The organism is Albidovulum sp. (assembly GCF_008933605.1).
Taxonomy (GTDB): domain Bacteria; phylum Pseudomonadota; class Alphaproteobacteria; order Rhodobacterales; family Rhodobacteraceae; genus Albidovulum.
On record NZ_WBUS01000004.1, the window covers coordinates 1 to 54644 of the forward strand.

Here is a 54644-nt window from a genome sequence, read left to right on the forward strand (position 1 = left end):
AGATGTGGCACGGACGGGCGACGGTTGCAAACCGGTGGACAACGGCAATGTTCCGTGGCGATTGCACAACTCAAGGGTGAATCACGCGATGGAAACACACCGTTTGCTGGCAGGCGGCCGAATCCGCGGTTAGCGTCACGCGCATGTCATGCTACGCTCCGACGGTCACTCGGGACTCGACTGATGGGGGCCATCATGACCGCACGTACGCACTTCCCTCTCACCCGCCGGGGTTTCCTCGCCGGGGGCGCCGCCGGAGCTTCCTTGATCGCACTGCACCCCTACTCCGCCTTCGCCGCCGCCAACCAGGCGCATCTGAGGATCATGGAGACGACGGACCTGCACGTTCACGTCTTTCCCTACGACTACTACGCGGACAAGCCCGTGGACACCGTGGGCCTGTCGCGGACCGCGAGCCTCATCGAGGCGGTGCGCGCCGAGGCGACAAACGCGATGCTGGTCGACAACGGCGACTTCCTCCAGGGCAACCCGATGGGCGACTACATCGCCTACGAACGGGGCATGAAGGACGGCGACATGCATCCCGTCATCGCCGCCATGAACACGATCGGCTTCGATGCCTCGACCCTCGGCAACCACGAATTCAACTACGGGCTCGATTTCCTGATGAAGTCGCTCGAGGGCGCGAACTTCCCCATCGTGTCCGCCAATGTCGTCAAGACGATGGGCGCCTCGCCACGCGAGGACGAGACGCTGATCAAACCGTACATCATCCTCGACCGCGAGGTGACCGACGGCGCGGGCGAGAAGCACCCGATCCGCGTCGGCCTCATCGGATTCGTCCCGCCGCAGATCATGAACTGGGACCGCAAGCACCTGGAAGGCAAGGTCCAGACCCGCGACATCGTGGCGACCGCGCAATCCTGGGTGCCGCAGATGCTGGAAGAGGGCTGCGACATCATCGTGGCGCTCAGCCATTCCGGCATCGGCCCGGCCGAGCACGCCGAGGGGATGGAGAACGCCTCCACCCCGCTGGCCCGGGTGGACGGCATCGACGCGCTGATGACCGGTCACAGCCATCTCGTCTTCCCATCCTCCACTTTCGACGGCTTCGCCGAGGTGGACGTGGCCACCGGCACCATCTCGGGCAAGCCCGCCGTCATGGGCGGCTTCTGGGGCTCGCACATGGGGCTCATCGACCTTCTCCTCGAACGCGACGGCAACCGCTGGAAGGTCATATCCTCGACCTCCGAGGCACGGCCGATCTCGCAGCGCAACGAAGACCGTTCGATCACCGCGCTGGTCGAGGACGTGCCCGGCGTGATTGCCTCGGTGCAGAAGGAACATGACGAGACGCTCGCCTATGTCCGCCGCGCCGTCGGCAAGACCTCGGCGCCGCTCTATTCCTATTTCGCGCTGGTGGCCGACGATCCGTCCGTGCAGATCGTCAGCCAGGCGCAGACCTGGTATATCGCCGAGATGCTGAAGCGCACCGAGTACGAAGCCCTGCCGCTGCTTTCCGCCGCCGCGCCCTTCAAGGCCGGCGGGCGCGGGGGGCCTGACTACTACACCGACGTGGCGCCGGGCGACGTGGCGATCAAGAACGTGGCCGACCTCTACCTCTACCCCAACACGATCCGCGCGGTGAAGGTGACGGGGCAGCAGCTCAAGGACTGGCTTGAACGCTCCGCCGGCATGTTCAACCAGGTGGAGCCGGGGAAGGCCGACCAGGTCCTCCTCAACCCCGACTTCCCGAGCTACAACTTCGACGTCATCGACGGCGTGACCTACGAGATCGACCTCAGCCAGCCGTCGAAATACGGGCCGAAGGGTGAGGATCTGAACCCCGACGCCAGCCGCATCGTCAACCTGATGCACCAGGGTCAGCCCGTCGATCCGGCGGCCGAATTCGTCATCGCGACGAACAACTACCGCGCCGGCGGCGGCGGCGACTTCCCCGGCGCCAAGGGCGACACGATCATCTTCGAGGGGCCCGACACCAACCGCGACATCATCGTCCGCTTCATCGTCGAAGAGGGCACGATCAATCCCACCGCCGACGGCAACTGGCGCTTCAAGGCCCTGCCCGGGACGAGCGTTCTGTTCGACACCGGGCCGAAGGCGGTCGACCATCTTGCCGACCTGACGACGCTTGCGATCGAGCCGGCGGGCGACGGCCCGGACGGATTCGCCCGGTTCCGCATCACGCTCTGACCGGCGCGCGTGTCTTGCCGGGGGAGGGGCTCGACAGGCCCCGCCACCTCGCGGCATAAGACCTGCGACAACGGCAGGAGCGCGCGATGCGGGTCATCCTCTGGGCAATCCTTCTGGCGCTGCTCCTCGGCGTTGCGGCCTGGCTCACCCGGCCGGGCCTTGGCGATTTCGACGCGATGCTCCGCGAGACGATCCAGACCAGGATCGCCACGACCGATGTGGACGCGGGCGGCGATGCCTTCGCCACGGTCGCGCTCATCGGCTGCAAGCTGAAGCCGTCGACGTGCTTCGATGTCGTGCGCCAAGGCCTCGAGGTGACCGAGGAAGACCGCACCCTCTTCGCCCGCTTCCATGTCACCGGCTTCGGCCGGCAAACGACCTGCACCGGTGCCTTCACGAAGATCTGGTGCGAAGGCAACCTGTTCCGGTGACCGACCCCGCGGTCGCCGCGTCCGCACTGCAGATCACGCCGCGGCTGAGGTCGCGCCGCGCCGGGAACGGTTCTCTCGGCATGCGGAGATCCGGGGGCGATGGCGCCGTATCGACGGCAGGACGCAGGCCTACGGGCGCGACGGCTTGGCGGGGGTCCGACCGAAGGTACCGCGCCCATCCGTCGATCAGGGATCCGGATGCTCCGGGCGTGCCGCCGCGAGGAAGCCCTTGAGGAGAGACGACCTGTTCTTCCTGCGCCAGACCAGGATGGTCTGGCTGCGGAAGGCGGGATGGCTGATCGGGCGCACCGCGACGTTCCGGCCGAGATAGCCGATCAGGCTTTCCGGGTAGATCGTGACGCCGAGGCCAGCAGCCACGAGGCCAATCAATGCCAGCGTGTTCGACGCCTCCAGCGTCGGGCGCAGTTCGACGCCTTCGGCAGCGAACATGTCATTCAGGCGCCAGCGGAACTCGGCCCATTCCCGGACATCTCCGAGAATCATCGGCTGATCGCGGAAATCGCCGGGGACGAGCGTCGATTTCCTGCGAAGGGGGTGATCCAGAGGCGTAACGGCATAGAGCATCTCGGACGACAGCAGCGCGCTGTCAAAGTCCGGATGATCGAAGGGCCCGATCATGAAACCGAGGTCGATCTCGTCGTTGGCGAGCGCCAGTTTCTGGCCCTGCGTGCGGATGTACTGAAGCTTCACCTCGACGTGCGGATGTTCCTTGCGGAAGCGCGACACAATGCGCGGCATCTGCTCGGTTGCGGCAAAAGCCATGTAGGCCACGCGCAGCACCCCGGCCTTGCCCTCGGCCACGCGGCGCGCATTTTCCACCGTGTCGCGATAGTGCTGCATCAAGTGGGCGTTGTCCTCGTAGAAGGCCCGCCCGGCCGGTGTCAGCACGACTTCGCGCGTGGTGCGGTCCAGCAGGCGGAACCCGACATGGTGCTCCAGCTTCTGGATGCGGCGCGTCAGGGCGGACTGGTCGAGGTTCAGCCGTTCGGCGCTGCGGCGAAAGTTCAGTTGCTCGGCCAGGACGAGGAAGGATTGCACGAGGTCTATTCCCAGCGTCGCCGTCATCCCGAGACCCTCCCTCGAAAGCGATGCGTTCCGTGCATCAATACACGTCGACTCTGCAATTCACCAGCGGCACTCCACCTTCGCATAATGGTTTCCGGGCGATGTTCGATGCTCCCTGAAACGAGAACGTCGCATCCAGAAACTTCCCGATCCGGGGCCCGAGGCGGCCAGGCGGGACCTTCGAGGAGAATGAAATGAGCGACGTTGACGCAAAGGAACTGGACCGGCTGCTTCAGCAGGCCTTCGATACGGCCAGCAAACTCTACCAGGCGCGCGGCTTCCAGCGCCGCGTGGGCTTCGGCAAGCGGCCAGCGCTGGTGAGCGTGGACCTGGCCAATGCCTGGACCCGCCCCGGCAACCCCTTCACCTGCGACCAGGAGAAGATGGACAACGAGATCATCCCCGGCATGCAGAAGCTCCTCAAGGCCTTCCGCGCCGCCGGGCTGCCGGTCGTCCACGTGACCACGGCCTACGAGATCACCGACCGCAACGCGCCCTTCACCGACATGGGCCTGTGGCACAACAAGATCCCGGTCGACGTGGTGAACCTCGCCGACAAGGACCTCTGGGCGATTGACAGCCGCATCGCGCCGGTCGAGGGCGAATACACGCTGCTGAAGAAGCGGGCCTCGTCGTTCCACGGGACGGAGCTTGCGGGCATCCTGCGCGCCAACAACGTCGACACCATCCTCGTGACCGGCGTCACCGCCTGCGCCTGCGTCCGCCAGACCATCTGCGACGGCATCGCCGACGGCTTCCGCACCATCGCGGTGAAGGAATGCATCGGCGACCGCGTGCCGGGCGCCGTCGCGTGGAACCTTTTCGACATCGACGCGAAGTTCGGCGACGTCCACACCGCGGACGAGTGCGTGGCCTACATCAACGGGCTCGCCGGGCAGAAGCATGCGGCCGAATGAAGGCTTGAATCCGGTGACCGCCGGGTCAAGCATGGCCCGGCGGTTTACCCTGGACAACGACAACAGACCAACAGGAGACTCAACGATGAACCGCCATCTTCTTCTGACCGCGCTCGGCCTCGGCCTTGCCGCCGGTCCCGCTGCCGCCGAAATCCAGCCGCACCAGTTCAAGGTGATCGGCACCTGGGGCAACCTTGCATCGTGGAACGACCTCGAGAAACCGTTCTGGGCGGAAACCCTTCCTGCCGCCACCAACGGCGCCCTCACGGCCGAGGCGATCCCGATCACCGAGGCGGGCCTGAAGGGCGGCGAAGTCATGCGCCTGCTCAGCCAGGGCGTGTTCGAGGTGGCTCACGGCCTCGGGTCCTACGTGGCGGCCGAGAACCCGGCCATCGAGGGCACCGACCTGTCGTCGATCGCGCCCGACTTCGCCACCATGCGCGCCATCGCAGAGGCCTACCAGCCCACCATGGACCGCACCTTCCGCAATACCTACGGCGCGACGATCCTGTCGCTGCATCCCTGGCCTGCGAGCATGATCTACTGCACCAAGCCGATCGCCGGCATCGCCGACCTGAAGGACCGCAAGGTCCGCGTGCACTCGGCCACGCTGGGCGATTTCGTCGAAGGCGCCGGCGGCGTTGCCGTTACCATTCCCTTCGCCGAAGTGGTCCCCGCACTGGAGAAGGGCGTCGCCGACTGCGCCATCACCGACCCGATGAGCGCCTACAACGCCAAGTGGCACGAGGTCATCACCGACGTCTTCGCCCTGCGCGTCGGCTACTCGATCACCTTCACCGCGATCAACACCCAGCTCTGGGAAAGCCTGCCGCAGGAAACCCGCGACGCGATGACGGCCGAGATCGCGAAGATGGAAGACAAGGCCTGGGCCGACGCCGAGACAAAGGAAAAGGTGGGCGTGGCCTGCCTCACCGGCGGCGAATGCCCGCTGGGCGAAGCCGGAAAGGCCGTGCTGCACGAACCGGCCGAGGCTGACATCGCCGCCCGCCAGGTGATCCTGGACGGGTTCGTGCTGAAACGCTGGGGCGAGCGCTGCGGGATCGACTGCGCCGCCGAGTGGAACGCCAGCGCGGGCAGCGCCGCCGGTCTCGCGGTTCCCACCAACTGACCACCGCACGGCGCCGGGCATGCCCCGGCGCCTTTCCTTTCGGCCCTTCCCGTCGGAGACCCGGTCCATGCTCGACAGCCTCCTCCACTCCGCACTCCGCCTGTCGCGAACCGCCGTAAGGATTGGCGGCGCGATGATCCTGTTCTCGGCGCTGATGGTCTGCGCCGATGTGTTGTCCCGGCGCCTGCTCGGCGTGACGATGAGCGGGTCGGATGAAATCTCCGGCTATCTCTTCGGCGTCGCGACGGCCCTGTCTTTGCCCTACGCGCTGCTGCACCGCGCCAATGTCCGCATCGACGCGGCCTATGTCCTGATGCCGGCGAAGGTCCGCTACGCGCTGGACCTGATGGGCCTCGCGCTGTTGACCGTATTCGCCGGTTTCGTGACCTGGCGCGCCGCGCTGGCGGTGCAGGTCACCTGGGTAAACGGCTCGCGCGCGATCACGCCGTTGCAGACGCCGCTGATCCTGCCGCAGTCAGCCTGGCTCATGGGCTGGCTTCTGCTCTGCCTTTGCCTCCTGCTGGTGCTGGCGGCCATGATCGCCGCCGGCATGAAGGGCGATCTCGCGCGTGCCGACCGGATCGGCGGCATTCCCTCCGTTGAGGAAGAGATCGAAGAGGAAACCGCGGGCGTGCTGCCGCACCACACCATGAAGGAAGTGTAAGATGCTGGGTTCCGCCGTCTCCATCCTGTTCGTTCTGGTCGGCCTTGCCGTCCCGATCGCCGCTGTCCTGGGTATCCTGGCCCTGGTCCTGGCAGAGATCTATTCGCCCATGCCGCTTTACCGGGCGCTGGGCGACATCTACTGGACGAACAGCACCGACTTCATCCTCGTCGCCATTCCGCTGTTCATCCTGATGGGCGAAATCCTTCTCCGCTCCGGCATCGCCGAGCGGATGTACGCGGCCCTGTCGCACTGGCTGTCCTGGCTGCCAGGCGGTCTGATGCACTCCAACATCGGCGCCTGCACGCTCTTTGCCGCCACCTCGGGATCGTCCATCGCCACGGCGGCGACGGTCGGCACGGTGGCCATCCCGCAGGCCCGCAAGGGCGGCTACAACGAGCGGCTGTTCATGGGCACGCTGGCGGCGGGAGGCACACTGGGAATCCTCATCCCGCCCTCGATCAACATGATCGTCTATGGCCTTCTGACCAATACCTCGGTGCCCAAGCTCTATCTCGCCGGGTTCGTGCCGGGCCTGATGCTCGCCGGTCTGTTCATGGTCACCGTTCTCATCGCCTGCCTCTTCCGCCCGGGCTGGGGCGGCCGCCCGGCCTCGACCGGCTGGGGCGCCCGCCTGTCCAGCCTGCCGGACCTGATCCCGCCCATGCTGATCTTTCTCGCCGTGGTCGGTTCGATCTACGCCGGTCTGGCCACCCCGACCGAGGCCGCGTCGCTGGGTGTCGCCGCCGCACTGCTTCTGGCTGCGGTGAACCGCCGGCTCTCGGTGGAGATGCTGATGCAGTGCCTCGAAGGCACCATGCGCACCACGGCCATGGTGATGATGATCGTGCTGGCGGCGATGTTCCTGAACTTCGTGCTTTCGATCATCGGCCTGACGCAGCTTCTGACCGACGCGATCCTCGGCCTCGGCCTCTCGCCGCTGCAAACGATGACGGTGATCGTGCTGGGCTTCCTGGTCCTGGGCTGCTTCATGGAAGCCTTCTCGCTGCTCCTCATCGCCACGCCGCTGGTGGCGCCGATCGTGTCCAGCCTGGGCTACGATCTGGTGTGGTTCGGCATCCTGATGATGCTCCTGCTTGAGACGGCGCTCATCACGCCGCCGATCGGGGTCAACCTCTACGTCATCCAGGGCGTGCGCGGGCGCGGACCGATGAACGACGTCATCATCGGCGCGCTGCCGTTCGTCGTGGCGATGCTGGTGATGATCGTGCTTCTGATCGTCTGGCCCGAGATCGCCCTCTGGATGCCGACGACCTTCGGGTAAGCGCATGACACGGCCCCTCGGCAACCCGCTGCGCGGCGGAACACCGAGGGGATGATACAGGCAAGCCGCAAATGACCCAGCCCTGTCCGGGTCATCTTGCTTTGGTGGCCCTTGCCGGTGGCGACCGTTGTCAGGCAGGGCCGGTCCGCCGGACGGCGCAAGAGACGCGGGGGGACAGGCCGTTGGTGCCTGCCTCGGGAACCGGTCCGGCCGCGCCGCAGGTCTTGACTTCCCCCCGCCTACCCGCCGGCCCCCAGTGTCAGCGACAGGAAGCTGCGGAAGACCTGGGCGGGCGCGGAGAGCGGACGGTCACGGGACCAGGTCAGGCCCACATCCATCGACGGAACCGGCTCGACCGTGGTGCGCTGTTCGATCCGCTGCCCTTCCAGCGACCACGGCCGGTAGACCATGTCCGAAAGTATCGTCACCCCCATTCCGGCGGCCACCATCGAGCGGACTGCCTCGACCGAGGATGTGGAGAAGACGACGTTCGGCGCCAGCCCGTGGGCGTCCCAGTAGCGGCCGGCGGTGCGGCTCGCCTCGTCCACGGTCAGCATGACGTAGGGCTCGCGCGCGATGTCGCTTAGCGGGACACCCGGCGCGGCAAGCAGGGGGTGATCGGAGGGCAGCCAGAGCCGCCGGCGCGAGCGGAACAGGGTTTCGGCGTCAAGGTCCTCGTGGTTGGCAAGGTTCGACGTCAGCATGACGGCCAGGTCGAGTCCCCCGTCGACGAGGGCATTCTCGATCGCGGCGCGGGGCAGTTCGGTCAGTTCCAGCGTGACGCCGGGATAGCCGCGGCGGAAGGCGGCATAGTGGCGGGACATGAAATAGCCCGCCACCGTGTAGGTCACCCCCAGGCGAAGGCGCCCGATGATGCGCGTCTCCTCGCCCAACGGGCTGCGGGTGGCGTCTTCCACGGCGGCCATGATGCCACGCGCGCGGGCCAGGAAGCGCGCGCCCTCGGGGGTTACGGATACCCCTTGGGCGCTGCGGGACAGGAGCTTCACCCCCAGCGTCGACTCGAGCCCCTGGATGCCGGCGGTCACGGCGGATTGCGAGATGTTCATCTCCATCGCCGCATGGCTGATCTGCCCGGTCTCGGCCGCGGCGATGAAATAGCGCAGTTGCTTGAGCGTCAGCGACATGAGGGCACCTTATCAAATTTCTCGATATCGTCTTGCAGAATTTCGTATTTGCCAATGATGGCCGACTCGGGCCAGCTTCGTTCCAACTCGAAAACACTGCTGGGGAGGGGTAATGCCTGTCACGGTCAACTGTGACATGGGGGAAAGCTTTGGCCTTTATCGCATGGGCGATGACGCCGGGCTGATGCCCTTGATCCATATCGCCAACGTGGCCTGCGGCTTCCATGCCAGCGACTTCGACCACATGCGCGCCACCGTGCGGCTTGCCAAGCGGCACGGGGTGAAGGTCGGCGCGCATCCGTCCCTGCCCGACCTGCAGGGCTTCGGCCGGCGCGAGATGAAGATGGGCCGCGAGGAGATGGCGAACTGCCTGATCTACCAGATCGGCGCGCTCTGCGGCTTCCTCAAGGCCGAGGGGATGGAGCTGAACCACATCAAGCCGCACGGGTCGCTCTACGGGATGGCGGCGCGGCAGGAAGACATCGCGCACGCGGTCTGCGACGCGGCGGACGTGTTCCGGGTGCCGCTTCTGGGAATGACCGGCACGCTGCACGAGAAGGTCTATCCGGCGCGCGGGCACGACTTCGTCGCCGAGTTCTACGCCGATCTCGAATACACCCCCGACGGCAGCCTGATCGTCACGCGCGAACATGACGCCAAGGATCCTGCCCTGATGGCCGCGCGCTGCCTGCGCGCAATCACCGAAGGCAAGGGCACGGCGATCGACGGCTCCGACATTCCCGTCCGCTGCGACAGCATCTGCATCCATTCCGACACGCCGAACGCCATCGACATCGCCCGCGCGGTGCGGGCGGCGGTGCAGCCCTACACGATCTGAGAGGTTCCTCCATGGCTCAGTTGCTTTCCCCCCTTCCCGGCACGTTCTACCGCGCCTCTGCCCCCGACAAGCCGCCGTTCAAGGCCGATGGCGACGCCGTCGCCGTGGGCGACGTGATCGGGCTGATCGAGGTGATGAAGTCGTTCCATGAGGTGAGGGCGGATGTCGCGGGCACCAGCATCCGCTTCGTTGCCGAGAATGAAGAGCCCGTGATGGCGGGCGCGGTTCTGGCCGAGGTCGGCTGATGCTGAGGAAGCTTCTGGTCGCCAACCGGGGTGAGATTGCCGTGCGGGTGATCCGCGCAGCGAAGGACCTCGGGATTGCGACCGTGGCCGTCCATTCGGACGCCGATCGCGAGTCCCTGCACGTCCAGATCGCGGACGAGGCCGTGAACATCGGCCCTCCGGCGGCGAAGAAGTCCTACCTGAATGTCGCCGCGATCCTGGCGGCGGCCGAGGCGACCGGGGCGGACAGCATTCACCCCGGCTATGGCTTCCTGGCCGAGAATGCGGGCTTCGCCGACGCCTGCGTGGCGGCGGGGATCGCCTTCGTCGGCCCGTCGGCCGAGGCGATCCGCACCATGGGCGACAAGGTCGCCGCCCGGTCGGCCGCCCACGCGGCGGGAGTGCCGGTGGTGCCGGGCAGCATGGGCCGGGTGGCGGATATCGAGGAAGCGCGGCACATCCTGATGGACACAGGGTTCCCGGTGATGATCAAGGCCGCCGCCGGCGGGGGCGGCCGGGGCATCCGGATCGCGAATGACCTGGCCGAGTTCGAGGCCGCCTTCCCGCAGGCCGCGGCGGAGGCGCTGGCCGCCTTCGGCGACGGCGGGCTCTACATGGAAAAGGTGGTGACGAAGGCCCGCCACATCGAAGTGCAGGTGCTGGGCGACGGCACCAACGCGGTGCATTGCTGGGAGCGGGAATGTTCGCTTCAGCGGCGGCGGCAGAAGGTCTGGGAAGAGGCGCCGTCGCGCGCGCTCTCGGACCGGGTGCGGGACGAGCTTTGCGCCAGCGCGGTCCGTCTGGCCCGGGCGGTGGGCTATTCCGGCGCCGGCACCATCGAATACCTCTACGACGACGAGGCCGACCGCTTCCACTTCATCGAGATGAACACCCGCATCCAGGTCGAGCATCCGGTGACCGAGATGATCACCGGGATCGACCTGGTGGCCGAGGGTCTGCGCATCGCGGGGGGTGAACCCCTGCGCCTGCAACAGCGCGAGATCGTCGCGCGCGGCCATGCCATCGAGGTGCGGCTCAATGCCGAGGACCCGTCGCGCGACTTCGCCCCCTTCCCGGGCACCGTCAGCGCGCTCAGGGTTCCGGGAGGGCCGGGGGTGCGGTTCGAGTCCATGCTCTACGCCGGATATACCGTGCCGCCGTTCTATGACTCGCTTCTGGCCAAGCTGGTGGTGCATGGCGAGACGCGCGAGGCCGCGATCACGCGGCTGGTCAGGGCCCTGGGCGAGACCCGGATCGAGGGCCTGCGCACCACGAAACCCCTCTTCCTCGCGCTCGCCGGTGATCCGGCGGTGCAGGCCAATGCCGTTCACACCCGCTGGCTGGAAGGCTGGCTGGAAACTCATTCCGCCCGGCTGGTGCCGGACCTCGAACCATAGGAGGGACCATGTCGATCCGATTCACCTTCGGGGGCGACGAGCATATCTTCGGGGAGGTCTCCGAGGATATGTCGCTCGAGTCTTTCTTCACCTCGCTCAGCATGACCAATGCCGTGCGCGAGGCGGGGATCAGGGGCGTGACCGAGATCTGCCCGGCGAACGCCAGCTTCCAGATCAAGTTCGACCCGGACGCGATCAGGCCGGACGACCTCTTGAAGGAGTTGAAGGGCATGGAGGCCGCGGCGGCGAAATCCGACGCGATCCTGAAGACCCGGATCATGGAAATCCCCGTGTTCTACCAGGACCCCTGGACGCAGGAGACGCTGATGCGCTTTCGCGAGCGGCACCAGGACCCGACGAAGACCGACCTTGAATATGCCGCAGAGGTGAACGGCCTCGGCACGGTCGAGAACTTCATCAAGGCACATTCGAGCCAGCCCTGGTTCGTCTCGATGGTCGGCTTCGTGGCGGGGCTGCCGTTCCTCTACCAGATGGTGGAGCGCAAGCGGCAGTTGCAGGTGCCGAAATACCTGCGCCCGCGCACCGACACGCCGAAGCTGACCATCGGGCATGGCGGCTGCTTTTCCTGCATCTACTCGGTACGGGGCGCGGGCGGCTACCAGATGTTCGGCATCACGCCGATGCCGATCTACGACCCGAACCAGCAGGTCAGCTACCTGCAAGACGAGATGTGCCTCTTCCGGCCCGGCGACATCGTGAAGTGGAAGCCGATCGGCCGCGACCAGTACGACGCGACGATCGAGGCGGTGGAGGCGAACCGCTTCGAGCCGGTGATCCGGCCTGCGACCTTCAGCCTGACCGATTTCAACAGGGACATGGCCGGCACCAATGCCAAGCTGATGGAGGCGCTCAATGGCCGTTAAGGTGATCTCCCCGGGCCTGTCCACCACCGTGCAGGACCTAGGCCGCCCCGGTTACTACCATCTTGGCATCCCGATTTCAGGCGGCATGGACCGCTTCTCGCTCCGCGCGGCCAACATGCTCGTCGGCAACGACGAGGGCGCGGCGGTGCTGGAGGCCGTGTTCCTGGGGCCGGAGCTGGAATTCACGGCGCCCGCGACCGTCGCCGTCACCGGCGGTGACCTGCCGCCGAAGCTGAACGGCGCGGATCGCCAGGGATGGGAGGCCTTCCCGGTCAAGGCGGGGGACCGGCTGTCGTTCGGCTTCCTGAAATCCGGCGCGCGGGCCTATATAGCGGTCTCGGGCGGGATCGACGTTCCGATGACGCTCGGGTCGCGGTCCACCTACACGCTTGGCGCACTGGGCGGCCACGAAGGGCGCGCGCTGAAGGCGGGAGACGAGTTGCCGGTCGGCGATGGTGCGGGCGGCAAGGGCGCGATTCCGGCCGGGCTGCGGCGGATGCCGGCAAGCCCGGCCGAGCTCAGGATGCTGCCGGGGCTCTACTGGCACCGGATCACGGCGGAATCGGGCAAACGGTTCTTCGCCGACACCTGGAAGGTTGCACCCGAGGCGGACCGGATCGGCTACCGTTTCCGGGGCGGCACGGCGCTGGACTTCGTTCCGCGCGAGCAGCCCTTCGGCGCGGGGTCGAACCCGTCGAACATCGTCGATGCCTGCTACCCCTATGGCTCCGTCCAGGTTCCCGGCGGGACGGAGCCCATCGTGCTGCATCGCGACGCGGTCTCGGGCGGGGGCTACATGATGCTCGGCTGCGTGATCAGCGCCGACATGGACCTGATCGGACAGCTACAGCCGCATGCGCCCGCCCGGTTCGTCGAGGTGACGATGGATCAGGCGCTGGCCGCCCGCCATGACCGGCAGGCGGCCATCCAGCGCGTCCGCGACCACCTGGGGCGGTAGGGTGACCGGGGCGCAGCAGGCAAGGGGAGGGCCGCATCCCGGCACCGGCCCCGCGCCTGTCGTCCCGGGGTCAGCCGCGGCCCCTTGCCTCTTTCGGGGGCACTCCGAAACGGGCGCGGAAGGCGCGGGAAAACTGTGCCTGGTCGGTGAAGCCGCGGGCATAGGCGATCTCGCCGATACCGCGCCGGTCGGCCGGGTTGGTCAGATCCTCCATCGCCGCCTGCAGGCGGGTGTCGCGGATCCACTGGCCGAGCGTCGTGTTCGTGTCGCGCAGAAGCTCGTGCAGGTAGCGCACCGAGATGCCGCAGCCCGCCGCCACTTCCTCGGGGCCAAGGTCGGGGTCGTCGATGTTGCGGCGAACGAAGGCTTCGATCCGCGCCAGGTGGGCCGTGCGCACCGTCGAGCTGCCCGAGGTCAGCACCCGTTCGTCGGACTGGATGGCGAGAGCGAGCAGATCCACCAGTTGCCGGCCGACGATGGTGCGGGTTTCCTCGGTCATCGCGTCGTAGCGCTGCGGGATCAGGTGGACCATATCGACGAAGAGACCGTTCGCCCCGTTGGTCGCGTCGAATTGCAGCGAGCAGAAGCGGTCGGGCGCGCGAATCCGGCCGCCCAGCAGATCCTTGCCGAGCTTCATCACCCAGAGGTCGGCCGGCTCGCCGTGGGAAAACTCGTAGGGCTCGTGGCTGCGTTCGATGAAGAAGGCGCCGGGGTTCGCCCTCACCTCCTTGCCGCACTGGGAAAAACGCACCTCGGCTTTCGCCGGCAGGGTGACGAGGAACTCCTCTGGCCCGGGCTCGCGGAAATGCTTGGGCAGCCGGCGGTACATCAGCGCCTCGGAGGTCAGCCGCGACAGCGAGACACCGCCAAGGTCCCAGCTGGTGAGTTCTCCATCGAAGGCCTCGGGACGGGCAAAGGTCAGGTCCAGCGGAAAGTAGGCCCTGGCGATGGTTTCATGCCAGTGGCGGCTGCGGACAGCCTGATCCACCCCGCGGGTCGTGATGGTGGTCTTCATCGGGTCCTCCCCCCTTGCCCGCATCAGGCCATGCGCGAACCCACCTGTAAAGTGGCCTGTCGGCCCGCGGCCGCGGGATGCGCGGAAACGCAAGAACGCGTGCACGCGCTGCAAAGACGTCCCCGGCCCGGCGCCGCTAGCGTCCTGTCATCAACGGCGCAACAGACGCCGCGCGACAGGGATGGAAGGCGATTCGCCCGGGTCCGGGACCCGGACGGCCACCCGTTGCGCGGCCCCAGAGTGAGGGCTTCGTGATGGCCGAAAAGCCAAGGAAAAAGCTGGATGTCGATCCGATCACCCTTTCGGTGGTCCGCGGCATCCTGGAGACGACGCAGCGCGAAATGACGCTGTCGCTGGAAAAGACCGCCCGCTCCAGCGTGTTCAACCTGGCGCATGACTATTCGACGGCGCTCTTCAACCACCGGCCGGAGATGATCCTGCAGGGCCAGGACATTCCGATCCACCTCGGCTCGCTGATCCCGGCAATGAAGGTCGTGGCGAAGTACTTCGAGGGCGACATCCACGAAGGCGACCTCATCATCCACAACGACCCGGCCTGGGGCGGCAGCCATGCCATCGACACCTGCTTCTACCGGCCGGTCTTCTGGAAGGGGAAACTGAAGTACTGGACCGTCTGCAAGGGCCACCTGACCGACGTGGGCGGGCCGGTGCCTGCCGGCTACAACCCGAACGCCCGGGAAATCTATGCCGAATGCCTGCGCATTCCGCCGGTCAAGGTCTGGGACCGGGGCCAGCCGCGCAAGGATGTGCTGAACTTCATCCTGACCAACATGCGCGCCCGGCGCGATCAGGAGGGCGACTTCAACGCCCTGATCGGCGCCTGCCAGGTGGGTGAACGCGCGCTTCTGGCGATGCTGGAGAAATACGGCGAGGAGCAGGTGGACGCCTGCATCGACATGCTTCTCGACATGGCCGAGAAGCAGATGCGCGGCCTGATCGCCGCGGTGCCGGACGGGACCTACGAGGGCTCGGCGATCCTCGAGGACGCGGGCCACGGCTTCGGCGATTTCGAGATCAAGGCCAAGGTCACGATCAAGGGCGACAGCTGCCACATCGCGATCTCCTCGCCGCCGCAGATCCCCTATTTCATCAACAGCTACGAGGGGAACAGCCACTCCGGCGTCTACCTGGGCCTGATGATGTTCGCCCAGTTGCCGCCGCCCTACAATGAAGGGCTTTATCGCTGCGTCACGGTGGATTTCGGGCCGAAGGGCACGATCTGCAACGCGCAGGAACCGGCGCCGCACATGAACTGCACCACGACGCCGATGGAGACGCTGACCGACGCGGTGCGGCTTGCGTTCGAAAAGGCGGTGCCGTCCAAGGTCAGCGCATCCTGGGGCCATGCGAACGGCCTGAACATCGCGGGCTGGGACAAGCGGCACGACGAGGAATACGTGACGATGGTGCTGGCCACCATCATCTCGGGCGCGGGCGCGACGCCCAGCCAGGATGGCTGGCACGCCTGCGGGCCGGAGTGCTGCTTCGGCGCGCTGACGAGCGGCGACGTGGAACTCTTGGAGTACAGCTACCCCATCATCATCCATCGCTATTCGCTGATGACCGACAGTGGCGGCGCGGGGAAATTCCGCGGCGGCAGCGGCACCGCCTGGGAAGTCGAGCCCCTCAACGACGACATGACCTTCATCACCTTCGGCGAGGGCCGCCGCATCCCGGCGGTGGGCGCGGCCGGGGCGGCCAGCACGATGATCGACACCAAGGTCGGGCGGCTGGAACTGGTGGAAGGCAAGACCAAGGAGACGATCCGCGAGAACGTCATCAAGATCATCAAGCCCGGCGACCGCATCACCAACATGAACCCCGGCGGCGGCGGCTATGGCGACCCGATGGACCGGGCTGTGGAAAAGGTCATCTGGGATGTGAAGAACGGGCTCGTCTCGGTCAACGGCGCGAAGGAGGATTACGGCGTCATCATCACCGACCCTGCCACGCTGAGCGTGGACATGAAGGCAACCGAAGCCCTGCGCGCGAAGCGTCGCGCCGTGGCCGCGAAGTGAGGGGGATGAGACGATGAAATCCGATTACAGACTGGGGATCGACGCGGGCGGCACCTTCACCGACTTCGTGCTGGCCGACAAGTCCGGGCAGGTCCGACTCTTCAAGGCGTTGAGCACGCCGCAGGATCCGACGCTCGCGATCCGGAACGGCCTCGCGCTGATCTCCGAGGAGCTTGGGGTTCCGGCGGAAACCGTGGTGTCGAACTGCGACCTCTGCATCAACGGCACCACGGTGGGCCTGAACGCGCTGATCCAGCTGAAGGGGGCGAAGACCGGCCTCATCTGCACCGCCGGACACGAGGATTCGCTCGAGATCCGCCTCGGCCACAAGGAAGACGGCTACCGCTACGACCCGGAATACCCGCCCGCAACCATGCTGGTGCCGCGTTTCCTGCGGCAGGGCGTGCGGGAGCGGGTGCTGTCGGATGGCAGCGTGCGCGAGGCGCTGAACGAGGCGGACGTGCGGGCGGCCTGCGAACTGTTCAAGGCCGAAGGTGTGGAGACGGTGGCGATCAGCTTCGTCTGGTCGGTGCTGAACCCCGCGCACGAGGCCCGTGCAGCGGAAATCGTGCGCGAGATGATGCCGAGCGTAGTCCTGACCGTGGGGAGCGAGCTCTACCCGCAGGTGAGGGAATACACCCGCACCTCCACTGCCGTGGTGAACGCCTACCTCGCGCCGATCATGAAGCGCTACGTCGACGCGGTGGATGCCTATTTCCGCAGCCTCGGGGCCAAGCAGCCGGTGCGCTACTACCAGTCGAACGGCGGGCTTGCCATCGGTCAGGCGATGACCGACCGCAGCGTCTATGCCATCAACTCGGGTCCTGCCTCGGCCCCCGCCGCCGGGCAGTATGTCTGCGAGCCCTTCGGCAAGAAGGACGTGATCACCGTCGACATGGGCGGCACCTCCTTCGACATCACGCTGACGAAGGACGGCTCCACCAACATCAACAAGAACATCGATTTCCTGCGCTACCGCATCGGCGTGCCGATGATCCAGGTGGAAACCCTCGGCGCGGGTGGCGGCTCGATCGGCTGGATCGACGAGATGGGGCTGATGCAGATGGGCCCGCAATCGGCCGGCTCCGACCCCGGGCCGGCCTGCTATGGCCAGGGGGGCAAGCTGCCGACGGTGTCGGACGCGAACCTCGTCCTTGGCTACCTGAACCCCGACGGGCTCGTCGGCGGGCGGCTGCCGCTCGATGCCGCGAAGGCGCATCAGGCGATCAAGTCCAACCTCGCCGACCCGCTGAAGATGAGCGTTGAGCGCGCCGCCTACGGCATGTTCACCATCGTCAACGCCAACATGGTGAATGGCATCCGCCGCGTCACCGTCGAACGCGGCTATGACCCGCGCGACTTCGTCCTGGTCGGCGCGGGGGGCGCGACGGCGGCGCATATCACCGCGCTCGCCGAGGCGATGGGGATCGACACCATCGTCCTGCCGAAACTCGCCTCGGGCCTCTGCGCCTTCGGCCAGATCATCTCGGACGTGAAATACAACTACATGGCCACCGCGCCCCTGCGGCTGGACAACGACGCGGCTTATGCCCGGATCGACGAACTCTTCGGCCAGATCGAAGCGCAGGGCATCGGACATCTGAAGTCTGATGGCTTCAAGGGCAAGGACATCGTCATCAAGCGCAGCCTCGACATGCGCTACGTCGGCCAGGTCCACGAATGCACGGTGGAAATCGGCACCTTCAAGGTGGACGCCAAGTCGATCGGCAAGGTCAAGGACGCCTTCCACAAGCGTCACAAGGAACTCTACACCTATGCCGAGCCGGCCTCGACCGTTGAAGTGGTGAACATCGAAAGCACGCTTTATGGCGTGGTCGACAAGCCCGCCCGCATGGCGATCGGCAGGGGCGCAAGCCCGGCGAAGGCGCTGAAGGGTTACCGCGACGCGGTGTTCAGCGCCGACGGCAAGCGGGTGAAGACGCCGATCTACGACGGCACCCCGCTGGGCGTCGGCGCCACGATCAAGGGGCCGGCGGTGATCGAGGAGGTCACCACCACCATCGTGATTGAGCCGGGCTGGACCGCGAAGCTGGATGCCAGCGGCTCCTACCTCATCACCCGTGACCGGAAAGGAGCGAGATGAGCGAACTCAGCGCAGACAAGGTATCGGTCGCATTTGCCGGGCTGAAGGCGCTGTCGGGCGTTGACCTGACCGTCGCCTCCGGCCAGATCGTCGGGCTGATCGGCCCGAACGGAGCGGGCAAGACCACCCTTGTCAATGTGCTGACCGGGTTTCAGGCCGCAACCGAAGGCTCTGTCCGGCTGGACGGGCAGGGCCTTTCGGGCCTGAGGCCGCACGAGGTGCGCCGCCGGGGCATCGCCCGCACCTTCCAGGGCGGGCGGCTCTTCCGTGACCTTCCCGTCATCGACAACCTCGAAGTCACCGGCGTCGGCCTTGGCCAGTCGCGCAAGGCCGCGATCGCCGAGGCCGAGGCGATGCTCGACTGGGTCGGCATCGCGCCGCTGGCGAACCGCATCGCGGGCACCCTGCCCTACACGGATGAACGCCGCGTCGCCATCGGCCGGGCGCTGATGGGCAGGCCGGCCTTCCTGCTTCTCGACGAACCCGCCGCCGGGATGAGCGCGCAGGAGGCGGCCGAGCTTTCCGCCCTGATCCGCCGCATCGCGGAAGAACTGGGCTGCGGCGTCCTTCTGATCGAACACAACGTCGGGCTGGTGCTCGGCCTCTGCGACCACATCGTCGTGCTCGATTCCGGCGCCGTCATCGAGACCGGCCCGCCGGCGGCCATCCGCGACAGCGAAAGGGTGCGCCACGCCTACATGGGCACCGCGGCGGAGACCGACCTTCCCGTGCTGGAGGTGGAGGCATGAGCCTTCTGGCGCTCTCCAACGTCTCGGTCCGCTATGGCCGCCTGACCGCCGTCCGCGGCGTGACCTTCACCCTCGCCGAGGGCGAGATCCTGTTCATCACCGGGCCGAACGGGGCCGGCAAATCCTCGCTCCTGCGCGCCATCGCCGGGGTCGCGCCGCCCGCCGGAGGCCGGGTCGACTTCGCCGACCACGACATCACCGGCCAGGCGCCGGAGGATATCGCTCGGTTGGGCCTTTCGATGGTGCCCGAGGGGCGGGACGTATTCGGCAGCCTGACCATCGAGGAAAACCTGATGGTGGGGACGGGGATGCATTCGGCGACGCGGGGCTGGAAGGCCCGGGCGGCGAGCGAGCTGGAGGCGGTCTATGCCACCTTCCCGATCCTGAAGGAACGCCGCCACACCCAGGCCGGGCTCCTGTCGGGCGGCCAGCAGCAGATGCTGGTCATCGGCCGGGCGCTGATGACGACGCCGCGGCTGGTGGCCATCGACGAGCCCTCGCTCGGCTTGGCGCCGAACATCACTGACCAGGTTTACGAACGCCTCATCGCGCTCAGGGCCGAACGCAAGCTGACGCTCCTGATCGTCGAGCAATCCTCGACCCGGGCGATGATGGTGGGCGGGCGGATGATGCTCATGCGCGGGGGCGAGATCGTGCTGGACGGCGACGCGCGCGCGCTCGGGCAAAGCGAGGCGATGCAGGCCGCCTATTTCGGATACGGAGAGCATTGATGGGATCGCTTCTCCAGATTGTCTTCGACGCGCTGTCGCTGGGGTCGCTCTATGCCCTGGGAGCGCTGGGGATCGCGCTGATCTTCGGGGTGATGCGGCTGGTGAACTTCGCCCATGGCGACGTGATCGCCGCCTGCGTCTTCGCGCTGCTCTGGCCTTCGGTCGATGCGGTGGCCATCGTCTTCGCCGGCAACCTGCCGTGGTTCCTGCTGATCCCCTTCGTGCTGGCCGTCGGCGCGGGCCTTTCGGTGCTGTCGGAACTGGTGGTGTTCCGCCGCTTCCGGCGGGCGAATCCCGCCACTATGATGATCGCCTCCTTCGGCCTTGGCTTCGTGATCCGCTACTTCCTGCTGATGCTGTTTTCCAGCCGCCCGAAGAGCATTTCCCTGCTGCCGACACTCTCGCAGCCCGTCGAGATCCTCGGTGCGCGCATTCCGCTGCTGCAGCTCATCACCATCCTCGTCACCGTCGCCGTGCTTTTCGGCCTGACGGCCTTCCTGCGCCGGACGCGGTTCGGGCTCGAGATGCGAGCGGCGGCAGAGAACTTCACCATGGCGCGGATGCTGGGGGTGCGGGCGAACCGGGTGATCATGGGGGCCTTCGCCCTCTCGGGGGCGCTCGCGGCGGCGATCGCGCTGATCCTCGGGTCGCAGACCGGGACGGCGAACATCATGATGGGGGCGAATGTGATGCTGATGGCCTTCATCGCCACCGTGATCGGCGGCATGGGAAGCCTTGCCGGCGCCGTGCTCGCCGGGTTCCTGCTGGGCACGGTGGCGACCGTGATGCAGGTGATCCTGCCGCCCGACGCCCGCGCCTTCCGCGATGCCTTCGTCTACGGCGCGGTCATCCTCGTGCTGATCTTCCGCCCGCAGGGCCTCCTTTCCGCCCGCGGCACCAAGGAGCGTGTCTGAGATGTCCCGCTCCCCCCTCCGCCGTTCGCTTGCCACGCCGGTCCTCCTCGGCCTCATCCTCGTGGCCTTCGCGCTCGTCGCCTGGGCCGTGGGGTCGAAGCCCTTCAACCAGACGATCATCGACATCTTCCTGAAGGTGATCTTCGCCGTCGGCCTCTGGGTCTTCATCGGCAACTCGGGCGTCATCAGCTTCGGCCACATCGCCTTTGCCTGCCTTGGCGGCTATGTCGCCGCCTGGACCACGATCAAGCCGATGATGAAGGGCATCTCGATGCCGGGGCTGCCCGACTGGCTCATGCAGACGGAAATCCCCTACTGGGCCGCCGCCGCCGTCGGAGCGGGCTGGGCCGCGGTCTGGGCGCTGATCTTTGGCGCCGTCCTGATGCGGCTGTCGGGCATCGCCGCCTCGATCGCCACCTTCGCGATGCTGGCCATGGTGAACTCGATCTACTCGAACTGGGACAGCGTGACGGCGGCCACGTCCTCGGTCGTGGGCATTCCCATCGTCCGCTCGGTCTGGCCCTATCTGATCGCCGCGATCCTCGCCGTCGTCCTCGGCTGGGCCTATGGCATCTCGCGCCACGGCCTCGCGCTGCGCGCGGCGCGCGACGAACCCACGGCCGCCGCCGCCAGCGGGGTGAACATTCCCCGGATGCGGCTCATCGCCTTCGTCGTCTCGGGCGCGATCATGGGGATGGGGGGCGCGCTTTACGCGCATTCGATCGGCATCGTCACGCCCGACACCTTCTACCTCGGCCTCACCTTCATCACACTGTCCATGCTCGTCGTCGGCGGCATGGGCTCGCTTTCGGGCGCCGTCCTGGGCGTGCTCTTCCTCTCCTCGCTGATCCAGGGCCTGCGCTGGCTCGAGGCCGGGGTGCAGGTCGGGACCAGCACCTTCGCCCTTCCCGGCGGGGTGCAGGAAATTGCCCTCGGCGCAGTGATGATCCTCATCCTCATGTTCCGGCCCGCCGGGATCATGGGCAACCGCGAACTGACCCTGCCGCGCGCGGGATCGGACACCCCGGGCCGGAGCGGCCCCACCAACTGAGCAACTGCTGACCAACAAGGAGTGAACGCAATGAAAAGACTTCTGATCGCGCTGGCCGCCACCACCTGCCTTACCGCGCCGGCGCTGGCCGACGACGACCGCATCGTCGTCGGCTTCGCCACCGCCGAGACCGGCTTCATGCAGGCCTATGACAAGCCCGCCCAGGACGCGGCGATGATCCGCATCAAGGAGATCAACGACGCCGGCGGCCTCTTGGGCAAGCAGATCGAGGTGGTGAACGCCGACACCAAGACCGACCGCGCCGAGGGCGCCAAGGCGGGCCTCTCGGTCATCGACGCGGGCGCCGACATGGTCGTCGTCTCCTGCGACTACGACTTCGGCTCCCCGGCTGCGCTCGCCGCCGAAAGCTCGGGCCTGGTGTCGTTCTTCCTCTGCGCGGAATCGATCAAGGCCGGCATCCAGGGCGTCGGGCCGAACAGCTTCTCGGCCTCGGTCCTCGCCGCCGTGCAGGGTGCGACCATGGCCGAGTGGGCCTACACCAAGAAGGAAGCCCGCAGCTTCTACCGCCTGCTCGACACCTGGACCGAATACAACAAGGGCATCTGCGACGGCTTCGACTGGATGCTGCCGCAACTGGCCGACGCGAGCCTTGTGGGCGAGGACACGTTCCTGAACGAAGACGCCTCGATCGCCGCGCAGATCACGCGCATCAAGTCGCTGCCGGAGGAGCCCGACGCGATCATGCTGTGCACGATGATGCCGGGCGCGGTTTCGGCCATCAAGCAGATCCGCGCCGCCGGGATCAACTCGATGATCCTGAACGGCTCCGGCGTCGACGGCAGCTACTGGCTCAGCGCCGTGCCGGACCTGTCGAACTTCTTCGTCCCGGTGCAAGGGTCCATCTACGGCGATGACCCGAACCCGGAAGTGACTGCCTTCAATGCCAAGTACAAGGACGCGACGGGCGGCGATCCCAGCACGCAGTACGTCTACCCCGGCTACGTGATGATCGACGTCTGGGCCAAGGCGGTGGAACGGGCCGGGACGACGGAGACCAGCGCCGTGGTGGCCGAACTGGAGAAGATGAGCGGCGAGCCGACGCTTTTCGGACCGCGCACCTTCACCAGCGAAATCCACCACCAGAACCAGGCGCGCTACCTGATCGTCGAGACCGACGCCGGCAAGCCCGGCGTGGTGGACGAGTGGACGATCTCGAAACCGATTCCGGTCGCCGACCTGATGAAATAGGCGTCGTGATCAACCGGTCGACCCTCCGCTTCGGGGAGGGCCGACCCTTTTCCCGAAAGCCGCCTCAGCAAGGCCGCAAGGCGGGCCGCAAACGGTCTGCGCGCTGCCCGGCGTGCCGCCAAGTGAACCATCAGATGCCGGCGGTCGCGCCCCTTGGAAGAATGCTCCGAAGGCACCCGCCGCATGGCGACCAGCAAGTCCAGGTTTGCGGTCTGCATTTTCGCTCGCGCTCCGGTTCTGTCGAATTCCTTGCAATAATGCCCGGAGATGTCCGAGAATGCTTCTCAACTCGCGTGCCAATCTTTAAGCCAGACTTTCACATGCAACCCGTCGACTGGCGCGATCTGCCGCCCCTGCGCGCCTTCGAGGCCGCGGCGCGCCTCGGTTCGTTTTCCGGGGCGGCGCGTTCGCTCAACGTCACGCCCCCTGCGGTGGCACAGCAGGTGCGCGGCCTGGAACGGCATCTCGGTCTGCGCCTTGTCGCGGATGCCAGCCGCAAGCTGCGTCTGACCGACGAGGGCGACCGCCTTGCCGCGACGTTGAATTCCGCCTTCGCAGGCGTCGCCATGGCGATCGCGTCCAGCCGCAAGGCCGACCAGCGCCGCGGGTTGCGCATCACCCTGACGACAGGCTTCGCCCACAGCGTCGTCATACCTGCCCTGCCCGAATTCTGGGCCACCCATCCCGACATTCCGGTCTCGCTCGAGCCCGAGACGCGGCTGGCCGACCTGGCCACCGAGGGTTTCGACCTCGGCATCCGCACCGGCGCCGGCAACTGGCCTGACCTGCGTGCGGAGATGCTGTGCACCAGCCGCATGGTGCTGGTCGGCGCGCCGGCGCTTCTGCACCGGGGGCGGCCGCTGGCCGAGTTGCCCTGGATCCTGAACAGCGCCTACCGCGACGAAACCGTCTGGCTGGCCGGGCACGGCATTGACCCCGACCGCGTCAAGGTGATCGAATTCGAGAATGCCGCGCTGGCTTGCGCTGCGGCCGAGCAGGGGCTTGGCCTCCAGTTCGGCGCGGACATCATCGTCCGCAAGGCGGTCGAGGCCGGCCGCCTGCGCGTCCTTCCCGGCTGGGACGACCTTCCGCAAACCACCTACTGGGCGGTGATGCCGCCGGGGGGCTTGCGCGCCCCGGCGGCCATCTTCCTCGACTGGCTGCGCAAGCGCCTTCCAAAGGAGACCCTCGCATGACCACCGTCACCATCCGCCCGCTGCGCGCCACGGACGAGACCGACTGGCGCCGGCTCTGGACGGGGTATCTGGACTACTACCAAACCCGCGTGCCGGAGGCCGTCTACGCCAGCACCTTTGCCCGGCTTCTGGGCGATGATCCGCAGGATTTCAACGGCTTGATCGCCACCGTCGACGGGCAGGCCATGGGCCTGACGCATTACCTCTTCCACCGCCATTGCTGGAAGATCGAGAACGTCTGCTACCTGCAGGACCTCTATGTCGACCCCGCCGCCCGCGGCACCGGGCTCGGCCGTCGGCTGATCGAGGCCGTTTATGCCGCGGCGGATGCAAACGGCACCCCCGCGGTCTACTGGCTGACGCAGGAGTTCAACACGGCGGGTCGAAGGCTCTATGACCGCATCGGCAAGTTGACGCCCTTCATCCGCTACAACCGCTAGCCGCGCGCCTTGCGGTAGCTGTCCTTGAGCGCGATGAGGTCGCCCTCGAAGGCAAAGACATCGCAGCCCCGGACGTCGACCCTGCGCCCGTCGTGCGCCGTCCCGAGGAAGCGCCAGGTCGACAGGCCGGTGCCGCCAGCCACCATGTGAGTGCCCTCGGTCCAGGCGGCCTCAGGAAAGGTGTCGAAGATCGCGGCATAGGCGGCCCGCACGGCCGCGCGGCCGCGGTGAAGGGCGCCCTCGGCATCGGGCCCCGCCGCGGACTGGAAGGCGCAGTCCTCTGACATGCAGGCCATCAGCGCGTCCAGGTCGCGCGCGTTGAAGGCCGCCATCAGCGCCTCCATCGTTGCGCGACGGCGCAGCGCCGTGACGTCGTCGACCACCTCGACCTCGAGGAAGGCCAGGGGCTCGGCGTCCGAGCCATTGGTCACATTGTGTTCGACCCCTTCGCGCCGCGAATAGGGCACCCCCCGGACGAGCCGCGCCTCGGCCTCATGACCGCCGGGCAGGTCAAGCTTCAGCGTCCCGTCGGTCAGCGGCACGATGACGTAGTCGTGCCCGTGCCGGTGCCAGCCAGTCTCCGCCCCGGGCGCGAAACGCCATTCCGTTACCTTGAATCGTTCGTCATCGACATGGACGACAGGCCTTGCACTCTGCGGCATGACTGGACCCCTTCCCGAGCCGCGGGGCGGACCCCGGGCAGCCGGAACGGCCGACCGGACAAGACCGCACGCGCGATGCGAATCCTAGCGGTTTCAGGGATCACGTCCATACCGATCCTGCCCTTGAGCCGGGAACAGCGACCCCCGCCGCGGCTGCGGTCCGGGGACCGGGGCAAACGACGGGTGGTGACGGGTGGACGCGGCCCGTTCGCATCCCTACCTTAGCCCGAGCCCCGAATCCGAGCGCGCCATGACCGAGACCCAAGGGACCCGCTACCAGGTCCTCGCCCGCAAGTACCGGCCCGAAACCTTTGCCGACCTCGTCGGGCAGGACGCGATGGTGCGCACGCTGAAGAACGCCTTCGCCGCCGACCGCATCGCGCAGGCCTTCATCATGACCGGCATCCGCGGGACCGGGAAGACCACGACGGCGCGGATCATCGCCAAGGGCATGAACTGCATCGGCCCCGACGGCACCGGCGGCCCGACGACGGATCCCTGCGGTACGTGCGAACATTGCGTGGCAATCATGGAGGGCCGCCACGTCGACGTGATGGAGATGGACGCGGCCAGCCGGACAGGGGTCGGCGATATCCGCGAGATCATTGAATCCGTTCACTATCGCGCCGCCTCGGCACGCTACAAGATCTACATCATCGACGAAGTCCACATGCTCTCCACGAACGCGTTCAACGCGCTCCTGAAGACGCTGGAGGAGCCGCCCGCGCATGTGAAGTTCATCTTCGCCACGACCGAGATCCGCAAGGTTCCGGTCACCGTCCTCAGCCGCTGCCAGCGCTTCGACCTGAGGCGGATCGAGCCCGAGGTGATGATGGCGCTTCTGCGGAAGATCGCCACGGCGGAGGGCGCTCAGATCACCGACGACGCGCTCGCGTTCATCACGCGCGCGGCCGAAGGGTCTGCCCGCGACGCGACCTCGCTCCTCGACCAGGCGATCAGCCATGGCGCGGGAGAGACGACCGCCGACCAGGTCCGCGCCATGCTCGGGCTTGCCGACCGCGGCCGGGTCATGGACCTCTTCGACCTGATCCTGAAGGGCGATGCGGCCGGGGCACTGACCGAACTTGGCGCGCAGTATTCCGGCGGCGCCGACCCGATGGCCGTCTTGCGCGACCTTGCCGAGATCACCCATTGGGTCAGCGTCATCAAGATCACGCCGGAGGCGGCCGACGATCCCACCGTCGCACCCGACGAACGCACGCGGGGGCAGGCCATGGCCGCCGCGCTGCCGATGCGCGTGCTGACCCGGATGTGGCAAATGCTGCTGAAGTCGCTCGAGGAAGTGGCGGCCGCGCCGAATGCGATGATGGCCGCCGAGATGGCGGTGATCCGCATGACGCATGTGGCCGACCTGCCTGACCCCGAGCAGCTGCTGCGCCGGATTGCCGAAGGCCCCGGGTCGGCCGCGCCGGCCGGTCGCGCCCCCGCGCCAGCAAGCCAGGCCACCAACGCCGTGCCGCGCGCCGAGGTGAATGTCGCGCCGTCAGGGTCTGGCGCTGCGACCGCATTGGCCCGGGCACCCGAAGTGGCGCTGGCCCGCTACGCGAGCTTCCCCGCGGTGGTGGAACTGATCCGCGCCAACCGCGACGTGAAGCTGCTTCTGGAGGTGGAAAACCACCTCCGCCTCGTCCACTACGCGCCGGGCCGGATCGAGTTCGAGCCCACCGCCGATGCCCCCCGCGACCTTGCCGCGACGCTGGCGGCGCGGTTGCAGGGCTGGACCGGTGTGCGCTGGGGCGTCTCGGTCGTGTCGGGCGGCGGCGCGCCGACCCTCGCCGCGTTGCGCGACGCCAAGACACTGGCGGCAAAGGAAAAAGCCCGCGAAAATCCACTGGTCCAGGCGGTCTTCGCCGCCTTCCCCGAGGCGCGGATCGTGGACGTGAGAACCCCGGCGGAGGTTCTCGCGGCCGCCGGAGCCGAGGCTTTGCCCGAGGCCGAGGACGACGCCGGCTCCGACTGGGACCCCTTCGAGAAAGAGTGAGGACGAGAAGATGCTGAAAGGACTGGGCGGCCTCGGTGACATGGCCAAGATGATGAAGGCCGCGCAGGAGATGCAGGCCAAGATGACGGCGCTCACCGAGGAGATGGACCGGATCACCGTCACCGGCGAAAGCGGCGCGGGGCTGGTCAAGGCCGTCTGCACGGCGAAGGGAGAGCTCAAGTCGCTCGACATCGACCCGTCGATCTTCCAGCCCTCCGAGAAGGAGGTGGTGGAAGACCTGATCCTCGCCGCGATCAAGGACGCGCAGAAGCGCGCGCAGGACCGGCTGCAGGAGGAGCAGAAGCGGATGATGCAGGACCTCGGCCTGCCCGCCGACGTGAAGCTGCCGTTCTGAGGCCGTCCGTGAGCGAGGCCACCCGCGACATCGAGGCGCTGATCGAGCTGATGGCCCGGCTGCCGGGCCTCGGGCCGCGGTCGGCGCGAAGGGCCGTCCTCCACCTGATCAAGAAGCGCGGGCAGGTGATGGCCCCGCTTGCCCAGGCGATGGCACAGGTTGCGGCAACGGCCCGCGAATGCGCAACCTGTGGTAATATCGGCACCGCCGACATCTGCGACATCTGCCGTGACGAGCGCCGCGCGACGGGCGAGATCTGCGTGGTGGAGGACGTGGCCGACCTCTGGGCGATGGAGCGCGGCCACGCCTTCAAGGGCCGCTACCACGTCCTCGGCGGCACGCTTTCTGCGCTCGACGCGGTGGGGCCGGAGGAATTGCGGATCCCGCGCCTTCTCGCCCGCGTGCGCGACGAGGGCATCCGTGAAGTGATCCTCGCGCTGAACGCCACGGTGGATGGCCAGACGACGGCGCATTACATCGCCGAGACGCTGGAAGGGACGGGTGTCGCCGTCACCTCGCTGGCCCAGGGCGTGCCGATCGGGGGGGAACTCGACTACCTCGACGACGGGACGATCCAGGCGGCGCTCAGGGCGCGGAAGCGGGTCTAGGAGCGTCGGAACGGCGTCCCGCATCCGTCGGGTTCGCGTCGGTTTTCCGTCCCGACAGGGCGCGCGGGCGGGAAACGCCGCGTCAATCCGCTTCCGCGAGGATGGTTCGGCCCGCGTTCAGGACCCCGCCATGCCCAGACAGACGCCGCGCCCCACCCGGGCCGAAAAGGACCGCCTCGCCGCCTACCACGAGCTTGCCGAGACCATGCGGGGTCTGGAGGAGGACCTGCGCTGGGGGCTGAGGGACTCGCTCAGGCTGCCCCGGGAATGGCTGGAGATCGCCACCGACCCCGCCGTGCCGGGAAAGGCGAAGGTGACGCGGCGGCTCGATGAGGACGTGCTGCGGTTCTTCCGGGCGATGGGCACGGGATACCTGACCCGGATCAACGCGGTCCTCAGGACCTTCATGCTCGCCCGGCTGGCGGGCCTCGTCGGCGGCCCGGAGCACGTCGGCTATGCGCCGACGGCGGAGGAGGAGGGCCGCGCGCTGCGCCGCGAGCTGCTCGACCACGCGGTGAGGGTGGCCGCGGCGCGGGAGACGGCTGAGGGAGAGGCAGAGGCGCGGGCGAAGCTCGCCGGGCTGAGGGCGCTCAGGGACGCGCGGGTCGGGCGGTAGGGCGGGATTCTGCGCCGCCTCAGCCCGGATGGTGGGGTGGACCCCATCCTGCGTCCGCTGCAAGCGTGGGCGACCGCCGGCAGCCGGTTCCCAGAGTTCGCTTCCGAACACCACGCGTTCAGGTCGGGCGGGTCAGGAGGGGCGCTCATCCCGGCGCCGGCGCCACGCGCAGGGCCCCCGTCACCCGCCGGACGAGCCCCGCCATCCCCAGCACCCAAGCGGTGAGCGCGACGAAGACCAGCACCCTGGGGATCGGGTCGAGGAAGCCGTAGGCCATCGCGCGGTCGAACTGGTAGGTGCTGGTGGTGTACATCCCCAGCGGGAAGACCATGCCCCAGACCGCCGGTTCATAGGTGAAGCGGTCGCGCATCCAGAGGTAGCGCCAGGTCATGAGCGCGAAGAGAAACGGGATCCACCAGCTCGCCACCGCCCAGAAGAAGAAGGTGAAGCCGCGCAGGAAGGGCAGCAGCGGGCCGACAAGCGACCAGGTCTCGCCGCGCAGGATCAGGATCGAGCCGGCGAGCGCGGTGATCGCCACCGCCCCCATGTTGATCCAGTAGGGCGGGCTGAAGTCCTGGCGGCTCATCGGCACGAAGGTCAGGCGGTAGAAGATGAGCGGGATGATCGCGAGATAGAGCATGCAGCCGATCAGGAACATCGCGATGACCTGGAACTGGATCGCCTCAGACGGGGCCGATCCGACGTCGATCACCCCGCGCAGCACCACCACCGATTGGGTCGAGACGGCGGCGATCAGCCAGGCGCCGTTGATGCCGCGCGCCAGCGTCGGCTTGCGCGCCCGCACGGTCACGGCGGTGAAGAACGTGTACATGATCCCGAACCACAGGATCAGTCCAAGCCACCACAGCACCGTGCCGACGCCCGTGGCGCCGATCACCACCACGTTCTGCGTGCCCAGAACGCAGGTGCCCGCGACGATGGTGAAGAAGCCGGGCGCGCGTTGATGGTCGAAGATGTCGCGCATCAGCTGCGCGCGAAACCGCAGGGCCCGCAGGATCGTCAGCCCCCAGAGCACCGGCCAGGCGATCCAGTTGACCCCGATCAGCGCCAGTGCGACCGGACGCAGCCCCATGAAATGGCAGGCGATGGAGACGACCCCGGTCGCCATCACCAGCGCGAAATAGCCCGGAAAGAGCGACGCCGCGCCATCGAGAAGAAGCCGCTTCAGGCCCGCAGGCTCCGAACTCGGGTCCGGCTTGCGCGCTTCACCCGTGCGCATAGCGCATCCCAAGTTCGATCTGGAGGAAGAAAAGCACGAAGGCCGTGTTCAACCCCCAGGCGACGGTCAACCACCGTGCCAGAGTGCCCCAGAAGACATTGGCGTTCGGCGCGCAGCGCCAGATCGCGACCAGAATGAAGACTGTATAGGCCGCCGAGATCAGGATCAGCACTTGCTGAAAGGCCAGTTGCCCGGCATCGAGCGCGGTGCCGTGCAGGATGACGAGCACCATGCTCGTCGCGACGCCATATCCCCAGAAGACGACCGGCAGGGCCATTTCCCCCTGCCATGCGCGCAGTTCGGGCGCGAAGAACAATGCGAACAGCGATTTCCCGGACTCGCCCTTGGTCATGGCCGCCCCTTTCGGTGCGAGTTTGATCCAGTGCGCGGGGATTTGAAAGACGGTCCAGTGTCAGGTCTGGACCCTGACGGCGGGACCCGGGGCGTTGCCTCCGCCGGGGCGGCGGGCGCGCTGGCGAGGGCGAATGCCGGTCCCGAACACATGCCGGCCTATCGGGCGACGATCCGGCCGAGGTGCCTGCACCGGTGTGGGCCTGACGCCACCTGACCCGCCTCTGGCGCAAGATCGGGGGTCCCGGCCGCCGCCGGTGATCCGGACGGTCAGCAGGCGGCCGCGTCCAGGCCGGCAACGGACAGCGCCCAGCCTTCGAGTGTCGGAAGATCGGGCGCAAGCTCGACGGCCGCGCCGCCGGAGAATGCCTCGAACGCGGCGCGGTTCAGCGCGTTGAGGCCCACCAGGACTGGCACATCGGCGGCGACCGCCGCGGCGATCACGTCGCGGAAACCACGGCCTTCGGCCTCGTGCTTCCCGAACTTGTTGACGATCAGCAGATCGGTGCCCGACGACAACCGCGCCGCGACCAGCCCCACGGCGGTCTCCAATGCGCCTGCGTCGAGGCGGCAGCCGCGTGCCTCCGGGCCCCGATCCTGGCTGATGCGCAGGACAGGGCCGTCGGGCAGCACCCGCACATCCATGTCGCAGGGGCGCGCGTCGTCGCGTTCGGTGTTGATCTGGACGGTGCCGCAGCAACTCAGGCCGCGGGCGGCAAGCCCCGTTGCCAGTCGCTGCAGCACGAGATCGATGTCTCCGCGCCCCGGCGCCATCGTGAAGGCGAGTTTCATGTGCTGTCTCCTCGGGATCGGCAGAAGGGCTGGAATTCGACCAGCGATCGGGACGGGCTGACGTGTTCCGCGATGCGCGAAAGAGCCTCGCCGATGCTGGTCAGTGCCGTCGGTTCGTCATGCCCGCCGCATCCGCAGCGAGGCGATGAAACAGCCCGATGAAGCGTCACAGTGCACGCTCCATTTCGCTGTTGGCTGCCAGAAAATGGCCCGGGCCGATGCTGCAGTCGAGGTTGCGCAGAAGCCCGTCCTTCAACCCGTAGATCAGGCCGTGCACCCGGATGTCGGCGCGCCGTAGCCACGCCCGCTGCAGGATCGGGGTCTCGCACACGCGCCGCACGCTCTCCGCCACATTGAGTTCGGCCAGCCGGTCGCGCTGCGCCTCGAGATCCCGTTCCCGCCCCAGATCGACCGAGTAGCTGCGCGCGAGACGGCGGATGGGCTCCAGCCAGTGGTCGGCCAGTCCGTGCGGCAGGTCCTCGGTCGCCGCCTTCACCCCGCCGCAGCCGTAGTGGCCGCAGACGATGATCTCGCGCACCTTCAGGGCCTCGACCGCGAACTCGAGCGCCGAGAGAAGGTTCATGTCGGTCGAATGCACCACATTGGCCACGTTGCGATGCACGAAGACCTCGCCCGGATCGAGGCCGGCAACGACATTGGCCGGCACGCGACTGTCGGAACATCCGATCCAGAAGAACTCCGGCGACTGCTGTCCGGCCAGCCGGGCGAAATATCCTGGGTCTTCGCTCTGCCGCGTGGTCGACCAGGCGGCGTTGCGTTCAAGAAGGTCTTTCAGCATGGCGTGCTCCCGGCGGAAAATCGAGGCCGCGACGCCGTGTCATCGCGGTGCGAAGCATTTCGCTGTCCTGTTCGGTGAGACGCAGACGGGCGAAGCGGAGAAGGATGGCATTCTCGAGGATCAGATGACGCCTGGCGTGATCGGCATAGCGGCGAAGCTCGGCGCAGGCTGCGGGCTCGATCCCGGATGTTGCGTTGCCCAATATCGCCGTCACGCGCGGCGTATCGAAATCCGCGTGCCGGTGGTCACTGCGCAGCTTCTCGAGCAGGCGGTCTATTTCGTCCTCCTCGGTGCAGCGCCCCTGCAGGAGCGGGAACAGATCCGTCTCCTCGTCTTCGAGATGGACCGGGAGTTCATCCGAGAGGAAGGCCATGACGGACGTGGCCTCGGCGGCCGAAGCACGGCCGAGGTCGGCAATCCGGTCCAGGATGGCGCAAGCCTCGCGCTCGCGCAGGTGCACGGCATGCAGGTAGTCGATCGGCCGGCCAAGCAGGGCCGGATCGATCGGCGTCAGACCGAGCGGACCCCGCGTCTGATCTGTCTCTTGCACGGCATGCCCTTTCGCAGGCTTCAGATCGGCGCGAGGCTTGCGCCGGTGATCGTCGCCCGTTCGGCGAGGTCGTTCACGAAGTCTCGCGACGCACGCGCCCAGGCGGACTTTTCCAGCGCCTGCGCGATCTTCGGCCGGACCGTCTCGTAGGGCAGCACCTGCCCCGGCGCGATGGCGTTCAGCCGGATGATGTGCCAGCCGTGCCGCGAGAGAACGGGCGCGGGGCTGATGCCGCCCTCGGGCAGGGAGCGCAGAGCCGCCTCGAACTCGGGCACGGTGTCGCCGGGGCCGAGCTGGCCCAGATGGCCGCCGGATGCCTTGGAGCCGCAGTCGCTTTCACGGGCGGCGGCGGCAAAGCCCTTGGCGTCACCCTCAAGCCGCGCCAGCAGGGCGACGGCCCGCGCCTCGGCGGAAGCGCGCTCCGCCTCGTCGCGCGGGTCGCAGGCGCAGAGAATGTGCGAGACGTCCCAGAGCGGCGAGGAGCGGTAGCGTCCGGGGTCCTTTTCCCATTCCGCGCGCACCGCGTCCTCGCCGACGGGCGCGATTGCCAGCGCCTCGTCGAGAAGGGCGCGGATCAGGGCTTCGTCCTCGGTCTCGAAGCGGCCCGGCGCCTGTTCGAGCGGGTCGGGCGCCAGCCCGCGCCGCTTCGCCTCTTGCAGCAGCAAAGCGCGGATCGCCAGCGCCTGCGCCGCCTTGCGCCAGGCGATGCCGGGCTTGTCCTTCGGCGCGCTGTGGTTCTGCGCCTCGGCGGCGATCGCCGCCGAGGGGATGGTTTCGCCGTTGACGACGACTTCGGGGAAGAGCGCCGCGTTCATCCGGGTCACTCCGCCGCGGTCGAGGCCGGGCCGCGCCGGCCCTGCTTTGCGTCATAGGCGCCGCGGCGGTCCGCCAGCGACCGTTGCCGCCGCGACCGCACCAGCTGGTAGCCGGGCCGCAGGAACAGATAGCGCACCGGCGCGAAGAAGCCGGAAAGGACATGCGCCAGGCGGGTGAAGGGGAAGATCAGGAAGATCGTGAGACCCAGGAACAGGTGCAGCTTGAACACCAGGGCCGCGTCGGCGATCTGGTCCGCCGCCCCGGCCTGGAAGGTGAAGATCATCTGCGCCCAGGTCATGAACTTGGTCATCTCATGCCCGTCCAGATGCTGCAACGACACGAAGATCGTGCCAATCCCCAGCACAAGTTGCGCAAGCAGCAAGGCCAGGATGGCGATGTCGGCAAAGCTCGAGGTCGCGCGGATCCGCGGATCGGTCCAGCGGCGGTGGAACAGCATGCCCCCGCCGATTAGCGCCATCACGCCGGCCACGCCACCCGCGATCACCGCCAGAAGCTGCTTCGCGCCATGGCTGATTCCGAGGGCATCGAAGACCGCGATCGGGGTCAGAAGACCGATCAGGTGGCCGAAGAAGATCACCAGAACGCCGACATGGAACAGCACCGATCCGACGATCAGCTGCCGCCGCCGCAGAAGCTGGCTCGAGGATGTCTTCCAGGTGAACGGGTCGCGGTCGTATCGGGCGATGGACCCGATCAACAGGACGGAAAGGGCGATGTAGGGGTAGGTTCCAAAAAGGAAGTCGTGCATTCTCCGTCTCCTCTCATTCCGCGGCGTGCCGCGCCGCGTGCGCAGGCGTGACAGGAACATCCATGGTGGCCAGCAGGTCGCGGACCTTCGGGCAGCCGGCATTCGGATCGGGGCCGAAGGTGACTTCGGTTTCCTCCCAGACGGCGTCGAGCGCCGCCAGGTCGGTCGGGTCATCGTCCGGCTGGGCCAGCATGTCGGCCACCGCCTCGGTGTCCGCCTGCGCGCCGGCAAGCTGGAAGAGCGCGGCGAACGCTGCGGCATATCCGCTGTCGCGCCGGACGAGCCGGGCACCGAGGGCCTCAAGGATATGCGCCGCGTCCGCAAGGGTTTCCCGTGCCTCGGACGCGGGGCGCGAGGCGAGGAATTCCAGCAGCACCGGCAAGTGGTCGGGCAGTTCCGTGGTGGCGGGCTCGAACCCGCCGCCCCGGTAGGTCTCGATCAGGCTGACCATCGCGCCGCCCCGGTCCCGGCTTTCGCCATGGACATGCTCGAACAGGTTCAGCGACAGCGTGCGCGAGCGGTCGAAGAGCATGACATAGCTCTCCTGAACGTCGAAGAGGTCGCCCTGCCCCAGACCATCGGCAAGCCGCTGCAACGCGGCCCGCGTGTCCGGCGCGATGCGGTGATCGGCGCCCAGAACGGCCCCGATCTCCGGCATCGCGCCCTGAAGCTCGGCCGAGGGATAGCTCAGGATCAGCGACAGCGCCTTGAGTGTGCGGTCCATCATCAGAACGTCTCCTGCGGCAGGGCAAAGGTCTTCTTCTTGCCCCCGAAGAGGGTGGTCTTGCCGGACGAGCCGGACGAACAGCCGTTGCCGTCGGTAAAGCCGCAGCCGCCGCGGATGTCGGCGCCTGTCTCGTTCTGTTCGCGGTGCGCCGTCGGGATGGCGAAGCGGTCCTCGTAGTCGGCGATGGCCATGATCTTGTACATGTCCTCGATCATCCGGCCCGACATGCCGACGCGGGCGGCGATGCCCTCGTCGCGCACGCCGTCCACGCTCAGCGCCCGCATGTAGAGCCGCATGGCCGACATGCGTTCGAGCGCGTGCACGATCGGTTCCTCGTCCCCCGCCGTCAGCATGTTGGCGAGGTATTTCACCGGGATGCGCAAGCTGCGCACGTCGGGCATCTGGTCGCTCATCGCGATCTGGCCGGCCTGCGCCGCGTTCTGGATCGGCGACAGCGGCGGGATGTACCAGACCATCGGCAGGGTGCGGTATTCCGGGTGCAGCGGGAAGGCGACCTTCCAGTCCATCGCCATCTTCCACACAGGGCTGACCTTGGCGGCCTCGATCCAGTCCTCGGGCACGCCGTCGCGGCGGGCGGCGGCGATCACCTCGGGGTCGTTGGGATCGAGGAACACGTCGAGCTGCGCGCCATAGAGGTCGGTCTCGCGCTCCGCGCTGGCGGCCGCCTGGATCTTGTCGGCGTCATAGAGGATCACGCCCAGATAGCGGATGCGGCCGACACAGGTTTCCGAGCAGACCGTGGGCTGGCCGCTCTCGATCCGCGGGTAGCAGAAGGTGCATTTCTCGGATTTGCCGGTGTCCCAGTTGTAATAGACCTTCTTGTAGGGGCAGCCCGAGATGCACATCCGCCAGCCGCGGCATTTTTCCTGGTCGATCAGGACGATGCCGTCCTCCTCGCGCTTGTAGATCGCGCCCGAGGGGCAGGAGGCGGAGCAGGTCGGGTTCAGGCAGTGCTCGCAGAGGCGCGGCAGATACATCATGAAGGTGTTTTCGTATTCACCGTAGATCTGCTTCTGCACGTTCTCGAAGTTGTAGTCCTGCGAGCGCTTGGCGAACTCGCCGCCGAGGATCTCTTCCCAGTTCGGACCCTTCTCGATCTTTTCCATCCGCTCGCCGGTGATCTTGGACCGGGGGCGCGCGGTCGGGAACGCCGTCATGTCGGGCGCCGATTTCAGGTGGTCGTAGTCGAAATCGAACGGCTCGTAGTAGTCGTCGATCTCGGGCATGGCGGGGTTGGCGAAGATGTTCGCCAGGATCCGCCACTTGGCCCCCTGCTTGGGTTGCAGCTTGCCGCTGGCCGAGCGCACCCAGCCGCCGTTCCAGCGTTTCTGGTTTTCCCAGTCGGTGGGATAGCCGGTGCCGGGCTTGGTCTCGACGTTGTTGAACCAGGCGTATTCCACGCCGTCGCGGCTGGTCCAGACGTTCTTGCAGGTGACCGAGCAGGTATGACACCCGATGCACTTGTCCAGGTTCAGGACCTTGCCGATTTGTGCGCGAACTCTCATTCCGCGGCCTCCACTTTGCGGGTTGCGGGCTGATCCAGCCAGTCAATCTTCTTCATCTTGCGGACGATCACGAATTCGTCGCGGTTGCTGCCCACGGTGCCGTAGTAGTTGAAGCCGTAGGACAGCTGCGCATAGCCGCCGATCATGTGCGTGGGTTTCAGCGTGGCGCGGGTGACCGAGTTGTGGATGCCGCCGCGATTGCCGGTCTTTTCCGAACCGGGCGTGTTCACGATCTTTTCCTGCGCGTGATACATGAAGAGCGTGCCCTGCTTGATCCGCTGGGACACCACCACCCGCGCGGTCAGCGCGCCGTTCACGTTGTAGGCCTCGACCCAGTCGTTATCGACGAGCCCCGCCTTCTTCGCGTCCACCTCGGACATCCAGACGACCGGCCCGCCGCGGTTCAGCGTCAGCATCAGGAGGTTGTCGGTATAGGTGGAGTGGATGCCCCATTTCTGGTGGGGCGTGATGAAGTTCAGCACGACATGCGGGCTGCCCTCGGCCGCGTCGTTGTTGACGGCCGCGGTGATGGTCTTCAGGTCCACCGGCGGGCGGTAGCTGACGAAGCCCTCGCCGAAGGCGCGCATCCATTCGTGATCCTGGTAAAGCTGCTGGCGCCCGGTGAGCGTCCGCCACGGGATCAGTTCGTGAACGTTGGTATAGCCCGCGTTGTAGCAGACCTCCTCGCTCTCGATCCCGGACCAGGTGGGCGACGAGATGATCTTGCGCGGCTGCGCGGCGATGTCGCGGAAGCGGATCTTGGTGTGATGCGCGCCCTCGGCCAGGTGGGCGTGGTGGCGGCCGGTGGGTTTCTCCAGCTCTTCCCATGCCTTGACGGCCACCTCGCCGTTGGTTTCGGGGGCCAGCATCAGGATCATCTCGGCCGCGTCGATGGCAGTGTCGAGCTTCGCCTGGCCCTTCGATACGCCCTCATCCGGCACGACGCCGTTCAGATCGCGCAGGTGCTTCACCTCGGTCTTGGTGTCCCAGTTGATCCCCTTGCCGCCGTTGCCGAGCTTCTCCAGGAGCGGCCCGACCGAGGTGAACTTCTTGTAGAGGTTGGGATAATCCCGCTCGACCGCGATGTAGTTCGGCGCGGTCTTGCCCGGGATCAGGTCGCATTCGCCCTTCTTCCAGTCCCTGACATGGGCCTGCGCCAGTTCGGCGGCTGTGTCGTGCAGGAGCGGAAGCTGGACGATGTCGGTCTCGACCCCCAGCACCTCGGGCGCGATTTCGCTGAACTTCTTGGCGATCGCCTTGAAGATCTCCCAGTCGGATTTCGACTCGTAGGCCGGGTCCACGGCCGCCTGAAGCGGGTGGATGAACGGGTGCATGTCCGAGGTGTTCAGGTCGTCCTTTTCATACCAGCTCGCCGTCGGCAGCACGATGTCGGAATAGACCGCCGTCGTGGACATGCGGAAGTCGATGCAGACCAGCAGGTCGAGCTTGCCCTTGGGCGCCTCGTCGTGCCAGACGGCTTCCTTCGGCTTTGCACGCCCTTCCGCGCCGAGGTCCTTGCCCATCACGCCGTGCTGCGTGCCGAGCAGGTGCTTGAGGAAGTATTCATGCCCCTTGCCGGAAGAACCGAGCAGGTTCGACCGCCAGACGAAGAGGTTGCGCGGCCAGTTTTCCGGGGCGTCCGGGTCCTGGCAGGACATTTCCAGATCGCCGGATTTCAGCTGTTCGGCGACGTAGTCCTTGATCTCCTTGCCGGCCCTCTTCGCCGCCTTTGCCACCTCCAGCGGGTTGGTCTTCAGTTGCGGGGCCGAGGGTAGCCAGCCCATCCGTTCGGCGCGGATGTTGTAGTCGATGATGCTGATGTCCCAGTCGCCCGCGGGGGCCGTCGGCGAGAGGATCTCGCCCGCGCGCAGGGTCTCGTAGCGCCACTGGTCGGTATGGGCGTACCAGGCGCTGGTCGAGTTCATGTGCCGCGGCGGACGGTTCCAGTCGAGCGCGAAAGCGAGCGGCGTCCAGCCGGTCTGCGGGCGCAGCTTTTCCTGACCGACATAGTGCGACCAGCCGCCGCCTTCCTGTCCGATGCAGCCGCACATCACCAGCATGTTGATGATGCCGCGGTAGTTCATGTCCATGTGGTACCAGTGGTTCAGACCGGCCCCGAGGATGACCATGGACTTGCCATGGGTCTTCTCGGCGTTCGAGGCGAACTCGCGGGCCACGGCAATGATCTTCTCGCGCGCGACGCCGGTGATCTTCTCGGCCCAGGCCGGGGTGTAGGGCATGTCGTCGTCGAACTTCTTCGACACCCAGTCACCGCCCAGACCCCGGTCGAGCCCGTAGTTGGCGCAGAAGAGGTCGAACACCGTGGCGACGAGCACTTCCTTGCCATCGGCCAGCTTGACGCGCCGCGCGGGAACGTTCCGGGTCAGCACCTCCGGGGCATCGCATGTCACGAAGTTTTCGCTCGCCGCGCCCCCGAAATAGGGGAAATCGACCCCCACGACCTGATCGTGGTGATCGTCGAGGATCTGGGTCAGGCGCAGGCTGACCTCGGCCTTGCCCGCCTTCTGTTCAAGATTCCACTTGCCCTCTTCGCCCCAGCGGAACCCGATCGAGCCGTTGGGTGCCACGATCTTGCCCGACGCGTCATCGTAGGCGACCGTTTTCCAGTCGGGATTGTTGGTCTCGCCCAGATGGCCCGCGAGATCGTCGGCCCGCAGCATGCGGCCGGGCACGAGATGGCCGTCCTTCTCGTCGAGGACAACCAGCATCGGCATGTCGGTGTATTTGCGGGCGTAATCCTCGAAATATTCGGCCTGCCGGTCGAGGTGGTATTCGCGCAGGATGACATGGCCCATGGCCATCGCCAGCGCCGCGTCGGTGCCGGCCTGCGGGTTCAGCCAGATGTCGCCGAACTTGGCCGCCTCGGAATAGTCGGGGCTGACGACGGCCGACTTGGTGCCGCGATAGCGGACCTCGGTATAGAAATGCGCGTCGGGCGTGCGCGTCTGCGGCACGTTCGAGCCCCAGAGCATCAGGAAGCCAGCGTTGTACCAGTCGGCCGATTCCGGCACGTCGGTCTGTTCGCCCCAGGTCTGGGGCGAGGCGGGCGGCAGGTCGCAATACCAGTCGTAGAACGACATGCAGGTACCGCCGAGCAGGCTCAGGTAGCGCGTTCCGGCGGCATAGCTGACCATCGACATGGCCGGGATCGGCGAGAAGCCGAACACCCGGTCGGGGCCGTAGGTCTTGGTGGTGTAGGCGTTGGCCGCGGCGACGATCTCGGTCGCCTCGTCCCAGCTGGCGCGCACGAAGCCGCCCTTGCCGCGCGTCTGGTTGATCGCATTGCGCAGGGCCGGATCGTTCTGGATGGCGGCCCAGGCGGCCACCGGCGTCTTCGTCTCGCGCATCTTGCGCCAGGCGCGCATCAGGGCGCCCCGGATCAGCGGGTTCTTCACCCGGTTCGCGGAATAGAGATACCAGCTGTAGGAGGCGCCCCGCGCGCAGCCGCGCGGCTCATGGTTGGGCAGGCCCGCACGGGTGCGGGGATAGTCGGTCTGCTGCGTCTCCCAGGTAACGATCCCCGACTTCACGTAGATCTTCCACGAGCACGACCCGGTGCAGTTCACCCCGTGCGTCGAGCGCACGATCTTGTCGTGCCGCCAGCGGTTCCGGTAGGTGTCCTCCCAGTCGCGGTTCTCGCGGGTGGTCTGGCCCCAACCGTCCGAAAATTGCTCCAGCTCCTTGCTCTGGAAGAAGTTCAGTCTGTCGAGCAGATGGCTCATCTGGGTTTCCTTTCGGTTGTCAGGGTTCGGGCGACGGCCTGCGTCGCCCGGAAGTTCGGTCAGGTCACCGGGCGGGTTGGGTTGCGGCTTCGGCCTTGGCCCGGCCGCGCTCGATGGCGTGGAGCAATCCGCCCGGCCGCGTGTAGACGGCCCAGGTGATGGCAAGGCAGAGCACGTAGAAGCCGAGGAACAGCCACAGCGCGCCGATCGGGCTGCCGGTCACGGCGATGGACGAGCCGTAGGCCTTGGGGATGAAGAAGCCGCCATAGGCCCCGATGGCGCTGGTGAAGGCGATGATCCCGCTCGATTCCATGGCGATCTGCCGCGCCCGGTCGGTACCGGTAAGTTTCGGCATCAGGCGTGGGACTTCGCGGCCCATGATCACGGGGATCATCTGGAAGGTCGAGGCATTGCCGACCCCGGTGAAGAAGAACAGCGCCATGAAGCCCGCGAAGAACCCGGCGAAGCTGCCCGCCTGGAGCGAGAAGATCACCGCCAGCACCGAGGCGATCATGCCCGCGAAGACCCAGAAGGTGACCCGTCCGCCGCCAAAGCGGTCCGCGACCCAGCCCGTGCCCGCGCGGCTCAGCGCGCCGACCAGGGGGCCGAGGAAGACGTATTGCAGGGCGTTCACATCGGGGAAGGCGATCTTCGACAGAAGCGGGAAGCCCGCCGAGTAGCCGATGAAGCTGCCGAAGGTGCCGATATAGAGAACACACATCAGCCAGTTGTGCGTGCGGCTGAAGATCACCGACTGCTGGGCAAAGCTGGCCTTGGTGTCGGCGATGTCATTCATGCCCACCCAGGCCGCGATCGTGGACGCCAGGATGAACGGCACCCAAATGAAGCCCGCGTTCTGCATCCAGAGCTGGCCGCCGTCCGACAGCTGCTGCGGGGCGCCGCCCATGGCGCCGAAGACGCCCATGGTGATGACGACCGGCACGAGGAACTGCATGACGCTGACGCCGAGGTTGCCAAGGCCCGCGTTCAGCGCCAGCGCGTGGCCCTTCTCGGCCTTGGGGAAGAAGTAGCCGATATTAGCCATGGACGAGGCGAAGTTGGCCCCGCCCAGACCGCAGAGCAGCGCGAGTGTCAGGAAGATGAAGTAGGGTGTCTCGGGATTCTGCACGGCAGAGCCGATGCCGATGGCCGGCAGCAGAAGCGAGACGGTCGAGAGTGTCGTCCAGAGGCGCCCGCCGAAGATCGGCACCATGAAGCCGTAGAAGATGCGCAGCGTCGCGCCTGACAGGGCCGGCAGGGCGGCGAGCCAGAAGAGCTGGTCCGGATTGAAGTCGAACCCGATGGCAGGCAGACGCGCCACGACCATCGACCAGACCATCCAGACCGAGAAGGCCAGCAGCAGCGCCGGGATCGAGATCCAGAGGTTGCGCCGTGCCACGGCACGCCCCTTTTCTTCCCAGAACACCGGATCCTCCGGGCGCCAGTCTTCGAGCACGCGCGGCATCTCGGTCTTGCCGGGAACGTGGATCTCTTGCATCTCGGGCAGCGCCGGCAGCTGGTCGAGCTCCACGCCGCGCGCCTTGCGTTCCATCGCCCGGATCGCCAGATGCATCCAGCCGAGCGCGATCGCGACAAGGCTGAAGAGGATCACGAAGCAGGACGTGTAGATCCCCGTCAGGTCGAGCGCGGCGCCGAAGACGATGGGCAGGAAGAAGCCGCCGAGACCTCCGATCATGCCGACAAGGCCGCCAACGGCGCCGACATGCTTCGGATAGTAGACCGGGATGTGCTTGAAGACGGCCGCCTTGCCGAGGCTCATGAAGAAGCCGAGCGCGAAGAGGACGATGACGAAGGGCCAGAGACCCATTTCCGTGGAGAAGGAGATCGGGCCATCCCGGCCCTGGATGACGTATTCCGTGGGCGGGTAGGACAGCATGAAGAGGAAGATCAGGCTGAAGCCGAAGGTCCAGTACATGACCTGCCGTGCGCCGAACTTGTCGGAAAGATGCCCGCCATAGGCGCGAAACAGCGAGGCCGACAGGCTGAACGAAGCCGCCGCCATGCCCGCCGTCTTCACGTCGACGCCATAGACGTCGATCAGGTAGTGCGGCATCCACAGCGCCAGCGCCACGAAGGCGCCGAAGACGAAGAAGTAGTAGAGCGAGAAGCGCCAGACCTGGAGGTTCTTCAGCGGCGCGAACTGCTGGGCGAGCGAAGGCGCCTTTGTCCCGGTCCTGCGCCGTTCGACCAGTTCCGGGTCATCCTTGGCAAACAGGAAGAAGAGCACACCGATGATGGCCAGCCCCGCCGCCCAGACATAGGCCACGCCGTGCCAGCCGTAGGCGACCATGACGAAGGGCGCGACGAACTTGGTGACCGCGGCCCCGACGTTGCCCGCACCGAATATGCCGAGCGCCGTGCCCTGGCGGCCCGCGTCGTACCAGCGGCTCACATAGGCAACGCCGATGATGAACGACCCGCCTGCCAGCCCGATGCCAAGCGCCGCGATCAGGTACATGACGTAGCTGTGTGCCAGCGTCAGCGCCCAGGTCGCGAGGGCAGTGAGGATCATCTGCGCGGAGAACACCAGCCGCCCGCCGTATTTCTCGGTCCACACGCCGAGAAACAGCCGGGTGATCGAGCCGGTCAGGATCGGCGTTGCCACCAGCAGGCCGAACTGGGTGTCGTTCAGTCCGAGCTCTGCCTTGATGGCCACACCGATGATCGAGAATATCGTCCACACTGCGAAACAGGCGGTGAAGGCGATCGTGCTCAAGCCGAGGGCGCGGTTCTGGTCCGCGCGAGAGGCTGTGGCAACGGTCTGCATGGCGGTGGCTCCTGCAAGATTGGCTTTGCGTCCCCGTCGGGGATCGACGCCACACCTAGGAAGGCATCCGAGTCTGCAATTTGATCTGGATCATGGTTTGGGGGAAACCTCAACAAAATAAATGACTTGCCATCATTTATCAGCGCAATCGAATGCTTATGTCATCCGGGCAATTGATCTTTATCAAGCATTGCCTGAAAATGGGTACGATCAGGTAACTTGGCGGACGATCGGATGCCCGAGCGCGAGTATCAAGAAATCCGGCAGTTGCACCTGTTCGAAGCCATGGCCGAGGACAACTTCGCCACGCTCATGCGCGGCGCCTTCGTGCAGACCTTCCCGCCCATGGTGGAACTGATCACCGAAGGCGATCCGAGCGATTTCCTGCATGTCGTCCTGTCGGGCTCCGTCGATCTCTTCGCCACCTGGAACGACCGGGAAACCAGCATGGTGACGGTGCGACCCGTCTCCACCTTCATCCTGGCTGCGACGGTGCTGGACGCGCCATATCTGATGTCGGCGCGCACACTCGAGAAAAGCCGGATCGCGCTGATCCCGAGCCGGGAGGTCCGCGCCGTCTTCGATGTCGACATCGGCTTTGCCCGCGCCATCGTCGCCGAACTGGCACAATGCTACCGGTCGGTCATCAAGGTGCAGAAGGACCTGAAGCTGCGCACATCGACGGAACGGCTTGCGAATTACCTCTTGCGGGCGCAGGCCCGGGCTGGCCAGGGGGAGGACTTCGACCTCGATTTCGAGAAACGCCGGCTCGCTTCCGTTCTCGGCATGACGCCCGAACACCTGAGTCGCGCCTTCAGGGGGTTGCAGTCCCACGGCGTCGTGGCCCAGGGCAGCCGGATCCGGATCGCCGACAGAGCGAAGCTCGAGCGCTATGCCCGGCCCAGCGCCCTGATCGACGATACCACTTCCTGAGAAGGGGACAGGTCAAACCCATGCCCGGCGCCGCCGGAGAGCCCACCCTTGCGACGGAGGCCGTCGAAGAGGACGTGAGCCTCGTGTGATCCGACTGCCGTCCCTCGCCGAAATGCACGCGCTTCGGTCGGATCTTCAGGCCGATGCCCGCAGCTTCTGCGCCGGTGGCGGCGCGTATCCGCCAAGCCGTGAGGTACGAAGTCCAAGACCGACCATCGCCTCGGCCAATCGAACCGCGCAGGAAACGCCGTCCAGCACCGGCAGCCCGTGTTCGGTCGAAAGCCGGCCGGCGAGGTCAGCCATTCCGGCACAGCCCAGAACGATCGCTTCGGCCCGGTCTTCCTGGACCGCGCGGCCGATCTCGGCGCTGATCCGGTTGCAGGCATCGGAGCCCGGATGCTCCAGTTCCAGTACCGCCACCTCCGACGACCGGACGCGGGCGCAGCGGCTGGCAAGGCCGTACTTGTGCAGGTTGTGTTCCAGCGCGGGAACCGACCGGGCCAGCGTCGTCACCACGGAGAACTTGTTCGCGATCAGCGACGCGAAGTGATAGGCCGCCTCGCCGATGCCGATCACGGGCCGCTCGGTCAGGCACCGCGCGGCGTCGAGACCGGTGTCGTCGAAGCAGGCGATGATCACCGCGTCAAACCCGGGCGTGGTCTGGATGAGGGTCAGAAGGCCGGGCACGCTCAGCGCCTCGTCGTAGTAGCCTTCGATGGACACCGGCCCGCTGGCCGGGTTCAGCGCGATCACTTCCGTCTCCGGGCTGGCGGCGCCGCGCGCCGCGCTGCCGATCTTTGCCGTCATCGAGGCGGTGGTGTTGGGGTTGATCACCAGCAGGCGCATTTCACAGCTCCCCGCCGAGGTAGGCGGCCTTGATCCGGTCGTCGTGCATGAGGTCCTTCGAGTTGCCGGACAGGACGACCTGACCCGTCGACAAGGCATAGGCGCGGTTCGAGATCGACAGAGCCATCCGGCTGTTCTGTTCGACGAGGAGGACCGACACGCCTTCGTCGTGGCTGATCGCCACGATGGCCCGGGCGATGTCCTGCACCAGCTTCGGCGCGATGCCCAGGGAGGGCTCGTCGAGGAGGAGGAGTTTCGGCTTCGCCATCAGCGCGCGGCCGATCACCATCATCTGCTGCTCACCGCCCGAAAGCGTGCTGGCCTGCTGGCTGAAGCGTTCCTTCAGCCGCGGGAAGCGGGTCAGGACGCTTTCCAGCGTCTGCTCGATCCCCTGCTTGTCGGTGCGGGTGAAGGCGCCCATCAGGAGGTTGTCCTTCACGCTCATCAGCGGAAAGACGCGGCGGCCTTCCGGCACCATGGCGATGCCGCGCCTGACGATCTCGGCCGCCGGGCGCCCGTCGATCCGGTCGCCGAGATAGCTGATCGTGCCGGACTTGATCTTGCGAAGGCCGGTGATGGCGCGGAGGATCGAGGATTTCCCCGCCCCGTTCGCGCCGATCAGGGCGACCGTCTCGCCCTCCATCAGCTCGATGGAGACGCCTTTCAGCGCAAAGACGTGGTCATAGTAGAGCTCGACATTCTCGAAGCTCAGCATCTTCCGGGCCGGCTCGGTCCTGGTGGCGGTCTGGCTCATGTCTCACATCCCGATCGCGGCGTCTTCGCTGCCGAGGTAGGCCTCGATGACGCGGGGGTTGGCCTGGATTTCGGCGGGGCTGCCCTCGGCGATCTTCTCGCCAAAGTTGATGCAGACGATCCGGTCGGAAATCTTCATCACCGCCGGCATGTCGTGTTCCACGAGCAGCACGGTCAGGCCCCGTTCGTCGCGCAGGCGGCGGACGAGGGCGACCATGCGCATCGTCTCGTCATGGTTCATGCCCGCAAAGGGTTCGTCGAGGAGGATCACATCCGGGTGCGTGGCAAGGCCGATGGCCATGCCCAGCGCCCGCAGATGGCCTTGCGGCAGGTTCGATGCCGTCTCGTTGCGGATCGCCTGAAGCCCCAGGAAGTCGATGATGTCATCCGCCGACTTCCCAAATTCCGCCTCGTCCGCCTTGGCCTGGGCCGACCCGAAGAAGAAGCCGAGCAGCGAGGCCTTAGACCGCAGGTGGTGCGAGACGATGACGTTTTCGCGCACAGTCATCGACTTGAAGATCGTCGTCTCCTGGAAGGTCCGAACCACCCCCATCCGCGCCACCTTGTGCGGCGGCAGGCCGGAGATCTTGGTGCCCTTGTAGATCACCTCGCCCGTGGTGGGCGTGACGAACCCGGCGATCTGCTTGAAAAGGGTGGACTTCCCCGCCCCGTTCGGCCCGATCACCGACAGGATCTCCTGCGGGGCGACGTCGAAGGTGATGTCGTTGTTGGCGGTCAGCCCGCCATAGCGCTTGGTGACGCCCTTGATCTGCAGGATCGGGGTCATTTGCGGCCGCCTTTCTTGTCAAGAAGGCTGAGGACGCCGTTGGGCAGGACCAGCATCAAGGCGATCAGCGCGCCGGAGTAGATGAGAAGCTGATACTCCTTGGCGATGGAGAGAAGGTCCCAGCCGAAGTAGAGGAGCAGCGTGCCAAGCATGGGCCCGAAGACATAGCCGAGCCCGCCGAGGAAGCAGTAGAGCATGAAGTTCACGCTGTCCTGCACCACGAAGGAGGACGGGTAGATCGACTGCGAGATGGCGACGAAGATCGCGCCAGCCAGCCCGCCGAAGAAGGAGGAGATGGCATAGGCCAGCACCCGGAGCATGGCGGTATTGACGCCGATCGAGGCCGAGAGTTCCTCGTTCTGTTGCAGCGACCGGCACAGATGGCCAAGGCGCGAATTCACGATGCGCCAGAGGACAAGGTAGGTCAGGACCATCAGCACGGTGGCCATCAGGTAGAAGGCGAGCTTCGGGTTCCCCAGCGTCGAGAAGTCGGGGATGATGGTCAGGCCGAAGAGCGACAGTTCGCCCGGCAGCGGGATCGAGGTGATCCCCTTGGCGCCGTTGGTGACGGGCAGCGCGAGGGCGGTCAGCCGGGCCACCTCGGTCAGGACCAGCGTGACCATGGCGAAGTAGACCCCGCGCAACCGCAGGATGGGCAGGCCGATCAGCACCGAAACGGCGGCGCAGAACAACCCTGCCAGCGGCAGCGTCAGCCAGAAGCTGACGCCGTATTGCGTGATAAGGATGGCCGAGACATAGCCACCCGTAAGTGCATAGGCACCCTGGCCGATGTTGATCCGGCCGATGTAGAAGGTCAGCCAGACCCCGGCGGCGGCCACCGACAGAAGCGCGACCGAGGTGAGCGTGTAGTAGAAGTCCCAGCGCCCCGTCAGGTTGATGAACAGCGGCACGAGGACGAAGACGCCAAGCAGGAAGGCCAGGACGCCGGCAAGGCGGGTTGTGGACATCGGGCGGCCCCTTGCTATGGATTGCGTTTGAGCGGTCATGGCCTCAACCCCAGGGCTTGCCCATCAGGCCCTGCGGCCGGATGGCGAGGAAGACCATCAGCGAGGCGAAGATCACCAGATAGGTGATGTCGCCGTAGGCGGCCAGCACGGTCAGGCCGACGGATTCCATCATGCCCAGGATGAACCCGCCCGCGATGGCACCCGAAATGACACCGGCGCCGCCGATCATGATCATCAGGAAGGCCTTGACCGAGGTCGGCCCGCCCATCCCGAGGTTGATGCCGGTGATCGTCACCAGAAGACCGCCGACGAGGCCCGCCAGCATCGCGCCGAGGGCGAAGCCGATCATCGAGTAGCGGTCGACATCGACCCCCATCAGCTGCGCGGCCATCCGGTCCTGGGCCAAGGCGCGCATGGCCCGGCCGGTGCGGGAATACTGCATGAACAGGATGAAGCCCACGATCAGCGCGACGGCGAGCACCGCGATCAGGATGCGGTCATAGGGCATGATGATCCGCATGTCCCAGTTCAACACGCCGTTCACGATCTTCGGCACCCCGCGCTGCTTTTCTCCGAACAGGAGCAGGATCACCGCGTCCAGGAAGAAGGCGATCCCGGCGGCCAGAAGCATGGTGGATTCGTCCCGCTTCGATTTTCGGATGACCGGCCGGAACAGGAACTTCTCGATCAGCGCCCCCATGACCGCCAGCACCACGGCCGAGGCGATCAGCCCCACGATGAACGGCAGGCCCAACTGGGCGACCACGGTATAGGTCACGAAGCCGCCGAAGACGTACATCTGCCCGTGGGCGAAGTTCAGCACGTTCATCAGCGAGAAGATCAGGGTCAGGCCCAGGGCAATCAGGGCGTATTGCGCGCCGAGATAGAGGCCGTTGGCAAGGATCTGTTCCATCGGGGGGTCCTTTGCGACACAGAAAGCGGGGCCCGAGCCGGGAAGAGAACAACCCGGGCCCTGCATCGGACACTGAAGGATCGTCAGGCCTCAGTCGACCTGCGCGACGAACAGGGTCTCGAACTTGCCGTCCTTGAACTCGTTCACCACCAGCGGCACCGAGACCTGGCGCTTCTGGCCGAACGAGGTCGTGCCGACGTAGGTCAGCTTCGCGTCGCCCACCATGAAGGGGTTCGGCGCCTCGAAAGTGTCCATCGTCTTCTTGAACTCCTCGACGTTGTCGATCGCCGCCGGGTTCGCCTTCAGCGTCTCGATGATGTATTCGAGCGCATAGACCTTGGTGTTCGACTCGTCGTTGTACTCGCCGAACATCTTGGTGTAGCGGTCCACGAATTCCCGCATCGCGTCGCTGGCCAGCTCCGGGGTCGAGGCCCCGCCGACCGAGATGAAGCCGTTCGCCAGCTCGCCCGCGCCTTCCGCCAGCACGGCGGCGTCCTGCGCGGTTTCGGTGGAGATCAGGCCAGCATAGCCGAGTTCGCGGGCCGAGCGGATCAGCTGCGGCGCATTGGCGGGCGAGACGCCGGACAGCACCAGAAGGTCCGGAGCGGCCTGGATCACCGGCAGCAGCACGGGGGTGAAGTCGGTGGTGTCCATCTGGTAGGTGACGCTGTCCGACACGACCTCCAGACCGAGCTCCCGCGCCGCCGCTGCGCCGGAATCGCGCTGGCTCAGCGGATCGGATTCGTTGCCGGCGATGAAGGCAACCTTCTTCACGCCCTTGTTTTCCATCAGGTATTTGTAGATTGCCGGGCCCGACTGGTAGTTCGCCACCATGCCGAGGATCGCGTTCGACGCCGGCGGGGTGTAGAGTTCCTTGGGGAAGGCATAGGGGAAATACATGATCCCGTTCTGCTCGGCCACGGGGCGGACGGCAGCGGCGCCGTCATCGACGTTCGGGCCGACGACGTAGTGGATGCCTTCCTGCGCCATCTTCTCCATGCCGGCGATGGCGCGCTTGGGGTCCTTCTGGTCATCGAAGGGCACGATCTCGACGTCATAGACCGTGCCGCCGATATCGACCCCGCCCAGTTCGTTCAGCCAGGCGGCGCGGGTTTCCATCGAGCGCTGGTTCGAAATGCCCCAGGCCGCGGCCGGGCCGGAGGTCACACCGACGAAGCCGATCTTCAGCTTGGCATTCTCCGCCCATGCAACGGTCGAGACCGTCAACGCTAGACCGAGGGACAGGCCGGTCGTCGCAAGGAAATGGCGTCTCTTCATTGTCGTTCTCCCTGTTGTCGGTCGGCGGCACTTGACTCCGCGACACTGGGATTGACGCAATCGTTGACGATTTTGTCAACAAAAGATTTTCGAATGGCTCACAATGCCCTCTTGCTGGTTGCCGCCGGTCGCCTATACCTATGAATACAAAGAACTGAAACGAGCGCATCGTATGGGCATGGACAGCATCGTCGCTGATCACGACGCAAGATCCGAGGAACTCGCCGAGGAGGAAATCGTCGAGCGAATCTTCGAGGCCGTGATCGACCAGCGCCTGCCGCCGGGCATGAAGTTGTCCGAGGCCGCGCTCTGCGAGGCGTTCGGCGTCGGGCGCATGCGGGTCCGGCAGAGCCTGCTGCTCCTGTCGAGCCGCGAGGTTGTGGAGTTGCTGCCGAACCGCGGCGCCTTCGTCGCGTCGCCCACGGCCGAACAGGCCCGCGAGGTCTTCGAGGCGCGCGTGATGATCGAGCCGAATGTCGCCCGGCTGGCCGCCGAGCGCGCGACGGGGGACGACCTTCGCCTGCTCGAACAGCACCTGCGGCTCGAGGCCGAGGCGCACGCGGGGAACCACCGCCGCGACGCCATCCGGCTCTCGGGCCAGTTCCATGTCCTGATGGCCCAGATTGCCGGCAACACGGTCGCGCTCAGGATGGTCAAGGAGCTTGTGACCCGCACCTCGCTGATCATCGGCATCTTCGGCAGTGCGGGCATTTCCAATTGCCGCGACAACGAGCACGCCGAGATCCTCGGCGCCCTCCGCGCCCGCGACAGCGAAACCGCAGCGCGCCTCATGTCGGAGCATTTGCGCCACATCCAGGAACATCTGGAGCTGAGCGGGCGCCAGGAAGGGACAAGCGACCTGGTCGCGATTTTCCGCCGGTAGACCGGGGCTGACGAGCGCCGGGATTGGAGTCGGACCGCCGTCGTCGAGAGGGACTGCCTCAACGCACACTCGTTCATCCGCCTCGACGACGCGGCGCGGAAATGCAGGAATTGGTGTAGGGATTCCAACGAGGGCCGCCCACAAGGCCCGATCGGGGATATCCTCCCGAAAGAGCTCGTGAACCGGCTGGCGGCACAGGACCCGCGCTCGCCGAAAGATGGTCTGAAACGGCCGTCAGGGCAATCCAGACTCGGGCAGCAGGTCAGTTCCGCCGGACTCAGATGTAGATCCGGTCCTCCATCGGGGTCCGCTCTATCGTTTCCAGAAGACGGTTCAGCATCGCCTGTTCCGCCGTGTTGGAGCGTGTGCGCGGGTTCCAGGCGACATGAACGTCGATCGCCGGCGGGTCGTCATAGGGCGGTAGGCGCCAGAGGCGGCCGGCGGCGACATCTTCCTTCACGACATGGATCGGAAGCGGCCCGATGCCAAGGCCGGCGACGATCAGCCTGCGCACCTCCTCAAGGTTGGCCGAGGTGCCGACGACCCGGTCGTCCAGGCCGGCCGCGTTCCGCATCATCGTGACAGCGCGCAGGGCATCGGTCATCCGGTCGGTGACAAAGCTGACCGAGGCCTGGCCGTTCAGTTCGGCGAGGGTGAGTCCCTCGCGGCCGAAGAGGGGATGGGTGGGCCCGCAGAAGAGGCCGAAGTACTCGCGGAAAAGGCGGCAATACCGAAGGCTGGGGCTGTGTTCGTTGACAAGGCAGATGCCGAAGGAAGCGCGGCGCGCATTGACCGCTTCGATCGCCTCGCGGCTGGCCATGATGTCGATCGAAAGGGTCGCGGCCGGGTGCGCGCAATGAAATTCGTTGAGCGTGGCGTCCAGAAGCGGGCAGACCACGTGGCTCGCCATGGCGATCGAGACGTGGCCGCGAACCTCGTCCTCGACCTCCCGCATCACGGTGCCAAGACGGAGGATCGCGCCGTGGATGTCCGTTGCCTCGGTCTGAAGAAGCCGGCCTGCCGCAGTCAGTTCGAAGCGCCCCGGCCCCCGGTCGATCAACCGTTTGCCCAGCCGATCTTCCAGCCGTTTCAGCGCACTGGACACCGAGGGTTGCTTGAGGTTGAGCCGGTCGGCGGCGTCGGTGACCGAGCGCGACTGTGCCAGCACGAGGAAGGTGCGCAGCAGGTTCCAGTCGAGTTCGCGAGCAAGGCGCTCCGGTGAAGTGGTTCTTGTCATCATCATAGTCTGCATCAATAGTCAGAATTCTTATTATCTATTTGGCTTATGGCAGGCAAGCCATGCACCCTGTCCCAAGACGTCGGATGGGGGGACAGCACAACTGGGCGCGCCGGAAGAGGTCTGCAACGCGCCGGCGACCGAGTTCGTGGCGCGGTTTCTTGGAGCGTCGAACGTGATCGAGGGGAACTGCACCGGAATTCAGGGCGGGGAGCTTTCGCTCGACGCGCCGGGCCTTCCGAGGCTCGTCATCCCGCGCGACCGCGCCCCGCATGTTGCGGGTGCTGGCCCGGTCAAGCTGGTCATCCGCGCGGAAAAGCTGAAGGTCACTCCGCGCGCCGCCGCCACGACGGACGGCTCTGCCCTCGACGCCAGGGTCGAGACGGTGGACTACCAGCGCCAGTCGGCGCGCTGTTTCCTGCGCGCGGGGCGCCATCAGTTGCAGGCGATCAACATGTTCGACGATCACCTCTTCGCCGCGGGCGAAGAGGTTTCCGTGCGGTTCCGGGCCAAGGACTGCGCCGCACACCCCAAAGAGGTCCGATGATGAGCAAGAGCCATCTCTTCTACCAGAGCGACACGAAGCGGCCGGTCCTGGCCGAGGCGCGCGGCATCTACATGTGGGACGTCGACGGCCGCCGCTACATCGACGGATCCTCCGGGGCGATGGTGTCGAACATCGGCCACTCCAACCCGCGCGTCCTGGACGCCATGCGGCGGCAGATGGAGAAGTCGACCTTCGGCTACCGGCTGCATTTCGAGACGGAGCCGGGCGAGCACCTGGCCGCAAAGGTCGCCGCGCTGAGCCCGGAGGGGATGGAGAAGGTGTTCTTCGTATCCGGCGGATCGGAGGCTGTGGAAAGCGCGATCAAGCTTGCCCGGCAATATGCCGTGACCACCGGGCAGGGGAGCCGGTGGAAGGTGATCTCGCGCGCGCCGTCCTATCACGGGTCCACTCTGGGCGCGCTGGCGCTGACCGGCTACGACCCGCTTACCCGGCCGTTCGAACCGATGATGCGGGCCATGCCGAAGGTCCCGGCGCCGCGCGCCTATCTCGACGGGCTCGACATCGACGACCCGGCGACGGGTGCGCACTATGCCGCGATGCTCGAGGCGAAGATCGTCGAGGAAGGGCCGGAGAGCGTCCTTGCCTTCATCCACGAACCCGTTGGCGGCGCCTCGACCGGGGCGCTGGTGCCGCCTGCCGGCTACATGCAGGCGGTGCGCGAGATCTGCGACCGGCATGGCGTTCTGCTGATCCATGACGAGGTGATGTCGGGCGGCGGGCGGACGGGGTTGTTCCTCGGCGCCGATCACTGGGGCGTGGCGCCCGACATCATCGCCATCTCGAAAGGGTTCGGCGCGGGCTATGCGCCCCTGGGCGCGATGATCGCCCATGACCGCCTGGTCGAGCCGGTCCTGAAGGGCGGCGGCTTCATGCACGGCCACACCTACGCCGGCAACCCGCTCGCCTGCGCCGCGGGCCTGGCCGTGCTGGAAGAGATCGAGGCCGGGGACATGATGGAAAACGCCACGACGGTCGGCGGGCTGCTCAAGGCCCGTCTCGGCGACCTGATGCAGCGTTTCGATTTCATCGGCGACGTCCGCGGCAAGGGGCTGTTGCTGGCCTTCGAGTTCGTGTCGGACAGGCGCACGATGGCGCCGCTGCCGAAGGCGCTCAATGCCCATCACCACTTCGTCGAACTGGCCTATGCCGAGGGCCTGATCGTCTACTCGCGCCGCACGCGGAACGGGCTTGAGGGCGACCATTTCCTTGTCTGCCCGCCGATGATCACCACCGGCGAGCAGGTGGAGGAGATTGTCGCCCTGCTGACCCGTGCACTGAACCGCTTCGAGGAGAAGGTGCTGCCCGCCCTGCCGCGCAGCGCCTGAGGAGAGCCGTTGTCCAAGATCATCGTCACCTGCGCCGTCACCGGGTCGATCCACACGCCGTCGATGTCGCCCTACCTGCCGGTCACGGGAGAGGAGATCGCGCGCCAGGCGATCGACGCGGCCCGGGCGGGGGCCGCCATCCTGCACCTGCACGCCCGCGACCCGCTGACCGGGCGGCCCTCGGCGGCACTCGATCACTACATGGGCTTCCTGCCGCGCATTCGCGCCGGCTGCGATGCGGTCGTCAACCTGACGACTGGCGGCAGCGCGGTCATGACGCTCGACGAGCGGCTCGCCGCGCCGCTGGCGCTCCGGCCCGAGATGTGTTCGCTGAACATGGGCACGATGAACTTCGCGCTCTATCCGATGCTCGGCAAGCGGACGGAGTGGCTCCACGACTGGGAGGAGCCGTTCCTGCGGAGCTCCGACGACCTCGTCTTCAAGAACACGCCGCGCGACATCGAAGGCATCCTGAGCCGCATGGGCGAGGAACGCGGCGCACGGTTCGAGTTCGAATGCTATGACGTCGGCCACCTCTACATGCTCCGGCACTTCGCCGACCGCGGACTGGTGCGGGCGCCGGTCTTCATCCAGTTCGTCATGGGCGTCCTCGGCGGCATCGCCGCCGAGCCGGACCACCTCGACCATCTGAAGGCGACGGCCGACAGGCTTTTCGGCGATGATTACATCTTCTCGGTCCTCGCGGCCGGGCGGATGCAGATGCGGATGGCGGAACAGGCCGCGGCGATGGGCGGGCATGTCCGCGTCGGGCTCGAGGACAACCTCCACATCGCCAAGGGCCAGCTCGCGACGTCGAACGCCGAACAGGTGGCGAAGGTCAGGGAGATCGTGGAAGCCGTCGGGCGGACGGTCGCGACGCCCGCCGAGGCGCGGTCGATGCTGGGTCTGAAAGGACCGGAGAAGGTGGGTTTCTGAATGGCTCAGGCTGTGACGATCCGTCCGGCCGAGGCCGGGGACGTCGAACTCCTCGACGCCGCGCTCCGCGCCCTCTCCGGCGACCTCGGCGACACCCACGTCGCGACCGCGGCGGACCTGCGGGAGGCCGGCTTCGGGCCCCGCCCCGCCTTCCGGGCGCTCCTTGCGCTTCAGGGCGGCGGCGCGGTCGGGGTCGTGGTCTTCTCGCCGCTCTACTCGACCACGCGCGGCGTCCCGGGCGCCTATGTCTCCGACCTCTGGGTCGCGGCCTCCGCGCGTGGTCGAGTAGAGC

The 54644-nt window shown here is 66.7% G+C and carries 51 protein-coding genes and 1 pseudogene; 30 read left to right on the forward strand and 22 right to left on the reverse strand.

From position 1 onward, the window contains the following. Window positions 1–195: 195 nt before the first annotated feature. Both F9K34_RS01000 and F9K34_RS01005 read left to right on the forward strand, forming a co-directional pair. Window positions 196–2175: a bifunctional 2',3'-cyclic-nucleotide 2'-phosphodiesterase/3'-nucleotidase gene (locus tag F9K34_RS01000; protein ID WP_291334605.1), complete on the forward strand. Its 1980-nt coding sequence runs from the start codon at window positions 196–198 to the stop codon at window positions 2173–2175. An 86-nt stretch (window positions 2176–2261) separates the two neighbouring features. Next, window positions 2262–2606, forward strand: a complete 345-nt coding sequence (locus F9K34_RS01005) for a hypothetical protein (RefSeq protein WP_291334606.1) — start codon at window positions 2262–2264, stop codon at window positions 2604–2606. 186 nt (window positions 2607–2792) lie between these two features. Here the strand turns inward: F9K34_RS01005 and F9K34_RS01010 are convergent, their stop codons facing one another. Next, the gene (locus F9K34_RS01010; RefSeq protein ID WP_291334607.1) at window positions 2793–3692 is read right to left on the reverse strand and encodes a LysR family transcriptional regulator; all 900 of its coding nucleotides are present in this window, start codon (window positions 3690–3692) and stop codon (window positions 2793–2795) included. 194 nt (window positions 3693–3886) lie between these two features. Here F9K34_RS01010 and F9K34_RS01015 point away from each other — a divergent pair, with 194 nt between their 5' ends. The 4 genes from F9K34_RS01015 (at window position 3887) to F9K34_RS01030 (ending at window position 7687) form a co-directional block, all read left to right on the forward strand. Continuing rightward, complete coding sequence (locus F9K34_RS01015) at window positions 3887–4609, forward strand: isochorismatase family protein (RefSeq protein WP_291334608.1); 723 nt, start codon at window positions 3887–3889, stop codon at window positions 4607–4609. 85 nt (window positions 4610–4694) lie between these two features. Then, window positions 4695–5738: a TRAP transporter substrate-binding protein gene (locus F9K34_RS01020; protein ID WP_291334609.1), complete on the forward strand. Its 1044-nt coding sequence runs from the start codon at window positions 4695–4697 to the stop codon at window positions 5736–5738. Between the two features lie 67 nt (window positions 5739–5805). Continuing rightward, entirely contained in the window at window positions 5806–6402 is a 597-nt protein-coding gene (locus tag F9K34_RS01025; RefSeq protein WP_291334610.1) for a TRAP transporter small permease subunit, read from the forward strand. A gap of 1 nt (window position 6403) precedes the next feature. After that, window positions 6404–7687: a TRAP transporter large permease gene (locus F9K34_RS01030; RefSeq protein ID WP_291334611.1), complete on the forward strand. Its 1284-nt coding sequence runs from the start codon at window positions 6404–6406 to the stop codon at window positions 7685–7687. 239 nt (window positions 7688–7926) lie between these two features. Here F9K34_RS01030 and F9K34_RS01035 read toward each other — a convergent pair whose 3' ends face one another. Further along, entirely contained in the window at window positions 7927–8832 is a 906-nt protein-coding gene (locus F9K34_RS01035) for a LysR family transcriptional regulator (RefSeq protein ID WP_291334612.1), read from the reverse strand. Between the two features lie 112 nt (window positions 8833–8944). Here F9K34_RS01035 and F9K34_RS01040 point away from each other — a divergent pair, with 112 nt between their 5' ends. The 5 genes from F9K34_RS01040 to F9K34_RS01060 are packed head-to-tail and all read left to right on the forward strand — an operon-like array spanning window position 8945 to window position 13133. Then, the gene (locus F9K34_RS01040; protein ID WP_291334613.1) at window positions 8945–9670 is read left to right on the forward strand and encodes a LamB/YcsF family protein; all 726 of its coding nucleotides are present in this window, start codon (window positions 8945–8947) and stop codon (window positions 9668–9670) included. 11 nt (window positions 9671–9681) lie between these two features. Next, window positions 9682–9915, forward strand: a complete 234-nt coding sequence (locus F9K34_RS01045; RefSeq protein WP_291334614.1) for an acetyl-CoA carboxylase — start codon at window positions 9682–9684, stop codon at window positions 9913–9915. Continuing rightward, window positions 9915–11291: an acetyl-CoA carboxylase biotin carboxylase subunit gene (locus F9K34_RS01050; protein ID WP_366557754.1), complete on the forward strand. Its 1377-nt coding sequence runs from the start codon at window positions 9915–9917 to the stop codon at window positions 11289–11291. Before F9K34_RS01045 ends, F9K34_RS01050 begins: the two co-directional genes overlap by 1 nt. 8 nt (window positions 11292–11299) lie before the next feature. Further along, on the forward strand, window positions 11300–12175 hold the full coding sequence (locus F9K34_RS01055) for a 5-oxoprolinase subunit B family protein (protein ID WP_291334615.1): 876 nt from the start codon (window positions 11300–11302) through the stop codon (window positions 12173–12175). Further along, the gene (locus tag F9K34_RS01060) at window positions 12165–13133 is read left to right on the forward strand and encodes a biotin-dependent carboxyltransferase family protein (protein WP_291334616.1); all 969 of its coding nucleotides are present in this window, start codon (window positions 12165–12167) and stop codon (window positions 13131–13133) included. Before F9K34_RS01055 ends, F9K34_RS01060 begins: the two co-directional genes overlap by 11 nt. 70 nt (window positions 13134–13203) lie before the next feature. On the opposite strand, the gene F9K34_RS01065 is transcribed toward F9K34_RS01060, so the two are convergent. Then, complete coding sequence (locus F9K34_RS01065) at window positions 13204–14148, reverse strand: AraC family transcriptional regulator (RefSeq protein ID WP_291334617.1); 945 nt, start codon at window positions 14146–14148, stop codon at window positions 13204–13206. 254 nt (window positions 14149–14402) lie between these two features. Between F9K34_RS01065 and capB the strand changes: the two genes are divergently transcribed. The 9 genes from capB (at window position 14403) to F9K34_RS01110 (ending at window position 24581) form a co-directional block, all read left to right on the forward strand. Next, window positions 14403–16187 (forward strand): caprolactamase subunit beta, encoded by a 1785-nt coding sequence (gene capB, locus F9K34_RS01070; RefSeq protein WP_291334618.1) that lies wholly within the window; start codon window positions 14403–14405, stop codon window positions 16185–16187. A 13-nt stretch (window positions 16188–16200) separates the two neighbouring features. Further along, window positions 16201–18291, forward strand: a complete 2091-nt coding sequence (gene capA, locus F9K34_RS01075; protein ID WP_291334619.1) for a caprolactamase subunit alpha — start codon at window positions 16201–16203, stop codon at window positions 18289–18291. After that, window positions 18288–19040: an ABC transporter ATP-binding protein gene (locus tag F9K34_RS01080; RefSeq protein ID WP_291334620.1), complete on the forward strand. Its 753-nt coding sequence runs from the start codon at window positions 18288–18290 to the stop codon at window positions 19038–19040. Before capA ends, F9K34_RS01080 begins: the two co-directional genes overlap by 4 nt. Then, on the forward strand, window positions 19037–19771 hold the full coding sequence (locus F9K34_RS01085; protein ID WP_291334621.1) for an ABC transporter ATP-binding protein: 735 nt from the start codon (window positions 19037–19039) through the stop codon (window positions 19769–19771). The genes F9K34_RS01080 and F9K34_RS01085 overlap by 4 nt, the downstream gene beginning before the upstream one ends. Then, on the forward strand, window positions 19771–20685 hold the full coding sequence (locus F9K34_RS01090) for a branched-chain amino acid ABC transporter permease (RefSeq protein WP_291334622.1): 915 nt from the start codon (window positions 19771–19773) through the stop codon (window positions 20683–20685). The genes F9K34_RS01085 and F9K34_RS01090 overlap by 1 nt, the downstream gene beginning before the upstream one ends. A 1-nt stretch (window position 20686) precedes the next feature. After that, entirely contained in the window at window positions 20687–21736 is a 1050-nt protein-coding gene (locus F9K34_RS01095; protein ID WP_291334623.1) for a branched-chain amino acid ABC transporter permease, read from the forward strand. Between the two features lie 30 nt (window positions 21737–21766). Beyond that, the gene (locus F9K34_RS01100; protein ID WP_291334624.1) at window positions 21767–22945 is read left to right on the forward strand and encodes an ABC transporter substrate-binding protein; all 1179 of its coding nucleotides are present in this window, start codon (window positions 21767–21769) and stop codon (window positions 22943–22945) included. Between the two features lie 320 nt (window positions 22946–23265). Continuing rightward, window positions 23266–24141, forward strand: coding sequence for a LysR family transcriptional regulator (locus tag F9K34_RS01105; protein ID WP_291334625.1), 876 nt, complete (start codon window positions 23266–23268; stop codon window positions 24139–24141). Continuing rightward, window positions 24138–24581 (forward strand): GNAT family N-acetyltransferase, encoded by a 444-nt coding sequence (locus F9K34_RS01110; RefSeq protein WP_291334626.1) that lies wholly within the window; start codon window positions 24138–24140, stop codon window positions 24579–24581. Before F9K34_RS01105 ends, F9K34_RS01110 begins: the two co-directional genes overlap by 4 nt. On the opposite strand, the gene F9K34_RS01115 is transcribed toward F9K34_RS01110, so the two are convergent. After that, a complete protein-coding gene (locus F9K34_RS01115; protein ID WP_291334627.1) occupies window positions 24578–25243 on the reverse strand; it encodes a nuclear transport factor 2 family protein in 666 nt (221 codons plus the stop codon). The two genes, F9K34_RS01110 and F9K34_RS01115, sit on opposite strands and share 4 nt — an antisense overlap. A 250-nt stretch (window positions 25244–25493) precedes the next feature. Between F9K34_RS01115 and F9K34_RS01120 the strand changes: the two genes are divergently transcribed. The 4 genes from F9K34_RS01120 to F9K34_RS01135 all read left to right on the forward strand — a co-directional run bounded on the left by F9K34_RS01120 (window position 25494) and on the right by F9K34_RS01135 (window position 28824). Next, the gene (locus F9K34_RS01120) at window positions 25494–27245 is read left to right on the forward strand and encodes a DNA polymerase III subunit gamma/tau (protein WP_436405699.1); all 1752 of its coding nucleotides are present in this window, start codon (window positions 25494–25496) and stop codon (window positions 27243–27245) included. Window positions 27246–27255: 10 nt separating this feature from the next. Beyond that, on the forward strand, window positions 27256–27600 hold the full coding sequence (locus F9K34_RS01125; protein ID WP_291334629.1) for a YbaB/EbfC family nucleoid-associated protein: 345 nt from the start codon (window positions 27256–27258) through the stop codon (window positions 27598–27600). Window positions 27601–27608: 8 nt separating this feature from the next. Beyond that, window positions 27609–28208 carry a recombination mediator RecR gene (gene recR / locus F9K34_RS01130; RefSeq protein ID WP_291334630.1) on the forward strand — a complete coding sequence of 200 codons (600 nt, stop codon included), beginning with the start codon at window positions 27609–27611 and terminating at the stop codon, window positions 28206–28208. Window positions 28209–28338: 130 nt separating this feature from the next. After that, on the forward strand, window positions 28339–28824 hold the full coding sequence (locus F9K34_RS01135) for a BrnA antitoxin family protein (RefSeq protein WP_291334631.1): 486 nt from the start codon (window positions 28339–28341) through the stop codon (window positions 28822–28824). A gap of 145 nt (window positions 28825–28969) precedes the next feature. Here the strand turns inward: F9K34_RS01135 and F9K34_RS01140 are convergent, their stop codons facing one another. From F9K34_RS01140 to F9K34_RS01190, 11 genes are all read right to left on the reverse strand, one after another. Next, the gene (locus F9K34_RS01140) at window positions 28970–30064 is read right to left on the reverse strand and encodes a tellurite resistance/C4-dicarboxylate transporter family protein (RefSeq protein ID WP_291334632.1); all 1095 of its coding nucleotides are present in this window, start codon (window positions 30062–30064) and stop codon (window positions 28970–28972) included. Beyond that, window positions 30051–30416 carry a hypothetical protein gene (locus F9K34_RS01145; RefSeq protein ID WP_291334633.1) on the reverse strand — a complete coding sequence of 122 codons (366 nt, stop codon included), beginning with the start codon at window positions 30414–30416 and terminating at the stop codon, window positions 30051–30053. The genes F9K34_RS01140 and F9K34_RS01145 overlap by 14 nt, the downstream gene beginning before the upstream one ends. Window positions 30417–30685: 269 nt before the next feature. Further along, window positions 30686–31207, reverse strand: coding sequence for a DUF2478 domain-containing protein (locus F9K34_RS01150; protein WP_291334634.1), 522 nt, complete (start codon window positions 31205–31207; stop codon window positions 30686–30688). Window positions 31208–31373: 166 nt separating this feature from the next. Beyond that, the gene (locus F9K34_RS01155; RefSeq protein WP_291334635.1) at window positions 31374–32006 is read right to left on the reverse strand and encodes a carbonic anhydrase; all 633 of its coding nucleotides are present in this window, start codon (window positions 32004–32006) and stop codon (window positions 31374–31376) included. Continuing rightward, window positions 31987–32556 carry a hemerythrin domain-containing protein gene (locus F9K34_RS01160; protein ID WP_291334636.1) on the reverse strand — a complete coding sequence of 190 codons (570 nt, stop codon included), beginning with the start codon at window positions 32554–32556 and terminating at the stop codon, window positions 31987–31989. Before F9K34_RS01160 ends, F9K34_RS01155 begins: the two co-directional genes overlap by 20 nt. Before the next feature lie 20 nt (window positions 32557–32576). Then, complete coding sequence (locus F9K34_RS01165) at window positions 32577–33371, reverse strand: peptidylprolyl isomerase (protein ID WP_291334637.1); 795 nt, start codon at window positions 33369–33371, stop codon at window positions 32577–32579. A gap of 5 nt (window positions 33372–33376) precedes the next feature. Then, window positions 33377–34141, reverse strand: a complete 765-nt coding sequence (narI, locus tag F9K34_RS01170; protein ID WP_291334638.1) for a respiratory nitrate reductase subunit gamma — start codon at window positions 34139–34141, stop codon at window positions 33377–33379. A 13-nt stretch (window positions 34142–34154) separates the two neighbouring features. After that, a complete protein-coding gene (gene narJ / locus F9K34_RS01175; RefSeq protein WP_291334654.1) occupies window positions 34155–34865 on the reverse strand; it encodes a nitrate reductase molybdenum cofactor assembly chaperone in 711 nt (236 codons plus the stop codon). Between the two features lie 2 nt (window positions 34866–34867). Next, complete coding sequence (gene narH, locus F9K34_RS01180) at window positions 34868–36394, reverse strand: nitrate reductase subunit beta (RefSeq protein WP_291334639.1); 1527 nt, start codon at window positions 36392–36394, stop codon at window positions 34868–34870. Then, window positions 36391–40137: a nitrate reductase subunit alpha gene (locus F9K34_RS01185; protein ID WP_291334640.1), complete on the reverse strand. Its 3747-nt coding sequence runs from the start codon at window positions 40135–40137 to the stop codon at window positions 36391–36393. The genes narH and F9K34_RS01185 overlap by 4 nt, the downstream gene beginning before the upstream one ends. A 64-nt stretch (window positions 40138–40201) precedes the next feature. Continuing rightward, window positions 40202–42925, reverse strand: a complete 2724-nt coding sequence (locus F9K34_RS01190; RefSeq protein ID WP_291334641.1) for a nitrate/nitrite transporter — start codon at window positions 42923–42925, stop codon at window positions 40202–40204. A 234-nt stretch (window positions 42926–43159) separates the two neighbouring features. Here F9K34_RS01190 and F9K34_RS01195 point away from each other — a divergent pair, with 234 nt between their 5' ends. Continuing rightward, window positions 43160–43858, forward strand: coding sequence for a helix-turn-helix domain-containing protein (locus F9K34_RS01195; RefSeq protein ID WP_291334642.1), 699 nt, complete (start codon window positions 43160–43162; stop codon window positions 43856–43858). A 135-nt stretch (window positions 43859–43993) separates the two neighbouring features. On the opposite strand, the gene F9K34_RS01200 is transcribed toward F9K34_RS01195, so the two are convergent. From F9K34_RS01200 to F9K34_RS01225, 6 genes are all read right to left on the reverse strand, one after another. After that, window positions 43994–44704, reverse strand: a complete 711-nt coding sequence (locus tag F9K34_RS01200) for an aspartate/glutamate racemase family protein (protein WP_291334643.1) — start codon at window positions 44702–44704, stop codon at window positions 43994–43996. Between the two features lies 1 nt (window position 44705). Next, complete coding sequence (locus tag F9K34_RS01205; protein WP_436405700.1) at window positions 44706–45458, reverse strand: ABC transporter ATP-binding protein; 753 nt, start codon at window positions 45456–45458, stop codon at window positions 44706–44708. Between the two features lie 3 nt (window positions 45459–45461). After that, the gene (locus F9K34_RS01210) at window positions 45462–46244 is read right to left on the reverse strand and encodes an ABC transporter ATP-binding protein (protein WP_291334644.1); all 783 of its coding nucleotides are present in this window, start codon (window positions 46242–46244) and stop codon (window positions 45462–45464) included. Beyond that, on the reverse strand, window positions 46241–47212 hold the full coding sequence (locus F9K34_RS01215) for a branched-chain amino acid ABC transporter permease (protein WP_291334645.1): 972 nt from the start codon (window positions 47210–47212) through the stop codon (window positions 46241–46243). Before F9K34_RS01215 ends, F9K34_RS01210 begins: the two co-directional genes overlap by 4 nt. A 43-nt stretch (window positions 47213–47255) precedes the next feature. Further along, entirely contained in the window at window positions 47256–48125 is an 870-nt protein-coding gene (locus F9K34_RS01220) for a branched-chain amino acid ABC transporter permease (protein WP_291334646.1), read from the reverse strand. Between the two features lie 90 nt (window positions 48126–48215). Then, complete coding sequence (locus F9K34_RS01225) at window positions 48216–49403, reverse strand: ABC transporter substrate-binding protein (RefSeq protein ID WP_291334647.1); 1188 nt, start codon at window positions 49401–49403, stop codon at window positions 48216–48218. A 178-nt stretch (window positions 49404–49581) separates the two neighbouring features. On the opposite strand from F9K34_RS01225, the gene F9K34_RS01230 reads away from it, so the two are divergent. Continuing rightward, a complete protein-coding gene (locus tag F9K34_RS01230; protein WP_291334648.1) occupies window positions 49582–50286 on the forward strand; it encodes a GntR family transcriptional regulator in 705 nt (234 codons plus the stop codon). Between the two features lie 277 nt (window positions 50287–50563). Here F9K34_RS01230 and F9K34_RS01235 read toward each other — a convergent pair whose 3' ends face one another. Further along, window positions 50564–51523, reverse strand: a complete 960-nt coding sequence (locus tag F9K34_RS01235) for a LysR family transcriptional regulator (RefSeq protein ID WP_291334649.1) — start codon at window positions 51521–51523, stop codon at window positions 50564–50566. A 148-nt stretch (window positions 51524–51671) separates the two neighbouring features. Between F9K34_RS01235 and F9K34_RS01240 the strand changes: the two genes are divergently transcribed. The 4 genes and pseudogenes from F9K34_RS01240 to F9K34_RS01255 all read left to right on the forward strand — a co-directional run. Next, window positions 51672–52070, forward strand: a complete 399-nt coding sequence (locus F9K34_RS01240; RefSeq protein ID WP_291334650.1) for a TOBE domain-containing protein — start codon at window positions 51672–51674, stop codon at window positions 52068–52070. Next, window positions 52067–53416, forward strand: a complete 1350-nt coding sequence (locus F9K34_RS01245) for an aminotransferase family protein (RefSeq protein ID WP_291334651.1) — start codon at window positions 52067–52069, stop codon at window positions 53414–53416. The genes F9K34_RS01240 and F9K34_RS01245 overlap by 4 nt, the downstream gene beginning before the upstream one ends. A gap of 9 nt (window positions 53417–53425) precedes the next feature. Continuing rightward, window positions 53426–54352 (forward strand): 3-keto-5-aminohexanoate cleavage protein, encoded by a 927-nt coding sequence (locus F9K34_RS01250; RefSeq protein ID WP_291334652.1) that lies wholly within the window; start codon window positions 53426–53428, stop codon window positions 54350–54352. Next, window positions 54353–54644 (forward strand): annotated as a pseudogene (locus F9K34_RS01255) (GNAT family N-acetyltransferase); the annotation flags it as partial.

What these genes read in the sequence shown, in the direction of transcription:
- F9K34_RS01045 (WP_291334614.1), top strand. Translation starts at nt 9,682, where the DNA reads ATGGCTCAGTTGCTTTCCCCCCTTCCCGGCACGTTCTACCGCGCCTCT.
- F9K34_RS01010 (WP_291334607.1), bottom strand. Translation starts at nt 3,692, where the DNA reads ATGACGGCGACGCTGGGAATAGACCTCGTGCAATCCTTCCTCGTCCTG.
- F9K34_RS01235 (WP_291334649.1), bottom strand. Translation starts at nt 51,523, where the DNA reads ATGACAAGAACCACTTCACCGGAGCGCCTTGCTCGCGAACTCGACTGG.
- F9K34_RS01200 (WP_291334643.1), bottom strand. Translation starts at nt 44,704, where the DNA reads ATGCGCCTGCTGGTGATCAACCCCAACACCACCGCCTCGATGACGGCA.
- F9K34_RS01050 (WP_366557754.1), top strand. Translation starts at nt 9,915, where the DNA reads ATGCTGAGGAAGCTTCTGGTCGCCAACCGGGGTGAGATTGCCGTGCGG.
- F9K34_RS01090 (WP_291334622.1), top strand. Translation starts at nt 19,771, where the DNA reads ATGGGATCGCTTCTCCAGATTGTCTTCGACGCGCTGTCGCTGGGGTCG.
- narI (WP_291334638.1), bottom strand. Translation starts at nt 34,141, where the DNA reads ATGCACGACTTCCTTTTTGGAACCTACCCCTACATCGCCCTTTCCGTC.
- F9K34_RS01115 (WP_291334627.1), bottom strand. Translation starts at nt 25,243, where the DNA reads ATGCCGCAGAGTGCAAGGCCTGTCGTCCATGTCGATGACGAACGATTC.
- F9K34_RS01000 (WP_291334605.1), top strand. Translation starts at nt 196, where the DNA reads ATGACCGCACGTACGCACTTCCCTCTCACCCGCCGGGGTTTCCTCGCC.
- F9K34_RS01210 (WP_291334644.1), bottom strand. Translation starts at nt 46,244, where the DNA reads ATGACCCCGATCCTGCAGATCAAGGGCGTCACCAAGCGCTATGGCGGG.
- capB (WP_291334618.1), top strand. Translation starts at nt 14,403, where the DNA reads ATGGCCGAAAAGCCAAGGAAAAAGCTGGATGTCGATCCGATCACCCTT.
- F9K34_RS01025 (WP_291334610.1), top strand. Translation starts at nt 5,806, where the DNA reads ATGCTCGACAGCCTCCTCCACTCCGCACTCCGCCTGTCGCGAACCGCC.
- F9K34_RS01190 (WP_291334641.1), bottom strand. Translation starts at nt 42,925, where the DNA reads ATGCAGACCGTTGCCACAGCCTCTCGCGCGGACCAGAACCGCGCCCTC.
- F9K34_RS01060 (WP_291334616.1), top strand. Translation starts at nt 12,165, where the DNA reads ATGGCCGTTAAGGTGATCTCCCCGGGCCTGTCCACCACCGTGCAGGAC.
- F9K34_RS01165 (WP_291334637.1), bottom strand. Translation starts at nt 33,371, where the DNA reads ATGAACGCGGCGCTCTTCCCCGAAGTCGTCGTCAACGGCGAAACCATC.
- F9K34_RS01005 (WP_291334606.1), top strand. Translation starts at nt 2,262, where the DNA reads ATGCGGGTCATCCTCTGGGCAATCCTTCTGGCGCTGCTCCTCGGCGTT.
- capA (WP_291334619.1), top strand. Translation starts at nt 16,201, where the DNA reads ATGAAATCCGATTACAGACTGGGGATCGACGCGGGCGGCACCTTCACC.
- F9K34_RS01215 (WP_291334645.1), bottom strand. Translation starts at nt 47,212, where the DNA reads ATGTCCACAACCCGCCTTGCCGGCGTCCTGGCCTTCCTGCTTGGCGTC.
- F9K34_RS01245 (WP_291334651.1), top strand. Translation starts at nt 52,067, where the DNA reads ATGATGAGCAAGAGCCATCTCTTCTACCAGAGCGACACGAAGCGGCCG.
- F9K34_RS01095 (WP_291334623.1), top strand. Translation starts at nt 20,687, where the DNA reads ATGTCCCGCTCCCCCCTCCGCCGTTCGCTTGCCACGCCGGTCCTCCTC.
- F9K34_RS01030 (WP_291334611.1), top strand. Translation starts at nt 6,404, where the DNA reads ATGCTGGGTTCCGCCGTCTCCATCCTGTTCGTTCTGGTCGGCCTTGCC.
- F9K34_RS01155 (WP_291334635.1), bottom strand. Translation starts at nt 32,006, where the DNA reads ATGCTGAAAGACCTTCTTGAACGCAACGCCGCCTGGTCGACCACGCGG.
- F9K34_RS01085 (WP_291334621.1), top strand. Translation starts at nt 19,037, where the DNA reads ATGAGCCTTCTGGCGCTCTCCAACGTCTCGGTCCGCTATGGCCGCCTG.
- F9K34_RS01230 (WP_291334648.1), top strand. Translation starts at nt 49,582, where the DNA reads ATGGACAGCATCGTCGCTGATCACGACGCAAGATCCGAGGAACTCGCC.
- F9K34_RS01020 (WP_291334609.1), top strand. Translation starts at nt 4,695, where the DNA reads ATGAACCGCCATCTTCTTCTGACCGCGCTCGGCCTCGGCCTTGCCGCC.
- F9K34_RS01205 (WP_436405700.1), bottom strand. Translation starts at nt 45,458, where the DNA reads ATGAGCCAGACCGCCACCAGGACCGAGCCGGCCCGGAAGATGCTGAGC.
- F9K34_RS01100 (WP_291334624.1), top strand. Translation starts at nt 21,767, where the DNA reads ATGAAAAGACTTCTGATCGCGCTGGCCGCCACCACCTGCCTTACCGCG.
- F9K34_RS01145 (WP_291334633.1), bottom strand. Translation starts at nt 30,416, where the DNA reads ATGACCAAGGGCGAGTCCGGGAAATCGCTGTTCGCATTGTTCTTCGCG.
- F9K34_RS01015 (WP_291334608.1), top strand. Translation starts at nt 3,887, where the DNA reads ATGAGCGACGTTGACGCAAAGGAACTGGACCGGCTGCTTCAGCAGGCC.
- F9K34_RS01185 (WP_291334640.1), bottom strand. Translation starts at nt 40,137, where the DNA reads ATGAGCCATCTGCTCGACAGACTGAACTTCTTCCAGAGCAAGGAGCTG.
- F9K34_RS01055 (WP_291334615.1), top strand. Translation starts at nt 11,300, where the DNA reads ATGTCGATCCGATTCACCTTCGGGGGCGACGAGCATATCTTCGGGGAG.
- F9K34_RS01120 (WP_436405699.1), top strand. Translation starts at nt 25,494, where the DNA reads ATGACCGAGACCCAAGGGACCCGCTACCAGGTCCTCGCCCGCAAGTAC.
- F9K34_RS01225 (WP_291334647.1), bottom strand. Translation starts at nt 49,403, where the DNA reads ATGAAGAGACGCCATTTCCTTGCGACGACCGGCCTGTCCCTCGGTCTA.
- F9K34_RS01110 (WP_291334626.1), top strand. Translation starts at nt 24,138, where the DNA reads ATGACCACCGTCACCATCCGCCCGCTGCGCGCCACGGACGAGACCGAC.
- F9K34_RS01140 (WP_291334632.1), bottom strand. Translation starts at nt 30,064, where the DNA reads ATGCGCACGGGTGAAGCGCGCAAGCCGGACCCGAGTTCGGAGCCTGCG.
- F9K34_RS01150 (WP_291334634.1), bottom strand. Translation starts at nt 31,207, where the DNA reads ATGAAACTCGCCTTCACGATGGCGCCGGGGCGCGGAGACATCGATCTC.
- F9K34_RS01135 (WP_291334631.1), top strand. Translation starts at nt 28,339, where the DNA reads ATGCCCAGACAGACGCCGCGCCCCACCCGGGCCGAAAAGGACCGCCTC.
- F9K34_RS01125 (WP_291334629.1), top strand. Translation starts at nt 27,256, where the DNA reads ATGCTGAAAGGACTGGGCGGCCTCGGTGACATGGCCAAGATGATGAAG.
- F9K34_RS01220 (WP_291334646.1), bottom strand. Translation starts at nt 48,125, where the DNA reads ATGGAACAGATCCTTGCCAACGGCCTCTATCTCGGCGCGCAATACGCC.
- narJ (WP_291334654.1), bottom strand. Translation starts at nt 34,865, where the DNA reads ATGGACCGCACACTCAAGGCGCTGTCGCTGATCCTGAGCTATCCCTCG.
- F9K34_RS01080 (WP_291334620.1), top strand. Translation starts at nt 18,288, where the DNA reads ATGAGCGAACTCAGCGCAGACAAGGTATCGGTCGCATTTGCCGGGCTG.
- F9K34_RS01065 (WP_291334617.1), bottom strand. Translation starts at nt 14,148, where the DNA reads ATGAAGACCACCATCACGACCCGCGGGGTGGATCAGGCTGTCCGCAGC.
- F9K34_RS01035 (WP_291334612.1), bottom strand. Translation starts at nt 8,832, where the DNA reads ATGTCGCTGACGCTCAAGCAACTGCGCTATTTCATCGCCGCGGCCGAG.
- F9K34_RS01040 (WP_291334613.1), top strand. Translation starts at nt 8,945, where the DNA reads ATGCCTGTCACGGTCAACTGTGACATGGGGGAAAGCTTTGGCCTTTAT.
- F9K34_RS01105 (WP_291334625.1), top strand. Translation starts at nt 23,266, where the DNA reads ATGCAACCCGTCGACTGGCGCGATCTGCCGCCCCTGCGCGCCTTCGAG.
- F9K34_RS01195 (WP_291334642.1), top strand. Translation starts at nt 43,160, where the DNA reads ATGCCCGAGCGCGAGTATCAAGAAATCCGGCAGTTGCACCTGTTCGAA.
- narH (WP_291334639.1), bottom strand. Translation starts at nt 36,394, where the DNA reads ATGAGAGTTCGCGCACAAATCGGCAAGGTCCTGAACCTGGACAAGTGC.